A 47,244-nucleotide genomic window follows, 5' to 3' on the forward strand; every position below is an offset into this window, starting at 1 on the left:
CCATGTGAGAGTAGGTCATCGTCAAGCTCCTATACGAAACCCCAGATCGCCTAGCGGTCTGGGGTTTCTTCTTTGCGTGCGAAAAATGAATGCGGAAAGTAGGTTGGGCCAGGACTGCATAGCGGATGATTATTTCTACATTATCCCCTTCTCTTGTTAAGGATTTATCCTGGCGCAGAAGATATATTGGCGCCATAAATCCAATAGTCAGGGGTGTGATATGAAATGGAATATTCGCAATAAAGTCCTGCTGTTATCCCTTATCCCTGCCTTTCTTACTGCGCTCGTCGTGCAGTTATTGGCGTTCTCCGAACAGCAATCACTGAGCGAACGCACGCTCGAGGAGACGCGGCAGACCTTGCTGAAAACGCGCAAGGACGAGCTGCTGAGCTACCTGGATATCGCCTTTGCCGCGATCAAGCCGCTCTACGACAGCCCCGATGCGCAAACACCCGAAGTCATGAAGCAAGCGGCGGATCGCTTGCGTGAGTTGCGCTACGGTGCTGAAGGCTATTTCTTCGGGTACAACGACAAGGGCGACCGTATCTTTCTCGCCGGAAAAGACGAGGGCAAGAACTTCTGGGATCTGCAGGATACCCAGGGCACTTACCTGATTCGCGAGCTTATTGCTGCGGCCAAGCGTGGCGGTGACTTCGTCACGTACTACTTTCCGAGACCCGGTAGCGACACGACCTCCTATCCGAAGCTGTCCTACTCCCGTTATCTGGAGAAGTGGGGTTGGACGGTAGGTGCAGGCTTTTATATCGATGGCGTCGACACGCTGATCAATGATCAGTTGAAGCAGCAGCAAAAAGCGCTGGATGAGTTGCGCCTGAAACAGTGGTTGACCCTGGCTGTTCTCTTGTCCGTCCTGGCGGGTGTGGCTGTATGGGTGGCCGCGTCCATCGTGAGGCCGATACGTCAGCTTACGAGCAATTTGCAACTGCTGGCTTCGGAGGAGGGCGATCTGGCTCATCTTCTGCCTGTCGATGGCAACGAAGAAACGGCGTCGATGGCCGGTGCCTTCAACCTTTTCGTCGGCAAGATCCGTGACATGATTCTGGAGCTGACACGTTGTGTGCATGCTCTTCAGGAGCGTAACGAGCAACTGCGCCTGAGTACCCAGCAAGCCGCCGATGCTCTGGTGCGGCAAACCGCCGATGCCGAGCATGTCACCCATGCGATGGATCAGATGGCCCTGGCGACCCACAACGTCGCCGAATCGGCGCAAAGTGCCGCTCAGCTCACGCGTGATACCGATGATCAGGCCCGTGCCATGCAGCTCAACGTCGACGAGACCATCGAGGCGATCAGTGGCCTGGCCGGTGATATCGAGAAGGCAGCCGAGGATATCCAGACGCTTGGCAACGATGTGGAGTCCATCGGCTCCATTCTCGATGTGATCCGCGCCATCGCAGAGCAGACCAATCTGTTGGCATTGAACGCAGCGATCGAAGCCGCTCGTGCGGGTGAGCAGGGACGAGGCTTTGCTGTGGTCGCTGACGAAGTGCGTTCGCTGGCTTCGCGTACTCAGCAGAGCACGCAAGAAATCCAGGCCAAGATCAGTCAGTTGCAACAAGGTGCGCGTGCTGCTGTGGCGACCATGCAGGGTAGCCTCAAGGGTAGCGAGGCTGCGGTGGCCAAGGCCAACGGCACGGGGCAGATCCTGGCTGGCGTGAGTCAGGCGGTCTCGGATATTACCGGTATGAACAATCAGATCGCGACGGCAGCCGAAGAGCAGTCGAGCATCGGGGCTGAGGTGAACCAGAGCGTTGCGCAGATCTCGCGTCATATCAGCGAGACGCAGAGCATGACCGCGCAGAACAATGACATGAGCCGCGATCTGGATCGCCTGACGCGTGAACTGGATCAGTTGATTCGTCGCTTCAAGGTCTGAGCCGTCGCTGGCCCTGCTGTTCAGGGCAACGCTTCGATATATACGCCAGGCCTCTCTGAGAGTCCTGCGCTCGGTTAGAATGGGCCTCCCCGTGTGGAGGCTCCATGGCCGAATCGCCCCATGACATCTCATTGTCCTCGCTGCCGATAAGCGCGCTCGTCGCCTGCCACGAGTGCGATTTGCTGATGCGCAAGCCTCACCTGAAGGACGGAGAAAGCGCGCAATGCCCACGTTGTGGCTATGAGCTCTTCAGTCACCGTCACCATGTGGTCAGGCGTAGCCTGGCGTTGGTGCTGACGGCTTTACTGCTCTACGTTCCCGCCAACTTTTTGCCAATCATGCAACTGAACCTGCTGGGGCAACGCTCGCAGGACACCGTCTGGAGTGGTGTGCTCGGTCTGTATGAGAGCGGCATGCAAGGCATTGCCGTGGTGGTGTTCCTCTGCAGCATGGCCGTGCCGTTGCTCAAGCTGTTATGCCAGTTGCTGGTATTGCTGAGCATCCGCCTGGATTGGGGGCGTAGTTACGGCTTGTTGCTGTACCGGATCTATCATCACCTGCGCGAGTGGGGAATGCTCGAGGTCTATCTGATGGGCATTCTGGTAGCCATGGTCAAACTGATGGATCTCGCTGACCTGAGTCTGGGCGTTGGTCTGTTCTGCTTCGTCGCGCTGTTGCTGGTGCAGGTCTGGTTGGAGGTGACGATGTCACCACACCAGATCTGGGCAGCTCTTTCCGGGGAGAATGTGCATGCGTGCGATTGATGCCGGCTTGCTGATTTGCCACGAGTGCCATCAGCTCAATCCCGAGGAGCCTGAGGCCGAGCACCAGTATTGCAGCCGTTGTGGCGGGCAGGTTCATGCGCGCCGACCGAACAGCCTGGTGCGCACCTGGGCCTTGCTGCTGACTTCGGCGCTGCTCTATATCCCGGCCAACCTGTTGCCGATCATGACGGTGAACAGTCTGGGCAAGGGCGCGCCCGCCACCATCATGGGTGGTGTGGTCGAGCTGCTTCATCACGGTATGCTACCGATCGCCGCCGTGGTGTTCATCGCCAGTATTCTGGTGCCCACCTTCAAGCTGGTGGGTATCGCCCTGCTGCTGTATTCGGTGCAGCGTCATCAGCCGATGTCGGCGCGCCAGCGCATCATCATGTACCGCTTCATCGAATGGATCGGCCGCTGGTCGATGCTCGACATCTTCGTCATCGCCATTCTGGTGGCCGTGGTTAATTTTGGCAGCCTGGCCAGCATCGAAGCTGGAGCGGGTGCTGCCGCCTTTGCCAGTGTGGTGATATTGACCATGCTGGCTGCACTGACTTTCGACCCCCGCCTTATCTGGGATAACACGGAAACCGATCATGACTGACCTTCCTCTGGCCAAGACGCGTCCCGCTTCGAACTGGTCGGCCATTTGGGTGTTGCCCCTGATCGCCTTGATGATAGGTGGCTGGCTGGCCTGGCGTGCCTACAGCGAAGCCGGTATTCAGGTGGAGTTGGTGTTTGCCAGCGGGGAAGGCATTCAGGCTGGCAAGACCGAGCTGATGTACAAGGGCATGGCGGTCGGCAAGGTAACGGCCATCAGTCTGGATCCATCGGATGACAAGCGTGGTGTGTTGGCGCAGGTCGAGGTGAACAAGGAAATCGAGCAGTTCCTGCGCCAGGGGACTCGTTTCTGGTTGGTCAAACCCAATGTCAGTCTGGCCGGTATCAGCGGCCTGGAGACGCTGGTTTCCGGCAACTACATCACCTTCAGCCCCGGCGAAGGCGAGTCGGCGCGCAGTTTTATCGCCTTGGATCAGGAGCCGCCGATGGGCGACGACGTTCCGGGGCTGCACATCACGCTAAAGGCCGACCGACTGGGCTCGCTCGATCGTGACAGCCCGGTGTTCTATCGACAGATTCAGGTCGGGCGGGTCAAGAGTTACACCTTGGGCGATGACCAGAACACGGTTGAGGTGAAGGTGTTCATCGAGCCTGCTTACGCGCATCTGGTGCGCAAGCACACGCGCTTCTGGAACGCCAGCGGCATCAGCGTCGATGCAGACCTGTCCGGCTTCAAGCTGCGCAGCGAGTCGCTAGCCAGTATCGTCGCCGGGGGTATCGCGTTTGCCACGCCCGAGCACCGTAAGGACAGCCCGCCCACCGACCCTGCGTTACCGTTTCGTCTTTACGAGAACTACGACGAGGCCCAGGCGGGTATCAAGATTGTCGTTACGCTCAGCGACTTCGAAGGCTTGCAGGAAGGCCGCACGCCGGTGATGTACAAAGGCATCCAGGTGGGTTCGCTGAAAACCATGAAGGTCGACCGCGATCTGAAAAATGCCACGGCCGAGCTGACCATCAACCCGCAGGCCGAGGAATACCTGGTAGAGGGAACGGATTTCTGGGTGGTCAAGCCGTCCATTTCTCTGGCCGGCATCACCGGTCTCGAGGCGTTGGTCAAGGGTAACTACATTGCCGTACGTCCCGGTGAGAAGGGCAATCCGCCGGCGCGCAATTTCGTCGCTCGCAGCAAGGCTCCGCCTCTGGATCTGGGTGCGCCGGGCCTGCACCTGGTGCTGTTCACCGATCAACTGGGCTCCATCGAGGTCGGCAGTCCAGTGCTCTACAAGCAGATCAAGGTGGGCTCGGTGCAGAGCTATCAGCTGGGACGCGATAACCGCCAGGTGGTGCTGGGCGTGCACATCGAGCCGGACTACGTGCACCTGGTGAACACCTCTACGCGGTTCTGGAACGCCAGCGGCATCACGCTCAAGGGCGGGTTGTCGGGCGTCGAGGTCAAAAGTGAATCCCTGCAGACGCTTTTGGCGGGCGGCATTGCCTTCGAGACGCCGGATCTGCAAGCCGCCAGATCCGACCGTCAGGTGCAGCGCTTCGTGTTGCATGCGGATCGCGACAGCGCCTTGCAACTGGGCAAGCAGATCACCATCCGCGTGGTCGATGGCGATGGCCTGCAACCCGGCACACTGCTGCGCTACAAGGGTCTGGAGGTCGGCAAGGTCGAGAATCTGAGCCTGAGCGATGACCTGCAGACGGTGATCCTGAATGTGCGGATCACCCAGGCGGCCGATCAGATCGCCCGCGAGGGGACGCAGTTCTGGGTAGTGAAGCCGGAGCTGAGCCTGACGCGGGCCGCGAACCTCGGCACGCTGGTCAGCGGCCAATACCTGGAAGTGCAGTTGCCGGCGCAGAAAGGCGCCCGCCGTACCGAATTCACCGCGCTGGCCAGTCCGCCGAACCAGGCGGTGCGCGAGGAGGGTTTGCACCTGGTGCTGAGCACGCCACGTCGGGGTTCGATCAAGCCGGGGGTGATCGTCAGCTACCGAGAAGTGCCGGTGGGCAAGGTGGTGGATTTCGAACTGGGGCCGACCTCGGATCGTGTATTGATCCACGTACTGATCGAGCCGCGCTATGCGCCATTGGTGCGCTCGGGCAGCCGCTTCTGGAATGCCAGCGGTATCGGTGTCGACGCAGGGCTGTTCAAGGGCGTCAAGGTGCGTACCGAATCGCTGGAGGCGTTGCTCGAAGGCGGCATCGCCTTCGCCACGCCGAACAATCCGGAGATGGGCGGGCCGGCTCAGCCGGGGCAGACGTTTGCACTGTTCGACGAGCCGCAGGAAGCCTGGATGCAATGGGCGCCGAAGATCGTGCTGGAGCAGTAAGACAATCATAGAAATGAAAGGGGCCGCAGTGAGCGGCCACTTTCATTTTGGCGGCTATAAAAGCTCGCGGCTAAAGCCCCTCCCACGGTCATGGTATCCGTAGGAGCGGCTTCAGCCGCGATGGGCTCAGGCCAGCTCTGTGCTTTCTTCCTGCGCTGGCGCCTGAACCTTGGCACTTTCGCGTGGCTTGATGAACTTCCAATCCGCCTCGTCGATATAGATGCCGTTGGGGCCGCTGCCGCCTTCCAGGTCGATGGCCACGTGGGCCGAGACCTGCGGCTTGACCGAGGCCAGAATCGGCACGAAACCGAGCTGCAGGCTGGTTTCGATCAGCGCCTGCTGGTTGCGTTCATCGATATCCGCCGCCTCGTCGAGGTAGTAGGGCAGGCGCACGCGACCGGCCTGCTCGCGATCCATCAGGTGCAGCAGCAGGTACATGTTGGTCAGCGCCTTGATGGTCATGGTGGTGCCGTTGGAGGCGGCACCATCGATGTCGGTGTGGATGATCGGTTGGCCATGCACCTTGGTGATCTCGAAGGCCAGTTCGAACAGATCCTTCAGGCCCAACTGGTTGCCGTTGGCGGCGACCAGGCGCGACAGGTAGTCCTTGGCTTCTTCGTTCTTGGCATCCTGATCGGCCGATTGCGAGAGGTCGAACACCGACAGGGTTTCGCCTTCCTCATACTGACCGGCGCTGTGGATGATCTGGTCGATATGGCGCAGGGCTTCCTTGTTCGGTGCCAGGACGATGCGGAAGCTTTGCAGGTTGGAGACCTGGCGCTTGTTGATCTCGCGGTTGAACAGCGCCAACTGGTGCTCAAGGTTGTCGTAGTCGCTGCGGATATTGCGCAGGGTACGGGCGATATCGGTGACCGCTGCACGGCGCGCCTTGGCCAGGGTCAGGGCTTCGTCCTGGCGGTGGGCGTAGGCGTTTACCAGTAGTTGCAGGCGGCGCTCGACATCATCTTCGCTGTCGAACTTGGCCACGCCCTTGAGGCGTACCTGGGCGTACAGCGCTTCGATCTGACCGTCGATGCGCTGCAGCGCCTGCCAGGTGTCCTGGTAGTCGTTGAGCAGCGGCAGCAGGTTGTCCAGCGAGTCGTCCACCGGCTCCATGAACGGCGTGCCGAAGGGCAGATCGGCTGGCAGCAACTGGCGACGACGCAGGGCGTCTTCCAGGGTGCGTTCCTTGGCTTCCAGATCGGCCAGTTGACGGCCAACCAGTTGCAGCTTGGCGGACAGTTGCTGCACGCGCTCGGCGAAGGCATCGCTGGCGCGCTTGAGTTCGTCCTGCGCGCCTTCCAGTTCGGCCAGGCGCTCCAGCTTCTGCGGCTCCTCGGCGGCCAGGGTCTGGCTCTTGCGGAAGTCTTCCAGGGCCTTCTGCGCATCCAGCACGGCCTGGTACAGGGTTTCAGCCTGGGCCTTGCTGGCGGCGCGGTCGGCGGCGACCGACTGCTGGGTCTTGAGCTGCTTGAGCTCGCGCTCCAGGCGATCCTTCTGGTCGCGCAGGGCGGCGCGGTCGGCCAGTGCCTGCAGGGCGGGCGGTTCGATATGGCTGAGGTCGATGGACAGGCCGGGCACGGCGAAGGTGTCGCCCTTGAAGCGATCCAGCACCGCTTCGACCGCCTTGACCCAATCGTCACCCTCGGCCTGGATGCCTTTCTCACCGAGCGGCAGGCTGAACAGCTGGCCGTTGAACAAGCGCATTAGGCGGTCGACATCGGCCTGGCTGAATTCCTCGCGCAGGCGCGAGTAGCTGTTGTTGTCAGCGTGGTCGAGTTGCTGCTTGACCGACTTGAGGCGTTTTTCCAGATCGCGCAGACGCTCGTCCAGGTCTTCGCTGGAGAACTGCCGCGACTGCGCCAGGGCACCGGCCAGTTCGTCGTGGGCGTCCTTGGCGGCGAGCAGTTGTTCTTCCAGCACCTTGGCGTTTTCCACCAGGGCGAAGCGATTCTTCAGCACGGACAGTTCGCCTAGCCAGCGCTGGATCTCGCTGATCTCACGCTCCAGGCGCATCAGCTCACTGGTGCCGCCGCGCTGTTCGTTCTGCAGGCCGTCCTGCTCGTTGCGGTAATGCTCGGCCTGGATCACCAGTTCTTCCTTGCGCGCATCGGCGTAGTCGTGCCAGGTGCCGAGCAGGTTGTCGAGCAGCGGCGAGAGGCGGTGTAGCTTGCCGCGCAGCACTTCGCGCTGGGCCACGCCGGCCGCCAGTGCCTCGATCTGCGGGCCGGCGGTCACCAACGCCTGGTAGTCCTGCTCCATGCGGCGTACGTCGCGGAAGGCTTCTTCGGTGGCGGCGATGTAGTCGACGCTGCCTGAGCGCAGGCTGTGCTCGAAGGCATCGAGGAACAGCTGCTTGAGCTTGGCGGCGGTAATCTCGCGCATGTGCAGCAGGTTGATGAACAGCGCGCGGAAGGTCTTCAGGCTCTGCTCGCTGGTCGAGCGCAGCGGGATCAGGGTCAGATCCAGCGGGATGCTGGTGTGACCGCCGACCAGCAGGCGACGCAGTTCGTCGGGCTTCAGTTCGTAAGCGGTGATGCCGGCCTGGCCGAGGTTCTTGAACAGCTCGCGCTGACGCAGGCAGGTACCGTTCTGCTGATAGTGCTCCAGATCCAGCTCGCCGGCGTAGGCGAAGAACTGGTGACCGAAGCCGCCCCCCGGGCCGCGACCGGCCACGCCGATCACGTGCGGGCCGTGGGGCAGGGCAACTTCGACGAGGATGTAGCTGGTGTCGCTGGCGAAGTAGAACTTGCGCGAGGCTTCCAGGCTGTACTTGCCGAAGCTCATGTCCGACATGCGCGCCAGGATGGGGAACTGCAGGGCGTTGATCGAAGCGGATTTACCCAGGTTGTTGGCGCCGTAGACCGACAGCGGGTTTTCCAGCGGGAACAGGCCGAGGCTGTAGCCGGCAGTGTTCAGCAGGGCGAAGCGGCGGATGCCGTAGCGTTCCTGGCTCATGCGTCCATCTCCTGTGCGGCGCGTTCTTCGGCCATGGCGCGGGCCAGGGCGTCTTCCTCGGATTCTTCAGCGTCCACGGCTTCGAGCGGATCGGCGTCGCCGTCATCGTCCAGCAGCACCGGTGCCGGCAGCGGCAGGTCGCTGCTGTGCAGGCTGGCGGCCAGGTCGCGGTCGTGCTGCACCGACAGGCAGACGTCGAGGAAACGGTGCATCGGCGGCAGGAAACGGTACACGCCGTTGCTGTCCTCGGCGAAGCCGAGCTGGATGAGGCGACGGATGATCTTGTCTTCCAGCTCTTCGAAGGTGGTGACTTCGGCCTGCAGGAACAGATCGCGGTACTTCTCCAGCAGCGCCGGCAGCTCGTCACGGCCGATGCTGCCGCCGTCGAGCACGGAAAGCGGATCGCGGCCCTGGTCGGCCAGGTGCTCGACCAGAATGAAGGTGAACAGCGCCAGACGCTGGGCGGTTTTGTTCACCTGCGGCGCCACCTGCTCGGGGACGAAGTAGTAGAAGCCGCGCGGATCACAGACCAGCTCGAAACCGAGGGCGCGGAACAGCGCCCGATACTGATCCTGCATGCTCGACAGCTGGGCGTAGCACTCCGGCTCGCTGCGCGAGATGTGGTAGCCCTTGAACAGGTCGCGGAAGGCCGCCGCGAGCTGGGTCATTTCTTTCAAATCAATGTTCATACGTCGTGCTCACGGGCAAGCGTAGGGTGGACGGCGCTTTATCCGTCCACCGCATGGCAATCAACAAGGTGGACAAAAGCAGGCGCTGGCTGCGCCCCCCGATCCACCCTACGTAAAAATCAGGCACTGGGGCGACCCACCAACGCGTAAGAGCTGATGCTGATTTCATGCTCGCGGGTCAGGTAGGTCTGGCGCTCCAGACGGTCGCGCTGGAAGCGCGATTCACGCGACAGGCGCGAGAACCAGTAGAGCAGCTCGTCGGTGGCGCCTTCCGGTTCCTGCTCCAGCAGCCAGGTCATCAGATCCGGCAGCGGCAGGGCCTGTTCGCAGCGCTCGATCATTTCCCGCGCGGTCTTTGGTGCCTTGGGCGCGCCGCCCTTGCGGCTGCCACTGGCCTTGGGGAAATGCGCCGGCTTGGCTTCGAAGCGCGCCAGGGCGTAGACGTAGGCCTCGACCTGGCTGGCGCTGCCTAGGAAATTGCTCTGCGGCCGGGTGAACAGCGGCATGGCCGCCTGCGGTACGGCGTCGATGCCCTTCTTGCGGATCACCGACAGCGCCAGTGCGGCGCCACGGGTCACGGCGTTGTGCCGGCGGGCTTCCTCGCGCAGCGGTAGCAGCAGCTCGCGCGCTTTGCGCAGGGTCAACTGGGCGGTGGTCTGCATCTCCAGGATGCGCGCGTGGGTGCGCAGCAACAGATCATCGTCGACCAATTGGCCGAGGCGCTGCTGATCGCCGAGCAGGCGTAGCAACACCTGTTCGACGCGGCGCACACCCTGCTCGAAGGCACCGTCTGCGGCGACCAGTTGAATCATCGGCTCGACATATTCGTCCCAGGTGGCGAGCACTTCGGCGTAGCGCTGGCGCAGGGGAATCTGCCGGTCGCTGGTCTTGGCCCGGTCGGCCACGCTGACCAGCGCCTGTTCGTCATTGGCCAGTTTCTTCAGTACATCGCGCACGCGCATGTCGAGTAGGCGCAGCTGGCGCGCCAGGTCGTTGGCGTCGCGTACCTCGAAGGCGTCCTGGATATAGCCGGCCAGGCGCTCCAGATGGCGCAGGTAGGCTTCGATCTCCAGACACAGGCCGAGGCGGTGCTCGCGGCGCAGGTAGGCGAGAAAATCGTGGATCTGCGCGTTGAGCTCGAAACGATTGGGGCTCTTGGCCACCGGCACCAGGATGTCCAGACGAATCCAGGTGTCGAGCAGGGCTGTGGTGTCGCTGGGCGTGGCGTCGGGCAACTGCGTGGCGAGCTGGCCGCGCAGCTCGACCAGACTCAGGGTGCCGGCGTCGAAACGCTCGCAGAGCGGTTCGAGCAACGTCCAGTGTTCGGCGAGGGCGCGCAAAACGCGCTTGGGATCGATCATCGAGGCGCCGGGTTCCAGGCAAGTGAAAAGGGGAGATTGTACTGCAAGCAGTGGGCCGGGTTTGAGTCCGAATCGATCAGAGGCAGGTGCCGGGTGAGTTGTTACGTCAATGGGGCCAGCGGTAACACCTGGCGTATCGAGTGGCTGGCGCAGGATGCGTTGGCCGGTATTTTCTCGACTATGGGTCGGGCCGCTTGCGCGCTGATGTCCCTATAGTGGCCACAAGGGCTCGAGTCGCGGTGCTCGACGATCCGTACAAGAAGAAAAGGAGTTTTGCCATGCGCCAGTCCGTCCGTTTCGTCAGGCATGCCCTGGCGCTCGTCTGCGCGGCGGCCTGCGCCGCCCCGGTTCAGGCCGCCATGGTGCCGCTGGCTGACAACGAGCTGTCGGACATCACTGGCCAGGCCTTCATCAACCTGACCACTGACAGCAATGCCGGTATCAACTACACCCGGGTCAACCTGGGTCTGAGCCTCGATACCCAGCTCAACGTCAAGAAGCTGCAACTGGGCCAGTACGACCGCAGTGGTGAGACCGCCGGCAGCTCCGACATCCTGATCAACAATTTCGCCTTGGGCACGGTCGGTGCCAACGACAGCATCAACCCTTTCAAGATTACCAACCCCTTCATCGAACTGGCCTACGACGGCAACAAGGTGGTCGGGGTGCGCATCGGCTTTGGTGAGGCCAAGGGGACGCTGTCCGGTGATATCCAGAGCCTGACCGGGAACATTCCGGTGCATATCAAGGGTACGGGCGATGCCATCTACAACAAATCCAACTTCGCGCAGCAGACTGCGCTGTTCCTGGCCGGGGTGTATCGCAGCAGCATCGTCGAGGCCGACGCAACGCTGGTCAGTTCCGGCGGTGCCAGCGACCCGGTGAGGGGGACCCTGTCGGGCATCAAGAATGGCGACGGGCTGACCTGTACGTCCGGTTGTGCGGGGGGCTGGACCGATGCGCTGCTGGGCGCCTTCGCCTCGAACAACTGCGCGATCCTGGGTATCCAGACCTGTTTCAACCTGTCGCAATTCCAGTCGCTGCCGGTGGGCAATACCGCCGATATGTCGAGCATGCAGGGCGCGGCCAAGGGCTTCTTCATTTCCCTGCAGACGCAGGACGTGGCCTGGCGCGACATGGACAGCAACGCCTTCATCACGGCGCTGAAGGGCGCGTTCATGAACCTGCCGAAATACCGCGACGCCAATGGCAACCTGGTGGCGCCGATCAATATCGACTTCAACCAGGCGTTCAACGGCATACCGCGGCAGGACACCTGCCTCGGCACTCCGACGGCTGGGTGCTGATCATGAACCGGGCGCTGTTGGGGGGGCTCCTGCTGCCGGCCGCCGTGGCCTCGGCCATGGAGCCGTTGAGCGACCAGGAAATGTCCGCCGTGCAGGGCGAAGGCCTGGGCTTCGTGCTCGACCAGGTGTTGCTCGACGGTTCCGGCGCGCAGATCGTGATCAACGACATCACCGACGGCCAGGGGCGCAACGTGCCGATCTCGGTGAAGAACCTCTACCTCGGCGCCGCCGGCAGCAACAAGGGCAGCAACCTCAATCCGGTGACCATCGGCAGCCTGGATCATCCGTTCGAGCTGGAACTGGCCAAGGGCGAGGAATTGCGCACCCTGCGCGATGACGGGCAGTGGGTGCAGACCACGCCGAGCAACATCACCGTGCTGTCGTTCAAGTTCCCCGAGCGCCTGGTCGCCGGTGGCAACCCCTGTATCGATGGCTATGCGGCGGCCGGCTCGAACTGCTCGACCGCCGCTAGTGGTCGCGCCGACCTGGGCGTGCGCTTCGATTTTCAGGTCGCGGCGGGGCGCACCGAGATGCTGGCACTGGATTTCCACCAACTGGTGATGGATGGCTCCTACCTGCGCCTCTGGGGCGATCCTGGGCAGAACGGCAACGGCGAGCTGGTTGGCGAGGCGCGCATCAACATCTTCGCCAAGACGCTGGAAATCATGTCCTGCGCCCAGGCCAGTTGCGATATCACCGGCGAGACCGCCGCCCAGCGCGGCGCCCGCACCCTGTATGTCACCAACGGCTACGCCAACATCGCCCTGGGCTACGGCAAATCGCAACCCTTGCGCCTGCGCTCCAGCGCCGATGGCCAGTTCGTTCTGGAACTGCAGAACCCCACCGCCAGCGGTACTACCACCGCGCAACGGCAGGCACTGGCCAGCGACTTCTACGCCAATGCGCCACGCACCAATCTGGTTTTCGAGAACCTCAACGTCGGCGGTGTGCGCAGCAGTGCCACTGCCTTGCCGACCGGGGGCTACAACTTCGGGCGCAACGAGATTTCCGGGCTGAGCTTCAACTACCTCAAGGTGAGCAGCTATGACTTGCGCTAACGCGGCAGCCGTCCTGCTCGCGCTGTTGCCGGCGCTGGCGCTGGCCGAGCTGCAGCCGATGGATGATGGCGACCTCAGCCAGATGAGCGGGCAGGGGGGCGTGTACCTGTCCGGTGAGTTCAGCATCAACAAGAACGGTGGTGTGCTCTGGGATACACCGACCATGAACAATCCGGCGCAGTGGACGGCCAATCAGCGCAGTTGCGCCCTGGCCGGCGCCGCTACGCCCGAGAGCTGCGGCATGCGTGTGGCCGTGCGCACCGGGGCCACGTCCGGCTGGTACGTGCTGGACAATATCAAGGGCATCTTCAGCTTCGAGGGTCTGACCCTGGACACTCGCTCGCTGACCACTGCCAATGGCGAGCGTGAGGTGCTGGCCATCGGCCTGCCCAACCAGGTGCGCTTCAAGGACGGCAACCTCACCTTTGCCGTGGCCAGCCAGGGCGGTTGGAAGAACAAGGTGCTGAGTACGGCCGCGGGCGGTGATCCGAGCTATCAGCAGACCACGCTCTTCTCGGCCAAGATCGACGGCAGCGTGCGCATGCAGGGCAGCGTGCTGGTCTTCCCGACGCCCTGAGGAGCCCATCCATGACACGTCACTGGTTGCTTTGCGCCGTACTCTTCAGCCCGCTGCTGCAGGCCATGCAGGCGCTGGACGACGAGGGGCTGGCGGATGTCAGCGGGCGCGGCGGCATCAGCCTGGAAACCTCCGGCGGCGGCTGGTCGGCCGGCAGCCTGGATTACACCCAGGATGGCCAGACCCTGCGCCTGGAAGGTGTCAGCAACCGCCCGCAGCAGGCTGGTAGCAGCTCCAGCACGCAGATCGACGTGGTCGACGATCAGTTGCGTGTCGAACATCAGGGGCGTGCCGAGCAACTGAGCGTCGAGCGTGTCGGCTTCGTTGGCAGCGAGCGCAGCTTCGGTGCCTTCCGCGCCTTCTACACCCTCGGTGCCAGCCTGCGGATCAGCGGTGGCGGGGCCAGCGGGGTGAGTGGCTTTCGCCTCGATGAAAGCCACCTGTCCCTGGATGCGGTGACCTTCTATTACCGCGACAACGGTTTCGACCTGATCGTGCGCGACGCCTCGTTCGATGCCTACCTGCACAACGCCTATCTGGACATCGTCAGTGGCGGTGATGGCTCGGCCGTGCGCCTCGACCTGGGCGACAGCCGCTTCCTCGCCCATATCGGCGGCATCGGCCTGGATTTGGCGCAGGGCGACCCTGCTGGCGTAAGTGTCACCCCTGGCGTGGCGGATACCCGCTACGCCGATCAGGCCCGCAGCTTCGGCCAACTGGACATGGACTTGCGTCTGGGCGGCAGCATCCGCATCGCCGCCGGTGGCGCCAGCGGCGAAGGCTTGCGCCTGACGCCCAATATCACCATTGCCAACAGCCTGTTCCAGTACAAGGACGACGGCGTGCTGCGTGCGGAGAACTTCAGCGGGGTGCTCAGCAGCCAGAATGGCATTACCCTCGACCTCGGTGAGGACGGCAGCGGCCGTTACGTGCAGGTGGCGTTTCAGGATCTCAAGTTCAGCGCCAGCCTCGGCGGCCTGATCATCGGCAACCCGAGCAACCAGAAGATCGGCAGCCTGGCTATGGAACTCAACTTCCGCGACGAGGGCGCCTGGCGCAACCAGCTCAAGCTGCGCCCAGGCGCGGCAGCCAATGCCGGCCAGCAGGGGATTGGCGGGGATGTGTCGTGGAACATGGTCAGCAGCTCGGTGTCGCTCACCGATAACGGCAACAGCATGTGGTTCAGCGGCCTGCGTACTCATGGCAGTGGCCAGTTCGGCATCGACCTGACGCGCAGTTGCCTTGCTGGCGCTGCGTCCGGCTGCTACGCCGGTAGCCTCAATACCCAGGTTGACAGTGGTGGCTACGATGGCCACTTCGACGGGCTGCGCCTGAGCCTGCAGAACGTCAGCGGCAGCTACAGCTTCGACGGGCTGCGTGTCGGGCGTGCCGATGCACCGCTGCAGGGCGGCACCGAGCTGCTGGTGCTGCTGGAGGTGTTCCCCGCCTACGACTTCAACCTCAACGGCCAGCTCACCCTGCGCCCCGGTGGCGCCAGTGGCGATGGCCTGCGCTACAACGCCGATTTCGTCGTCACCAACGGCAATGCCGCCATCACCGTTGACCAGGCGGGCAAGGGGTTGTGGCTGGCTGGTACGCGCTACGACATGCACTTTCGTGAGGGCTCGCTGGACGTGACGCAGAACGGCATCCAGCTCAACCGTGGCACCTACTGGTCGACCCTCGATGTGCACGATGTCCGTTGGGGCGACCGCAGCAGCGGCGACAGCCTGGGGCGCATCGTGCTGCGCCGCTACGAGCAGGGCTCGACGCTCAGCCTCAGCTCCGGTGGTGCCGGAGCGCTGTGCGTCGGCGGCAGCGGTAGCAACGCCACGGCCTGCTCGGCCAGCGGCGGGCGCTGGGAGGATCGCGGCAACGAAGGGCTGACGGCGGGGCTGAAGAACGTCTTCGTCCATGATGCCTCGGGCAATCCGGCAAACAGCGTATCGACCAGCGAAAAGCGTAACCAGCTGATCGTCGAGACGGATCGGGTGGGCGGCATCAATGGCACTGGCGCGCAACTGGTGGTGGACAACTTCTATACCTCCGACGCCAACCCGAGCGATGCCAATGCCAACACCTACGGCGTGCGCGTCGGCCTCAACCTCGATGTGGCGCCGACCAAGGTCTGCGACAAGAGCGCCAGCGGCTGCCCGCAGGTGTCGCCCGACCCGCTGGGCTTTGCCGTCAACGGTCAGGTGCAGTTCAAGGAAATCAACGTCGACCGCATTCAGAACGTGCATCCCACGGGCGGGGCGGTTACCTCCATGTACGGCATCAAGCTGCAGAACGCCGATATCCGCGCCAACCTGACCGCCACGCCGATCAACTGACGGGTCTGTGGGCTGCGGCTGTCGCGGCTAAAGCCCCTCCCACAGGTGCTTCCGCATCCAGCCGTCATAGCGCTGTAACCGCTCTGTCTTAAGGTCTTCGTCCAGGCGGGCCAGGCTCCGGTCATTACCGGTTGTACAAAAAATCTCCAATGCCCTTTCGATATGCGCCGGTTATCGGCACAATTCGCGTCCACTTTTTTCCGGGGGGCTGAATGTCCTCCTTTGTCCGACCTTGCTGGGGCGACGAGATGATCCAGACGCCGTACTACCTCATCGACAAACAGAAGCTTCTGGTCAACCTGGAGAAGATCGCCTACGTGCGCGAGAACTCCGGTGCCAAAGCGCTGCTGGCGCTGAAATGCTTCGCCACCTGGTCGGTGTTCGACCTGATGCAGCAATACATGGACGGCACCACGTCGTCGTCGCTGTATGAGCTGAAGCTGGGCCGGCAGAAGTTCGCCGGCGAAACCCATGCCTACAGCGTGGCCTGGGCCGACGACGAGATCGAAGAGATGGTCGCCAACTGCGACAAGATCATCTTCAACTCCATCGGCCAGCTCGAACGCTTCGCCGAGCGGACGGAAGGCACCATCCGTGGCCTGCGCGTCAACCCACAGGTGAGCAGCTCGGATTACCTGCTGGCCGACCCGGCGCGCCCGTTCAGCCGCCTGGGCGAGTGGGATCCGGCGAAGATCGAAAAGGTCATGGGGCAGATTTCCGGCTTCATGTTCCACAACAACTGCGAGAACGGCAGCTTCGAGCTGTTCGACAAGATGCTGACCACCATCGAGGAGCGCTTCGGTCACCTGATCGCTCAGGTCGAGTGGGTCAGCCTCGGTGGCGGCATTCACTTCACCGGCGAGGGCTACCCGATCGATGCCTTCTGCGCGCGTCTGAAAGCCTTCTCCGAGAAGTACGGCGTGCAGGTGTATCTGGAGCCGGGCGAAGCGGCGATCACCCTCAGCGCCTCGCTGGAAGTCACCGTGCTCGACACCCTGTACAACGGCAAGCATCTGGCCGTGGTCGACAGCTCCATCGAAGCACACATGCTCGACCTGCTGATCTACCGCCTCAACGCCAAGATGGCGCCTAACGACGGCGAGCACACCTATATGGTGTGCGGCAAAAGCTGCCTGGCCGGGGATATCTTCGGCGAGTACCAGTTCGACAAACCGCTGCAGATCGGTGATCGCCTGTCGTTCATCGACGCCGCCGGTTACACCATGGTCAAGAAGAACTGGTTCAATGGCCTGAAGATGCCGTCCATCGTGGTGAAACAACTCGACGGTAGCGTCGAGGTGGTGCGCCAGTTCGAGTTCGACGATTACCTGTCGAGCCTGTCCTAACATCGTTGCGGTGGGCTGAAGCGGAACGCCGCCCGGCCCACCCTACGGCTTACGCCTTGCATGGCTGGTAGGGTGGGCTTCAGCCCACCTTCGTGACACACATCAAACGCTTTCAACAACGCAGTTCCCTGGAGGTGAAACAATTGAAGAAGAATGTCCTGATCATTGGTGCAGGAGGTGTTGCCAAGGTGGTGGCCCATAAGTGCGCGCAACACAACGACGAACTCGGTCGTATTGCGATTGCGTCGCGCAACATCTCCAAATGCCAGGCCATCATCGACAGCGTACAGGCCAAGGGCGGACTCAAGCAGCCCGGCGAGATCAAGGCCTATGCACTGAACGCCCTGGACGTGGAAGCGACCAAGGCGCTGATTCGTGAAACCGAGTCGCAGATCGTCATCAACGTGGGCTCCGCCTTCCTCAACATGTCCGTGCTGCGCGCCTGCATCGATACCGGCGTGGCGTATCTGGACACCGCGATCCACGAAGACCCGAGCAAGATCTGTGAAACCCCGCCGTGGTACGGCAACTACGAATGGAAGCACCTGGCCGAATGCCAGGAGAAAGGCGTGACCGCCATCCTCGGTGTCGGCTTCGACCCGGGCGTGGTCAACTCCTACGCCGCTTTGGCGCAACAACAGTACTTCGACACGATCGAGTCGATCGACATCCTCGACGTCAACGCCGGTTCGCACGGCAAGTACTTCGCCACCAATTTCGACCCGGAAATCAACTTCCGCGAATTCACCGGCACGGTCTACAGCTGGCAGAACAGCCAGTGGGTGAGCAACCGCATGTTCGAAGTCAAACGCACCGACGATCTGCCGGTGGTGGGTGAACAGAACCTGTACCTGACCGGCCATGACGAGGTGCACTCGCTGTCCAAGCACCTCGACGTGCCGAACGTCCGCTTCTGGATGAGCTTCGGCGATCACTACATCAACGTCTTCACCGTGCTGAAGAACCTCGGCCTGCTCTCCGAGCAACCGGTCAAGACCGCCGAAGGCCTCGAAGTGGTGCCGCTCAAAGTGGTCAAGGCCGTGCTGCCCGATCCCGCCTCGCTGGCGCCGGGCTACAGCGGTAAGACCTGCATTGGCGACCTGGTCAAGGGCACCAAGGACGGCCAGCCGCGCGAGCTGTTCATCTACAACGTGGCCGACCACGAAGACGCCTTCGCCGAGACCGACAGCCAGGGCATTTCCTACACCGCTGGCGTCCCTCCGGTTGCCGCCGCGCTGCTGGTGGCGCGTGGCGAGTGGGATGCCAAGCGCATGGTCAATGTCGAAGAGTTGCCGGCCGAGCCGTTCCTGGGCCTGCTGGATGTGATGGGCCTGCCCACGCGCATCAAGGATGAGCACGGCGACCGTCCGTGGAATCAGCCTGCCTGATTCGCTGCGCAGCATGAAAAAAGGATCGCCTCGGCGATCCTTTTTTCTTTTCAGTGGCCTGGTTTCAGACCGTGACCACGCCGAAGAGCACGGCGGCTGCCAGCATCACCAGGCTGATACCCCAGGCCCACAGCGCGGTATAGCGGATGTGCTTGTACAGCTCGACACCCGCCAGACCGATGGCCAGGTACACGCTGGGCACCACTGGGCTGACGCCGAAACCGGTGTTCTCGCCGATCAGCATGGCCTTGGCCACTGCGGCCGGGTCGACACCTGCCGCCACCGCGACATCGCGGATCACCGGCAGCAGGGCGAAGTAGTAGGCATCCGGCGAGAACAGCATGCCCAGCGGCACGCCGAAGGCGCCGATGATCACGTGCAGCCAAGTTGCCGAGCCTTCCGGCAGTACGTTGATCATCCAGTGCGCCATGCCCTCGGACATCCCCGTACCGGACAGCACGCCGAGGAGGATGCCGGCAGCGAGCATCACCAGGGCCATCTGCAGGGCGTCGCTGGCGTGGCGCATCACCGCTGCATTCTGTTCGTTCAGGCTGGGATAGTTGAGCACCAGGGCCAGGCCCAGGCCAACCATGAAACAGGCGAACAGCGGGAAGGCGCCGGTGAACAGGCAGGCGAGAATGGCCAGGGTGAGGGCCAGATTGCCCCAGTAACGCCAGGTGCGTGGGCTGAGCAGCGCCGCATCTTCGCTGGCCGAGGTCGTCGCTGCGTGTTCGCTGATGTCACCAATGCCAGCCAGGCTGCGCTGTGCGCGGCGGCCGAGGAACACCGCCAGGCCCATCACCAGCGCCAGGCCGATCAGCTGAATCGGGATCAGCGAGATCCACAGCTGCGAGGCATCGATACCGGTCACGGCGGAGGCGCGGGCGGTAGTGCCGCCCCAGGGCACCATGTTCATCACCCCAGCACTGAGCACCACCAGGCACAGCAGCATTTCCCGTTTCATCCCCAGGCGCAGGTACAGCGGCAGCAGGGCGGGAATCACCAGCAGGAAGGTGGCGGCGCCGATGCCGTCCAGGTGGGTGACCGCCGTTACCGCAACCGTCACCACCGCCACTGCCAGCGGCTTGCCGCCGGTGCTGCGCAGCAGGAAGTTGACCAGCGGGGCGAACAGGCCGCGCTCGCGCATGATGCCGAAGTAGAGGATGGCGAAAATGAACAGCGTTGCCGTCGGGGCCACGGACTTCAGCCCCTCGGTGATGAACTTGCCGATTTCGGCCGGGGTGAACCCGGCCAGCGCACAAGCAATGACCGGCAGCAGGGTGAAGGCGACTAGCGGGGTGATACGTCGCATCAGGATCAGGGCGACGATGACGAACATCAGGGTGAAGCCGAGGGCAGTGATCATGCCGGTGTCTCCGGTTTTATTGTTGTTGGAGTCGAGGTGAGCGGGGAAGGGCGAATCAGCCTGGCGGCGGCAGTCTCAGGTCGAGCAGCAGATAGCTCAGGCTCTTGCCGTGCCGGTCGATGCCGGGGCTGGCGTTGACGCCGCCTTCCAGAGCGTCGTCGACGACGAAGTTGAGGCCGCCCAGGTTGGGCAGCTCGTAACGCCGCACCTGGCCGATGCGCCGATGCGCCAGGCAGGCGGCGACGCGCTCGGCGGTCAGCTCGGCTACCAGCCAGGGGTAATGCGCAGCGTTATAGGCGAATACCGCGACGCTCAGGGTGTTGCCCTTGTCGCCCGCGCGGGCGTGGGCGTAATCGCACAGCAGCACTTCGGCGCTCATCAGTACCACTCCACGTATTGTTGAACCTGGGCGCGCTCGATGAGAAAGCTCGCGGTGGACAGCGACTCGCTCAGGTAGCGGCGTACCCCGCCGCCGCCGGCCGGGCCATTGGTGTAGAGCGATTCGGCGTCGAGCAGCAGGCGTTCGAGCAGCGCCTTGTCGCGGTCGATGAAGCTGATGCGCAGGCGCACATCCTGCGCCGCCTGCGTGTCTGCCAGGCGTGCGTCCAGCCACTGGCCGGCGCGGTCATTGAACAGGCTGGCGACGCCGATCAGGTCGATCCAGGGCGTCAGTTGTGGTGCCAGGCGCGCGCTGCGTTGCAGCAGGATGTCGCGGGCCAGGGCGGCGCGGGCCAGGGCGCCGGGGCCGGCGTAGGAGATTTCCGCCTCGGCGAACCATTTGCCGCGCAGGCCGACCAGCCCTTTGAGGCGCTCCGGGCGGGGATGACCGCGCACACCCTCGACCGCGACTCGATCAGCCGCCACCTGGCGCACGCGCACCTGGCTCAGGTCGAGGGTCACGTCCGGGGTCAGGTAGGCCGCCGGGTCGTGGACTTCATAGAGCAGTTGCTCCTTGACTGTCTGCTCGGTGACGCAGCCGCCGGTACCGGCGGCCTTGCCGATGATGATTTGCCCATCAGCCGTCACTGTGGCGATGGGGCAGCCAGGGTTGGCCGGATTCGGCACGTCCTTGAGGCCCGGATGGGCGAAGTAGCCGCCCGTGACCTGGGTGCAGCATTCGAGCAGATGACCAACGGTGGTGGCCAGCGCCAGGCGATCCCAGTCATCGGCCTGCCAGCCGAAGGCGTGGCACAGCGGGCCGACGGCCAGGCTGGGGTCGGCGACCCGGCCGCAGATCACGATGTCGGCGCCTGCGTTCAGCGCCTGGGTGATGCCCTCGGCGCCGCTGTAGACGTTGACCGACACCACCTCGCCATCCAGGGATTTGGGTAGCCACTGTTGCAGGTCGATGTCGCTGGCCAGCAGATCGTCACCCAGTACGCAGGCGATGCGCGCTGTCGTGTGGCATGTGCCCAACAGATGCTGGCGCAGGCGTCGGGCGGCCGCTGCCGGGTTGGCCGCACCGCCGTTGCTGATGATCGGAATGCCGGCGTTCAGGCAGGTTTCCAGCACCGGTTCGAGAAACTCGAATAGACGTGCGGCGTAGCCGCTGTCGGCATCGTTCAGGCGGCGCAGTTGCGCTTCGGCCAGGGTGCGCTCGGCGAGCAGTTCGAAGAACAGGAAGCGCCGTCCGTCGCGACCTGCCAGGTCGTTGGCGAGCGCCAGAGCGGCATCGGGGCGGTCGTTGGCAAAGCCAGCGCCACAGCCGATATGCACGGTTGTTGTCATTGTCGAGCCCGTTGGCAATTCGGTAGGGCACCATCCTGAGCGGGCTGTATTAAGTTGTGAATTCGAAATGTGGTATCAATTGATAAGACATTTTTATAAGAGGTGGCGCCATGGACGTCAGCTTTCGCCAGTTGCAGGCCTTCGTGCTGATCGCTGAGCACCGCAGTTTCAGTCGTGCCGCCGAGCGCATCCACCTGTCGCAGCCGGCGCTCAGCTACAGCCTGCGCAAGCTGGAGGACGCTCTCGGGCTCGCCTTGCTGGCGCGCAATACGCGCAGCGTGGAGTTGACCGAGGCCGGGCTGCGCTTTCTCGAACAGGCAAGGCGGCTGCTGCGCGACATGGACAACGCCGTGCACGATGCGCGCGAACAATTGCACCTGGAGAGCGGCTCGCTGCGCATCGCCGTGCTGCCCTCGGTGGCCATCGAGCCGCTGCCTCGGGTGCTGCAGGAGTACCGGCGGCGTTATCCCGGTATCGACATCAGCCTCAGCGATGGCCGCGCCGGGGAGATCCGCCAGTGGGTCAGCGCCGCCGAGGTGGATTTCGCCATCACCTCGGCGGTGGACGATCTCGGCGCACTGGATTTCCAGCCGCTGTACGACGACAGCCTGGTGTTGCTGGTGCGCGGCCATGAGCGTCTGCGCGGCAAGGCGTTGCTCGCTGCGCTGCGCGAGCAGGACTACATCGCCACGACGCGCGACACCAGCCTGCGCGGCATGGCTGATGAAACGCTGCAGCGCATGGGGTTGCTGCGTGAACCGGCGTGGGAGGTGGCGTACATGAGCAGCGCCGCCGCATTGGCCCGCGCGGGATTGGGTTTTGCGTTGTTGCCGGCCAGCGTTGCCGACACCTTCAACAGCGATGGCAGCCTCGCGGTGCATGTATTGAGCGAAGCGCCAGCGCGCAGCATCGGCCTGCTGCAACGCAAACCGTGCTATCTGAGCCCACCGGCACAAGCTTTCGTCGGCCTGCTGCGACAGCAGATGGGCGGCGCTCAGGGGCTATCCGCGACCGTCGATTCACGCGACAATCGCCCCCCACTCGAATGACCCCACGGGATACTGCTGCTTTGAACGCCGAGCTGCGCCGCCGCGCCTACCTCGATGCCATGCAGGTAGCCACCTGGTTGCCGCGCACCGAACTGCCCTTCGCGGCAGCGTCGCGTGCCGAGTCGCTGGCGCCGCCGCCTGTCGAAGTGCCGCAGGCAGCCATCCACGAGCCGCTGGCCGTCGTTGCCGAGTTGGTACGTGAGGCTCCGGTCGAGCGGCCGAGGATCGAGATCCCGCGCCCGGGCGTCCAGGCGCGCCAGCCGGCTGCCGAAACGCCAGCGCCAGAGCCTGAAGCGGTCGAGGAAAAATCGGCCCGCATCAGTGCGCCCCCGCCACGCTTCTCCCTGCAATTGCTGCGTGCCGGCGATTGCGCTCTGCTGGTCGAGCTGCCAACCGGCGAGCCGTTTCAGAGTCGCGACCCGGCCTACATCCTGCTCAAGGACTTGCTGCGCGCCGCCGGCTTGCCGGACAGCCCGCAACTGCTCGGCGAGCCAGTGCGCTGGCCGCTGCTGGTGCGAGGCCAGATGGATCAGGGCCCGGAGGCGGCGCTGGAATTCGTGCAGAGCTTCGTTGCTGCGCGCCTTGAAGAGCAGCCCAGCGCCTGCCTGTGGCTGGTCGGCTTGCCGGCCATTCGCTTCGCCGGCGAGGGTGACGAGCACAGCTACAACCGCGAGCTGCAGGTCGAAGGCCTCGGCGCCTGCTGGGCCGTGCCGGGCCTGGAGCTGCTGATGGAAGAGCCGACGCGCAAGCGTGAACTGTGGCAGGCGATGCGGCGCACGCGTCAGCGCTGGCTGGCTCCGTGAAACGATCAGCTGCGCGTCGGCCCTGCTGCGTTGAAAACAAGTTCGAAATGCTCATGTACAAAAGTACACTCCGCTTTCTCACTTGCTTTCGCCTTGCATGTCTCTAGCTCGCAAGATCGTAGATATTTTTTGAGTGTTCCAATGAGCGATGCGATTTCCTTCCGCCCGATGACTGAGGCGGATCTTGATGCCGTGCTGAAGATCGAATATGCCGCCTTCAGCCACCCCTGGACGCGCGGCATCTTCACGGACAGCCTCAAGTCCTATAACTGCTGGCTGATGTTCGAAGGCAATCAGCAGGTCGGCCATGGCGTGATCAACCTGATCCTCGACGAAGCGCACCTGCTCAATATCACCGTCAAGCCGGAAAGCCAGGGGCGTGGCCTCGGCCTGCGCCTGCTCGAACACCTGATGCAGGAGGCGCACGCGTTGGGCGGGCGCGAGTGCTTCCTCGAAGTGCGTGCCAGCAACCAGAGCGCCTACCGCCTGTACGAGCGCTTTGGCTTCAATGAAGTCGGTCGGCGTCGCGATTACTACCCGGCTGTTGGCGGCCGCGAAGACGCACTGGTGATGGCCTGCACGCTGGTCGATTGATGTCATTGCGTTTAAAAACGTAGCCCGGATGTTTGCTCACACCAGGCGTTTCACCCCGGATGCCCATCCACCCGCGCACGACACAGTATCGGTGCGTAATGCCAGGCGAACAGGGCGAAGGCGGCGCCCCAGCAGAGCGCTGCCAGCCATAGCCAGCCGCTACCTGCCGAGACCCGAATCAGCGCGCCGAGATTGAGCAGGCCGAAGGCCCAGGCCATGCTGTACGGTGGCTGCAGCGAGCGGCCGGTGTGACCGAGGCTGACCCGCGCCATCATCGCCAGGATCAGCCCGCCCATCGCCCCCACCGCCAGCGCATGGCTGGCCAGGCTGGGGTATGCCAACCAGCCCAGGTGCCAGGCGGCCATGCCGAGGCTGGCGACCAGTAGCCAGGCGTAGCCCAGGTGCAGCGACCACAGCAGCGGCACGCCCCAGATGCCGCGTATATGCCAGCGCCACAGGCGCAGTCCATGCAGCACGCTCAACAGGATGAAGGGCGCAGCCAGCCAGGGCGTTGCCTGCAGGTTATGCCCGCTGGCGAACAGTGCGGCGACCAGCACGCCGCAGCCCAGCAGCAGACGATCCAGCCAGGGATGAGCGGCAAAGGCCTCGACCCGGCCCAGGCCGCGCTGGGTGAAGAAGGGGATCACCCGGCCACTGATCAGGCTCAGCATGACCGCAATCAGCCAAAGTGCGGCCAGCGCTCCTTGGCGTTGCAAGCTGTCGTCGCCCATTGCCAGACCGGCGAGCGTGAGTGCCTGGCACAGCGCGAGCAGGCTCAGTACCAGCAGGATCGGGTAGTTGTTGCGTTGTCGGGCAGCGATCAGCTGGCGCGCCATCTGTGTGATGAACAGGCCGATGAAGGCCTGTTGCAGCACGATCAGCACCGCCAGCGGTACGGGGGCGAACCAGGCCAGGCGTGCCGCCAGCCACAGCCCGAACAGCGTGAGCAAAGGCCATCCGCTGAGGCCGGGGCGCCCCGTCCAGTTCTGTACGGCAGTCAGCAGAAAGCCGCTGATGATCGCCAGGCCAAAGCCGAACGGCATCTCGTGGCGATGCCAGGCGAGAGCGCCGCCGGGCACCGTCGGGTACGTCAAGCCATGCAGCACCGCCGCCCACAGGGCGACGGCGAGCAGGGCGAACAACGCGCCCGCGAGAAAGAACGGACGAAAGCCCAGGCGCCAGAGCGGTGGGGTGCTCAGTGCCTGCTGGCGATCGAGCAATTGCATAAGGGCATATCCTCTCGTTCAGCTATCCAGCGCCGAGGCCGGGCCGAAGAATTCGTAGCGGCTTTGCTCGTCCGGTACGCCGAGCGCCTGCAGGTGGCGCTTGACCTGCGCCATGAAGGGTTTCGGGCCGAGGAAGTAGGCGTCCAGATCGCGCTCGGCCGGCAGCCACTGCTCCAGCAGTTCGCGGCTGAGCAAACCCTCGGCGTCGGCTACATCGCCCGCGCGCGGCTCGCTGTAGCACACGTAATGGCGAATCTGCGCATGCTCGGCGGCCTGGGCATCGACCCAGTCGCGGAAGGCATGCACCTCGGCATTGCGTGCGCAGTGGATGAAATGGATCGGCCGGCAGCTGTGTCGCGCAGCATCGAGCATGGCCAGGGCCGGGGTGATGCCGACGCCGGCGCTGATCAGGGCCAGCGGTTTGTCCGACGCGTTCAGGGTGAACTCGCCCGCTGGCGGGAACAGCTCCAGCACATCGCCAACCTGAACCACGTCGTGCAGATGGTTGGACACGCGGCCGCCCGGTTCGCGTTTGACGCTGATGCGGTACTCGCGGCCATTGGCCAGGGCCGACAGCGAGTAGTTACGGCGCACCTCCTCGCCGTCCAGCAGCAAACGCATGCCGATGTACTGACCGGGCTGATGGTCGAGCAGCGGGCCGCCATCGACGGGCTGCAGGTAGAAGGAAACGATCTCGGCGCTCTCGGCCACCTTGCGCGCCACGCGGAAGGCCCGTGCGCCACGCCAGCCGCCGGGGGCTGCGGCATTTTGCGCGTACTGGCCCTCTTCTGCGCCGATCAGAATGTCGGCCAGTTGCTGATAGGCCGCGGCCCAGGCATCGATCACCGCATCGGTGGCGATTTCGGCACCCAGTACCTCGCGGATCGCGCGCAGCAGGCAGCCGCCAACGATGGGGTAGTGCTCGGGGAGAATCTGCAGCGACACGTGCTTGTTGACGATCTGCGCTACCAGCGGTCCGAGGGCTTCGAGGCGGTCGATATGCCGGGCGTACATCAGCACGCCGTTAGCCAGTGCGCGCGGCTGGTCACCGCTGGCTTGGTGCGCCTGGTTGAACAGCGGGCGTACCTCGGGGTATTCGCTGAGCATCATCCGGTAGAAGTGTGTGGTCAGCGCTTCGCCGCCGCTTTCCAGCAGGGGTACGGTGGCTTTGATCAGGTCACGTTGAGCTGGGGTGAGCATGAAGGTATCTCCGCAAGGCAAATAAAGACGCCGGTGTGGCTCGTCTGGCCAGGTGGGGCGTGCTAGCGTTAGCGCGAGATGCCTATCAGTAAGCGTGCCATATAAATAGTCATTAAATATCAATGGCTTGCTTTTATTGTTGTGTTTATGACTCGCCTTAAGTGTGAGTCATAAAGACTTTGAGTAGTCGAAATGACCGCTAATCCGCTGCTGGAAACCCTGATTCCCCTGGTCGCCGATCTGTCTCGCGAGCTGAGCGATGGCGAGCGTTATCGTCGCCTGCTCGCTGCACTACGCCAGCTCTTTCCTTGCGATGCGGTGGCGCTGCTACGGCTCGATGGCGAGGTGCTGGTGCCGCTGGCGGTCGAGGGGTTGAGCCCGGACACACTGGGGCGGCGTTTCCGGGTCAGTGAGCAGCCGCGCCTGGCCGCGCTGTTGGAGCATGCCGGGCCGATACGTTTCGCCGCCGACTGCGGTTTGCCCGACCCATACGACGGCCTGGTCGAGGGGCTGCCGGGCCATCTGGAGGTGCATGATTGCCTCGGTTGTCCGCTGTACCTGGACGAGCAGCTCTGGGGCCTGCTGACCCTGGATTCGCTCGACCCGGCCCGCTTTGGTCAGGTCGACCTGGACGGCCTGGCAGCCTTCGCCAGCCTGGCCGCGGCGACGGTCAAGGTCAGCGAGCGCATCAGCGGCCTGGCGCAGCGGGTCGAGGCCGAGCGTCAGCTCACCGAGCTGTACAAGCAGGCGCGCCAGCGACCGCGCGAGCTGGTGGGGCAGAGCGCGGCGCTACGCAAGCTGCAGGACGAGATTCGTCTGGTCGGCGACAGCCCGCTGACCGTGCTGATTACCGGCGAAACCGGCGTCGGCAAGGAACTGGTGGCCGAAGCCATCCACGCCGCCTCGCCGCGCGCGCAGCGGCCGCTGGTGAGCATCAACTGCGCGGCATTGCCCGATGCGTTAGTGGAGAGCGAGCTGTTCGGCCATGTGCGCGGCGCCTTTTCCGGGGCGATGAGCGAGCGCAGCGGCAAGTTCGAGCTGGCCGACGGCGGCAGCCTGTTCCTCGATGAAGTAGGTGAGCTGCCGTTGGCGATTCAGGCCAAGCTGTTGCGCGTGCTGCAGAGTGGGCAGTTGCAGCGGGTCGGTTCGGATCGCGAGCATCGCGTCGATGTGCGGGTGATCGCTGCCACCAACCGCGACCTGGCGGCCGAAGTGCGGGCCGGCCGTTTTCGCGCCGATCTCTATCACCGCTTGAGCGTCTACCCGCTGCCGGTGCCGCCGCTGCGCGAACGTGGTCGCGATGTGTTGCTGCTAGCCGGCTATTTCCTCGAAGAAAACCGTGCCCGGCTCGGGCTGCGCAGCCTGCGCCTGAGTGCCGAGGCGCAGAAGGCGCTGCTGGGCCACGACTGGCCGGGCAACGTGCGCGAGCTGGAGCACCTGATCGGCCGCGCGGCGATCAAGGCGCTGGCGCGCCATAGCGAGCGGCCGCGCATTCTCAGCCTGGATGTGCAGGATCTGGACTTGCCCGTCAGCGAGACGAGCGCCGCCGTCGAGGCCTTGTTGGCGCCCGGCGAGCCGGTGCCAGCGGGTGTGGAACTGCGCCCGGCGGTGGATGCCTTTCAGCGTCAGTTGATCGAACAGTGCCTGGCGCGGCATCAGGGCAAATGGGCCGACGCGGCGCGGGAACTGGGCGTGGATCGCGCCAACCTGAGCCGTTTGGCCAGGCGGCTGGGCGTTCGCTAGCCGGATTGTAGGAGGGGCTTTAGCCGCGATCTGTTCATGTCGCGGCTAAAGCCCCTCCCACAGGTTTATCCCTGTTGGAACACCAGCGCTTTCAGGCCGCTCTCGGGCGAGACATCGGGGAACTCCGGCGGATTGTCCAGACGCTCGACGAAGCGCAATTGCGGCGCTTCGGCGGCCATGCCGTCGATGAGAAAGTCCGGGCCGATATCCGGGTCGTTGACGCAGGCCAGCACGGTGCCGTGCTCGGTCAGCAGCTCAGGCAAGCGCCGGAGAATCTTGGCGTAGTCCTGAGTGAGGGCGAAGCTGCCTTTCTGGAAGCTTGGCGGGTCGATGATGATCAGGTCATACGGGCCGCTTTTGCGCACCTTGCCCCAGGACTTGAACAGCTCATGGCCGAGAAACTCCACTCGGGAGAGGTCGTGCCCGTTCAGTCGATGGTTGTCACGCCCGCGCGACAGTGCGGCGCGTGCCATGTCCAGGTTGACCACCTGCTCGGCACCGCCGGCGAGGGCCGCCACGGAAAAGCCGCAGGTGTAGGCGAACAGGTTGAGCACGCGTTTGCCGGCAGCCTGCTCACGCACCCACTGGCGGCCCAGGCGCATATCGAGGAAAAGGCCGCTGTTTTGCTTGCTGCCCAGGTCGAGCAGATAATGCAGGCCGTCCTCGATGATCGGCCATTGCGCCTGCGGCTCGCCGGCCAGCCATTCGCTCTCGCTGCCCTGTACATAACGGTGCTGCAATAGCAGGCCGCGCGCACCGCTGGCTTGCCATTGCGGCGTTGCCAGCAGTTCCACAAGCAGCGGTCTTAGCGCCGGCGATGGCTCGCGAAACAGCATCACCAGCACGATGCCAGACAGCCAGTCGACGGTGATCTGCTCCAGTCCCGGCCAGCAGCGGCCACGTCCATGGAACAGGCGGCGGGTCTCGCTGCCGGGGTGGTTGTCCAGCGCCAGCAGCAGGTGCTCGCGCAGGGTGGTGAGGGTGCTGTCAGTCATCGCGGGTCAGCACTTCCAGCAGCTCGATCTCGAAGGTCAGGTCGGAGTTGGGCGGAATCGAGCCGACGCTGCGCTCGCCATAACCCAGGTGCGCCGGCACCAGCAGCTTGCGCTTGCCGCCGACCTGCATGCCCATCAGGCCCTGATCCCAACCCTTGATCACCCGGCCGGTGCCGATCACGCACTGGAACGGCTTGCCACGCGACCAGGACGAGTCGAACTCGCTGCCGTCGGCCAGCCAGCCACGGTATTGGGTGGTGATCAGGGCACCCTTGACCACGGCCTTGCCGTCGCCTGGTTGCAGGTCTTCGATGATCAGTTGGTCAGTCATGTCAGGGTTCCTTGCGATGACGGTTTTGGCTGGCCTGCACGGAGCGTTCGGCGGGTACGCGCAGTTGTACCAGCAGGTAGTCGGCGAACGCCGGCTCATAGTTCTGTAGAGCGATGGCACCGGCCATGCAGCTCAGCCAGCTTTCGGCCAGCGTCTGGTCGATTGGCCACTGCGCATGGAAGGCCGGAATGCTGATGCTGCCGTATTTCTCGGCGAACAGACGCGGCCCGCCCAGCCAGCCGCTCAAGAAGCACGCCAGCTTGTCGCGCGAGGCGCTCAGGTCGGTTGGGTGCAGGGCGCGCAGGGCGGCGGCTTCGGGGTGTTCGTCCATTAGTCGGTAGAAGTCGTCGACCAGACGGCGCAGGCCTTCGATGCCACCGGCAGCCTGGTAGGACGCATCGCCGGTGCCGTAGGGAGGTGTGTCGCTCATCGCGTTGTTCCGCGGAAAAGGCGCCATTGTAACCGCTGGCGTAGAATGGCCGGCCAGTTTGAAGCATATGCTCCTGTGGGAGGCGCTTTAGCGGCGACGGTCGCGGCTACGACTGCATGGATGCAGGAGTTAGAGCGAAGCAGGATGCCAGAGCCGAAAGCCCCTCCCACAAGTAGCCCGTAAGCACCGAGTTTGAATCCGTAGCCCATTCCCGATGACGCAACCCCAGCAAGGCTTCGTGCTCAGCCGCCATTGGCGCGACACGCCGGAGGGCACCGAGGTGGCCTTCTGGCTGGCCACCGATGCCGGCCCGTGCCAGGTGCGCCTGCCGTGCCAGGAGATGGTCGCCTTCATTCCCGCCGAGCAGCGCGCCTGGGCCGAGCCATTGTTGCGTAATGAGAAAGGCATCGAGCTGCGTGAGCTGGCCTTGCGCGACTTCAAGCGCCGCCCGGTGCTGGGCCTGTACTGCCGTCAGTACCGCCAGTTGCTGCAACTGGAGAAGAAGCTGCGTCAGGTCGGCGTGGATGTGTACGAGGCTGATATCCGTCCGCCGGATCGCTACCTGATGGAGCGCTTTATCACCGCCAGCGTGCTCTTCGACGGTATCGAGCAGCCGGACGGCAGCCTGCTGTGCAAGTCGCTCAAACCCGCGCCTGACTACCGCCCAACGCTGCGCCTGGTGTCGCTGGATATCGAGACCAGCGCGCGCGGCGAGCTGTATTCCATCGCCCTGGAAGGCTGCGGCCAGCGCCAGGTGTATATGCTCGGCCCGGCCAATGGCGACGCCAGCATCGTCGACTTCGACCTGGAATACTGCGACAGCCGCCAGTTGCTGCTCGAACGGCTGAATGACTGGCTGCAGCGGCATGATCCGGACGCCATCATCGGCTGGAACCTGGTGCAGTTCGACCTGCGCGTGCTGCGCGATCACGCCGAGCAACTCAAGGTGCCGCTGCTGCTGGGGCGTGGCGGCGACGTGATGGGCTGGCGCCAGCACAACAGCAGCCAGCACTACTTTGCCGAGGCGGCCGGGCGGCTGATCATCGACGGCATCGAGGCGTTGCGCTCGGCCACCTGGAGCTTCCCTTCGTTCAGTCTCGAATCGGTGGCGCAGACCCTGCTCGGCGAGGGCAAGGCGATCGACACGCCCTATGCGCGCATGGACGAAATCCAGCGCATGTTCGACGAGGACAAGCCGGCGCTGGCTCGTTACAACCTCAAGGACTGCGAGCTGGTCACGCGCATCTTCGCCCACACCGATCTGCTCGCCTTCCTGCTGGAGCGCTCCAGCGTCACTGGCCTGGCCGCCGACCGCAGCGGCGGCTCGGTGGCGGCCTTCACTCACCTGTACCTGCCGCCGATGCACCGCCTGGGCTACGTCGCGCCGAACCTTGGCGACATTCGTGGCGAGAACAGTCCCGGCGGCTTCGTCATGGATTCGCGCCCCGGCCTCTACGACTCGGTGCTGGTGCTGGACTACAAGAGCCTGTATCCGTCGATCATCCGGAGCTTTCTGATCGATCCGCTGGGGCTGGTCGAAGGCCTGCATCAGCCGGATGACGAACACTCGGTGGAGGGCTTTCGTGGCGCACGTTTCTCGCGTACCCGGCATTGCCTGCCGGCCATCGTCGAGCGCGTCTGGCAGGGGCGTGAGGCGGCCAAGCGCGAGGGCAATGCGGCCTTGTCGCAGGCGCTGAAAATCATCATGAACGCCTTCTACGGCGTACTCGGCTCCAGCGGCTGCCGCTTCTTCGACCCGCGTCTGGCCTCGTCGATCACCCTGCGCGGGCACCAGATCATGAAGCGCACCCGTGAGCTGATCGAAGCCGAGGGCCATGCGGTGATCTACGGCGACACCGACTCTACCTTCGTCTGGCTCGGCCGCGCCCACGACGAGGACGAGGCGACGCGTATCGGTCGCGCGCTGGTAGCGCGCGTGAACGCCTGGTGGCGAGAGCATCTGCAGCAGGAATATGGCCTGACCAGCGCCCTGGAGCTGCAGTTCGAGACCCATTACCGGCGCTTTCTCATGCCCACCATTCGCGGCACCGAAGAGGGCAGCAAGAAGCGCTACGCCGGCCTGGTGTGCACCGCCGACGGCAGCGAGCGTATGGTGTTCAAGGGCCTGGAGACGGTGCGCACCGACTGGTCGCCGCTGGCCCAGCGCTTCCAGCAGGAGCTGTATCGCCTGGTGTTCGCCGGCCAGCCTTATGAGGACTACGTGCGCGATTACGTGAAACGCACCCTGGCCGGCGAGCTGGACGAGTTGCTGGTGTATCGCAAGCGTTTGCGCCGACGCCTCGACGACTACCAGCGCAACGTGCCGCCGCACGTGCGCGCCGCGCGCCTGGCCGACGAGCATAACCAGCACCTTGGGCGGCCCTTGCAGTACCAGCGCGGCGGCTGGATCAGCTACCTGATCACCACCGGCGGGCCGCAACCGCTGGAGCGTCTGCTGTCACCAGTGGACTACGAGCACTACATCAGCCGCCAACTGAAACCGGTGGCTGATGCCATCCTGCCGTTCGTCGGCGGCGACTTCGAGCGGCTGGTGGACGGGCAGCTCGGGTTGTTCTGAAAAGCCCTGGCGGCTGTTCTGGCTGGGCACAACGGTGCGGGCCAGGCGAAATACTTTGCAAACTTCGTCCCATTGAGCGGCGTTCGCGGCCTGAGTATCGTTGCGCCCGTGATGCCGGGCCCCTCTGGCGGTTAATACCGCGATGTCGGAATCACAGTCTGTTCAATCTGACTGTAGGAGGGGCTCATGACTGCCCTAGAACCGTTTCTCTTCGCCGACTTCCTCGGCACGGCCACCTGGTTGTGGCTGGTCTTCATCGCTGTCGTCATCTCCCTGCTGGCCTTCGACCTTGGCGTGCTGCATCGCGATAACCGCGAAATCGGCGTGCGCGAGAGCCTGTTGCTGTCCGCCGGCTACATCAGTGCGGGTCTGCTGTTCGGTGTCTGGGTGTTCTTCCAGAAAGGCGGCGACGCCAGCATGGATTACGTCACGGGCTTCCTGATCGAGAAATCGTTGTCGATGGACAACGTGTTTCTCATGGCCATGATCTTCAGCTTCCTCGCCATCCCAAGGCAGTACCAGCACAAGGTGCTGTTCTGGGGAATCATGGGCGTGCTGGTGCTGCGGGCGATCATGATCGGCCTGGGCGCGGCGCTGATTCATGAGTTCAGCTGGATTCTCTATCTGTTCGGCGCCTTCCTGTTCTTCACGGGCGTGAAGATGCTGTTCTCCAAGCTCGACGATGCGCCGGATCTGCAGAACAACGTGCTGGTGAAGTTCCTGCGCAAGCACCTGCGCGTGACTAATGGCCTGCATGGCGAGCGCTTCTTCGTCCGTCAGGACGACGGCAAGGGGCGCAGCGTGCTGTGGGTGACGCCGCTGTTCCTGGCGCTGATCCTGATCGAGTGCGCCGACCTGATGTTCGCCATCGACAGCGTGCCGGCGATCTTCGCCATCACCCAGGATCCGTTCATCGTCTACACCTCGAACATCTTCGCCATCCTCGGCCTGCGTGCCCTGTACTTCGCCCTGGCGGCGCTGATCCACCGCTTTGCCTACCTCAAGTACGCGCTGGCGCTGGTGCTGGTGTTCATCGGCGCGAAGATCTTCCTGGTCGGCATCATCGGCAAGATCCCGGCCGTGGTGTCGCTGAGCGTGACCCTGGGCCTGCTGATCGGTGGCGTGCTGTTGTCGCTGTACAAGACGCGTGGCCAGCCGCAGCCGGACAAGCCGTGATGCCCCGTTCCCGACCTCGGCGATCAAGGTCGAGGCGGGCAACCTGAAACTGGAGACATGCACATGAATCATTACTGGAAAAAGTCCCTGACCCCCGTTGCCCTGGGTGTGGCGCTGATCGCGCTGGCAGGCTGCGATGCAGCCGAGCAGTCCGCGCAGAAGCTTGCCGAGGAGGCGAAGAAAGAGGCGCAGGCCCTGATCAGTGGCTCGGTCGGCGAAGTGGTCGATGAGGTCAATCGCCAGGTGGACTCCCTGCAGGAGTCCACCAACCGTGCGCTGGGCAAGGACGACAAGGAGCAGGACGCCGAGGCGCCGCAGGTGGAGCCCGAGAAGCCGATGGAGCAGGGCGTCGAAACCTGAGCCTGGTCGGCGGCGCGGGGTACTGCCTGGCGGTTGCTGCGCGCCGTGACTTTCGCCTCGGCGCACTTGAGTTTATCCTGCGCGCCTCTTTGGGGAGTAGCCTGCCGTCGCGCTAGCGTCGGCGCGTTGGTCAACATTCTCGGCAACCTGCCGTGGCCAACGCATCCGCTGGGATTGGTGAGACCAACGACAGTCCTGTGCCAGGTCGGGCGCGCAGTGGCTTGTCGTTGACTCAGGCCCGGCTGGAGTTTCCCTTGAACCCTCTCTCGCTACTGCTTCTGTCCTTCGCCATGTCGACGGATGCCTTCGCCGCTGCCATCGGCAAGGGCTCGAGTCTGCACAAACCGCGCTTTGCCGAAGCCCTGCGTGCCGGGGTGATCTTCGGCAGCATCGAGGCCATCACGCCGATCATCGGCTGGCTGATCGGTCAGGCCGCCAGCCGTTTCGTCCTCGAGTGGGATCACTGGATCGCCTTCGTGCTGCTGGTCGGGCTCGGCGTGCATATGATCCATGCCGCTCTCAGCGCCGATGACGATGCGCCTGAAGACAAGCCCTCGCGTCATTCCTTCTGGGTGTTGGCCGTCACGGCCGTGGCCACCAGCATCGATGCGCTGGCGGTGGGTGTGGGCCTGGCCTTCGTCGAGGTGAATATCCTGGTGGCTGCACTGTGTATCGGTTTGGCCACCACATTGATGGTGACTTTGGGTATGTTGTTGGGCCGTGTGCTGGGGCAACTGGTTGGCAAGCGCGCCGAGCTGCTGAGCGGTGTCGTGCTGATTCTGGTGGGCAGCAGCATTCTCTATGAACACTTTGCGAGTCTTTGACCATGTCGCCTCATGTGCGTGCACTCAAGGTCAGTCTGGGCCTGACGACCGGGCTCTGTGTGGCCGCCTTACTGTTCTTCGCCTGGCAATATTTCTATCCGGTGCAGGCGGCCGCTGGCTGGTCGTATCGCGTGGCCTACTATGGCGTGATGAAGCCCGCCGCCATGGCGCGCGGCGCCGAGGGCAGCCTTCTGCTCAGTCAGGAACTGTCCGACGGTGAGGGCAATATCCTGCAGCTCTACCCCGACGGTCGGCGCCAGGTGCTGGTTGCCGGGCTGTCCAAGCCTGACGGCTTGTTGAGTCTGCCCAACGGCCTGGTGTTCAGCCAGGAGGCGGCCGGCAAGACCGTCAGCCTGCTGCGTGACGGCCGGGTCGAAGTGTTGTTCCAGGGCGAGAACGTTCAGGGGCTGTGGGAGGACGGTGATTCCCTGTATGCCATCGAAGATCGCAAGGGCGATGGCCGTCTGTGGCGTTATCGCTGGGCCGATCAACAACTGAGCGTGGTGCGCGAACACATGACCGAGAGCGAGTCGATTACCCGCTGCGGTGACGGGCGCGTGCTCTACACCGAGAAAGCCAACGGCGTCATCCGTGAGTTGACCGAGGACGGCCGTGACCCGGTTGTGCTGGAAGGCCTCCATCACCCCACCTTCCTGCTCTGCGATGCTCGTGGTTTGTGGATCAGTGAGGACTCCAACCACCGCGCCCGCGTGCTGCTGATCGACGCGCAGGGTCAGCGGCACACCATGCTGTCGTACCTCAAGTCGCCGCAGTCGATTCTGCCGCTTGGCGCTGGACGTTATCTGGTGGCGGAAGGCGGGCGTGGCCGGGTGCTGGAGTTGAGTCTGGACTAGCGCATCAGGCGCTGGCGGTCATCCCTGGCGGTTGCTGGTGTGGGCTTATCAGGCCGCCATGAAAAAGGCGAAGCCACTGGCTTCGCCTTTTTTATCCGCTGGCCTTAGTGCTTGCGTGGCACTGGCTTGAGCAGTTCGTCCGGCGGCATCTCGCACTGGATCTTGCGGCCGATCAGCGCTTCGATCGGTGGCAGGGCGAAGGCGTCGTCCTCACCGGCGAAGCTGATCGAGGTGCCGCTGGTGCCGGCGCGGCCGGTACGGCCGATGCGGTGCACGTAGTCGTCCGGATCTTCGGGCAGGGTGAAGTTGATCACGTGGCTGATGGCATCGACGTGGATGCCGCGACCGGCCACATCTGTGGCGACCATGACGCGGATCTTGCCTTCGCGGAAGCCTTCCAGGGCGCGGATGCGCTTGTGCTGGGGAATGTCGCCGGACATCTGCACGGCGCTGATGCCGTCGCGGGTCAGGCGCTCTTCGATGCGCCGCACTTCGTCCTTGCGGTTGGCGAAGACCATGACTCGCGTCCAGTCGTTCTGGCTGATCAGGTTGTACAGCAGCTTGTATTTGTCGGCCGAGGCCACGGCGTAGACGTGCTGCTCGACGGTGTCGCTGGCGACGTTCTCCGGCTCGATCTCGACGATGGCCGGGTTGACCGTCCACTGCTTGGCCAGGTTCATCACATCGTCGGTGAAGGTGGCTGAGAACAGCAGGGTCTGGCGGTCGCCCTTCATCGGCGTCTGGCGGATGATCTGGCGTACCTGCGGGATGAAGCCCATGTCGAGCATGCGGTCGGCTTCGTCGAGCACCATCACTTCGACCATGTCCAGGTGCACTTCGCCGCGCTGGTTGAAGTCCAGCAGGCGGCCAGGCGTGGCCACGAGGATGTCGCAGAAGCGCGATTCCAGCTGCTTGAGCTGCTTGTCGAAGTCCATGCCGCCGACGAAGCTCATGACGTTGAGCTTGGTGTATTTGGTCAGCTCGGCGGCATCCTTGGCGATCTGCACCACCAGTTCGCGGGTCGGCGCGATGATCAGCGCACGCGGTTCGCCCATGTAGCGCTCTTTCGGCGCCGGGGTCTGCAGCAACTGGGTGATGATCGAAATGAGGAAGGCCGCGGTCTTGCCGGTACCGGTCTGGGCGCGACCGATGGCGTCCTGGCCCTTGAGGGTGTAGCCCAGTACGCCCGCCTGGATCGGCGTGCAGTAGGGGAAGCCAAGATCGTGGATGGCATGCATCAGCTCGGGCGCGAGCTTGAAGTCGTGAAAGCGCGTCTTGCCTTCGGCTGGCTCGACCGCGAAGTCTTCCAGCTTCCAGGTATCGACGGGTTTGGCCGGGCGCTCACGGCGCGGTTTGTCGGCCTTCGGCGGACGCGGCTGCTGGGGGGCGGGAGCGTCGCCAGCGGTTGGGGCCGGTTTGTTCTGACGGGGAGGCTTTTCGCCTGCGCCACTGCTCTGGGCAGGCGCTGCTACGGGGGACGGCGCTGGTTGTGGCTGCTCGTCTTCGGCTTTGCCGAACATTTTCTTGAGTGCTTTGAGCACGGGCTTCTCATCGACTGGTTAAGGAGTGAACGCCCGCCAGTGTAATGCAAGACGCGGGCGTGGCGAAGTGCTTCGCAGGCGCCTGTCAAGCGTACTGTGCGGTCAGTGCCTCATTTTTCCGGCAGGCTGGCCAGCAGCAGGCGCTGCACGTTGCCGCCCATGATCGCGGCGATGGCGCTGTCGTCGAAGCCGGCTTGCTGCAGCCCCTCGGTGATCTGCGCCAGGCCGGTGACATCGAACGGCGTGTGCACGGTGCCGTTGAAGTCCGAGCCCAGGGCGACATGTTCGACGCCGATCTTGTCCACCGTGTAGCGGATGGCCTTGACGATGGCGGCGACCGAGGTGTCGCACACGGCGGTGCTCCAGTAGCCGATGCCGACCACCCCGCCGGTGGCGGCGATGGCCTGCAGGTGCCGATCACTGAGGTTACGTGTGCCGGCGCAGGTACCCTCTACCCCGGTGTGCGAGACCAGCACAGGGCGCGTGGCCATGGCCAGTACGTCATCAATCAGCGGGCGTGAGGCGTGGGCCAGGTCGACCAGCATGGATTTTTCTTCCAGGCGCGCGATCACCTTGCGCCCCAGCGGGGTCAGCCCGCCTTTCTCCAGGCCGTGGGCGGAGCCGCCGACCTCGTTGTCGAAGAAGTGGGTCAGGCCGGCGATGCGAAAGCCGGCGTCATACAGCGCATCGATGTTCTCCAGCTTGCCTTCGATGGGATGCAGGCCTTCGGTGGCGAGTAGGGCCGCGACACGATTGGGATCCTGCTGCCAGGCGGTGATGAAGGTGTTCAGGTCAGCGCGGGTGCGGATCAGTACCAGGCGGCCGTCGCTGCCAGCAGACGCGTCCTTGAGCTTCTGCGCCTGGTACAGCGCGCGTTGCAGCAGGCTGCTCCAGGTTTCCCGTGGCCAGCGCTGGGCCATCGCCAACAGGGTGATGTTGTCGCTGTCGGCAGCGTTGCTCTCCATGTTCAGGCCGCGTGGTGTCTTGGTCACGGTGGAGAACACCTGCAGGCCGAGGCGGCCTTCGAGCATGCGTGGCAGGTCGGAGTGGCCATAGTCGTAGCGTTTGAGCAGATCGCGCTCCCAGAGCAGGGCGTCGTCATGCAGGTCGGCGACGAACAGGCCCTGGTGCAGCTTCCGTGCACTGGCGCTGGCGGCATAGGGCGGCGGGCTGGCGACGCTGTTCATCCGCGCGTCGAGCACCTCTGGCAGGCCGAAGAACGCCAGGGCGGAGAGAGGAGCGAGCAGAAGTACGGCAATCAGCAGTTTGCGCATGTGAGCCATCCAGGCGTGTTGTCATGCCTGGCACTCTAGCAGTCTCTGGTGACGCTGGCGCTCAGCCGCAGAGGCAGTTGCGCCCCTGCTGCTTGGCCTGGTACAGCGCAGCATCGGCGCGGGCGATCAGGCCCTGCAGGCTGTCCGCCGTCTGCATCTCGGCCAGGCCGAGGGAAATGGTCACGCCCGGCAAGACACCGACCGGCGAATAGAAGGAGGTGATCTGTTCCAGGCTTTTGCGCAGGCGTTCGCCGATGGCGCGAGCATCGCTGGCTGCCAGTTCCGGCAGGAGGATAACGAACTCCTCGCCGCCGAAACGCACCAGGCTGTCCTTGGGCCGCAACTGGTTGCGCAGGGTATGGGCGACCAGGCACAGGGCATAGTCGCCGGGTAGATGGCCGTGCCGGTCGTTGTAGGCCTTGAAGTGATCGACATCCAGCATCAGCAGTGACAGTGGCTGCTCATTCAGTGCGCAGCGGGTGCTCTCGCGCTCGAACACATGCTCCAGCCAGCGCCGGTTGAAGCAGTTGGTAAGGGTGTCGACATTGGCGTTCTGTTCGCTGTCGAGAATCTGCCGGTTGCCCTTGCGCACGCGGTCGCAGAGCAGCTCCAGCAGGTTCTGCATCATTTGCGGGGATTGGCGGAACAGCTCGAGCAGCGATTCGCGGTGCAGGCGCAGCACCGTCGAGGGTTGCTCGGCGACGACGTAGGCTGAGGGATGTTCATTGTCGATGAAGCTGATTTCGCCGGCACAGTCGCCGACTTCCAGGGTGCTGACCGCCTGGTTGTCCAGCGAGCCCAGGTACACGCGCAGGCGCCCGCGGATCACTAGATAAAGGTGCTGGTTGCGGTTGAAGGGTGACAGCAATACCTCGCTGGCCTCCAGGTCGTAGGCGCGAAACTCCTTGAGCAACTGATCCAGGTTGTCCAGGGCAACCTGGTTGAACAACCGCAGTTGCTTGATCTGATGCAGGTCGGCCTGCCAGTGCGCCAGCTTCATCGACTCGTCTTGGGATCTGACGGGAGTGCCGCAGCCCGACGGCTGGGTAACGCTCCCTGTTCTCGTTTACATGTCGCCCCCGACAGTATTCCCGGCCTCGAGTCCTGACAATGCTCACCGGACGGCGGGCCGACCAGTGGTTGTACGTTGTTTTCAAGCTGTTAACTGGCGCGCGTCCCTGCGCCTTGCCGGCTCACTCAGGCAGGTGAATCCGGTGGCCGACGGCAAACCCCGAGAGGCGTTGGGCGATGGCTTCGCTCAGCGCGTCATCGCGGCGTGGCAGATGCACATGGGCCAGTTGCCCGGCCTTGTCGTCGCTCTGCACCTCGACCTGGATCGCGCTATCGAGCTCATGCAGTGCCGCCCGGTAGACGCGGCTGATCGCATCGAAACGCAGTGCCGGCTTGAAGGTCTTGCCCACGGCGGTCAGCGGAATGGCGTCGATGATCCAGGCATCCTTGGGCACCGCGGCGCGTTCGGGAATGTGTGCGGCGGCATGCTCCAGCAGCTCGGCCTCGCTGGCCTGCATCCCCGGCTTGAGTTGCACGTAGACCACCGGCAGCTCGCCGGCCTTCTCGTCGGGCTTGCCCACGGCAGCGGCCATGGCCACTGCCGGGTGCTTGTGCAGTGCTTCCTCGATCATCTGCGGGTCGATGTTGTGGCCGCCGCGGATGATCAGATCCTTGCTGCGCCCGGTCAGCCAGATATAGCCGTCGGCATCGACGCGGCCGAGGTCGCCGGTGTTGAACCAGTCGCCATCGACCCAGATGCCAGCATTCTTGCTGGCCTGCAGATAGCCCTTGAACACCGTGGCGCCACGGATGCACAGGTTGCCGATTTCGTTCGGCGCTGCATCGCGCAGGTACTGCCCCTGCTCGTCGATGACCTTGATGCTGACCTCGCAATAGGGCATCGGCAGGCCAATGGAGCCCGGACGACGCTCGCCGGCTGGTGGATTGGCGCAACTGCCGCAGGTGCCTTCGGTCAGGCCGTAGCCTTCGATCAGGGTCAGGCCGGTCTTGGCCTCGAATTGGCGGATCAGCTCCACCGGCATCGGTGCGGCGCCGCACAGCGCATATTTCAGCGAAGACAGGTCGTAGCCTTCGCTGGGTACCTGCAGCAGGCCGGCATAGATGGTAGGTACGCCGCTGAAGAAGCTGACCTTGTGGCGTGCGATCACCTTCCAGAAGTTGCCGATCAGGGTGGTGTTGCGATAGCCCTGCGGCGTTGCCAGCAGTACCTCGGCGCCGCCGATGAAGGCCGCCAGGCCGGTGACGATCACGCCGTTGACGTGGAATAGGGGCAGGCCGCAGAGCGTTACATCGCCGACGCCGAAGCGGGTGACCAGGTTCATGCTGTAGGCCATGGCCACTTCGTTGCCGTGGCTGTGCGGCGCCAGTTTCGGGGTGCCGGTGGTGCCGCCGGTGTGAAAGTAGCTGGCGATGTCATCGGCGCTGATGACGCGGCCACTTTCCAGATGATCCGCCGGGCAGGCGGCGATGGTCTCGTCGAAATCCAGCACGCCTTCGGGCAATGGGCCGCGCTGAGCCTTGATCGCGCTGCGCTGGGGCTCGGGCAGGAGGTTGGCCATGTCCACGCAGAGGATTGCCTTGAGCTCCGGCAGGTGATCGCGCAGTGAGTTGACCTTGTCCCACAGATCGGTGCCGGGGAAGGGCGCCAGGGTCACCAGCAACTCAGAGTCCGAGGCGTGGATCAGTTCGGCGATGTGCTCGGGCTCGAGCAACGGATTGATCGCGTTGACGACACCGGCCGCCTCGCCGCCCCAAATGGTGTAGTGGGTTTGCGGCAGGTTGGGCAGCAGGAAGGAGACCGCCTTGCCCGGGCGCAGGCCCAGGCGGTGAAAGGCGTTGGCGGTCTGGGTTATCTTGCCGAGCAGTTCGGCATAGTTCAGGCGCAGCGGGTTCTCTTCACCATTACCCTGAAGAAGGAAGGACAGCGCCGGGGCATCGGGGTGGGCGTGCGCCGTGCGCCGGATCAGCTCATAGGTGCTCGTTGGCAGGTTGCGTTCCGCGAGCGGCGTGCGCTCGATCGCTTGGATATCCTGCAGGGTGCGGATCAGGGGCGCTGTGCTCATCTCTCGTAGAAATCTCCATGCGTTCAGCGGGCCAGCCGCTCGCTCAGCCAGTCGGCGATGTCGCGAATCTCTTCCGGGATGACCTCGTGAGCCATCGGGTAGTCGCGCCACTTTACCGGTACGGATCGAGCGTGCAGATGGTCGAATGCCGCGCGCCCCATGTCGGGGATCACGACATCGTCGAATCTGCCATGCAAGCACAGCACCGGCAGTTGTCTTTTTGTATCCGACAGCAGCATGTCGTCACTGAAGGTCGGGGCGTAGGTGGACAACGCCAGCACGCCACCCAGTGCCTCGTCATGGCGCAGGAAGGCGGTGTGCAGCACCACGGCTCCACCCTGCGAAAAACCGGCCAGGATGATGCGGTCGGCGGCGATCCCGCTTGCACGTTCGGCCGCTATCAGTGCCAGCACCTGGTCGGCAGACTCGTCCAGCTGCGCCTGGTCGATGGCGCGTGCCGGGCTCATGGCGAGAATGTCGTACCAGCTCGGCATGCTCCAGCCACCATTGATTGTCACGGGGCGCGTGGGGGCTTGCGGCAGGATGAAGCGGGTGCTGGGCAGGCGTTCCTGCAGCATTTCGGCGACCGGCAGGAAGTCATAGCGGTCGGCGCCCAGGCCGTGTAGCCAGATCACGCTGGCATCGGCACTTTGTGAGGGTTGCACAATCATGGGTGTGGTCATTGGTAGCTCCAGTGTGGTGCGGCTGCTTTATTTTGGTGCGGCTGTTTTTTTGCGCTTGGCTAATCTGTGAATAAGTTGTCGCACAGGTGAAAGTTTCGCTCTTGAACCCTGCCAAACCGGCATTTTGCCAGTGGCTGGTACGGCGCTTGCTACAGCTAAACCGAACTGACGACGCGATGCGGTAACGGTAACACTGTGCCATTACCTATCGTGCAACAGGCAGGGGCCTGCTACCTGGGGGCCTTGAGCAACGTGAAGGGCTAACGCCCCACACGGAAGTTAAAAAGTACGTCTTGGGCCCATTAACCGATGGGCCGGATGGAGACAGTCGGTCAGCAGAGGGCATCACCGACTATGCTCCAACCGTGGTTCGGGCTTCTCGTCGATCACGCTGTCGCCAGCGTATCGCATGCCTCACAAGGGCGGAGAAACCGGACGGAGACGCCAACACAACAAGAGCACTGGAGGTTTTGATGAAGATGGTGAAATCCACCCTGGCCGCCGTGACCACCGCAGTCGTACTCGGTGTCAGCGGTTTTGCCCATGCAGGCGCCACCCTGGACGCCGTCCAGAAGAAAGGCTTCGTGCAGTGCGGTGTGAGTGACGGTCTGCCGGGTTTCTCGGTACCGGACGAAAAAGGTAACTATCAGGGCATCGACGTCGACGTCTGCCGCGCAGTGGCTGCTGCCGTGTTCGGCGATGCGAGCAAGGTCAAGTACAGCCCGCTGACGGCCAAGGAGCGCTTCACGGCGATCCAGTCCGGCGAAGTCGACATGCTGTCGCGTAACACCACCTGGACCAGCTCCCGCGATGGCGGCATGGGCCTGGTGTTCACCGGCGTGACCTACTACGACGGCATCGGCTTCCTGGTGAACAAGAAGCTGGGCGTTGCCAGTGCCAAGGAACTCGATGGCGCCACCATCTGCATCCAGGCGGGCACCACCACCGAGCTGAACGTCTCCGACTACTTCCGCGCCAACGGCCTGAAGTACACCCCCATCACCTTCGACACCTCCGACGAAAGCGCCAAGTCGCTGGAAGCCGGTCGTTGCGACGTGCTGACCTCCGACCAGTCGCAGCTGTATGCCCAGCGCATCAAGCTGGCCTCGCCGGACCAGTGGGTCGTTCTGCCGGAAGTGATCTCCAAGGAGCCTCTGGGCCCGGTGGTTCGCCGTGGTGATGAAGAGTGGTTCACCATCGTCAAGTGGACGCTGTTCGGCATGCTCAACGCCGAAGAACTGGGTGTGACCTCGAAGAACGTCGAGGCCATGGCCAAGGAAACCAAGAACCCGGACATCGCCCGTATGCTGGGTGCTGACGGCGAGTACGGCAAAGACCTCAAGCTGCCGAAAGACTGGCTGGTACAGGTGGTCAAGCAGGTCGGTAACTACGGTGAGGTCTTCGACCGCAACGTCGGTGCCGGTAGCGAGCTGAAGATCGAGCGCGGCCTCAATGCGCTGTGGAACAAAGGTGGTCTGCATTACGCACCGCCCGTGCGCTGATTGACCGACTTGTCGCCCGGCAGCCTCTGCCGGGCGATTTCGTTCCGATATACCTGGGGCATTATTCCCATGCAGAAAAAGATTGGCGCACCGCAGGGGTTTTCCCTTAGCGATCCACGTGTGCGTGCTTGGCTATTCCAGATCATCACCGTCGTGGCCGTCGTGTCTCTGGGCTGGTTCCTGTTCTACAACACGCAGACCAACCTGCAGCATCGCGGTATCACGTCCGGTTTCGACTTTCTCGAGCGCAGTGCCGGCTTCGGCATCGCTCAGCACCTGATCAGTTATACGGAGGCAGACAGCTACGCGCGCGTCTTCGTCATCGGGTTGCTCAACACGCTTCTGGTCTCCTTCATCGGCATCATTCTGGCGACCATTCTGGGGTTTTTCATCGGCATCGCGCGGCTGTCGCCGAACTGGATGCTGAGCAAGCTGGCCACCGTCTATATCGAGGTGTTCCGCAATATCCCGCCGCTGCTGCAAATTCTTTTCTGGTATTTCGCCGTGCTGCTGCCTTTGCCTGGGCCGCGCAGCAGTATCAGCGTCAATGACACCTTCTTTCTCAGCAACCGTGGCCTGAACATGCCGGCGGCCAATGTTGCCGAGGGGTTCTGGCCGTTCGTGATCGGCCTGGTTCTCACCCTTGTGGCCATCGTCCTGATGGTGCGCTGGGCCAATCGCCGCTTCGAGAGCACCGGCGTGCCCTTCCACAAGTTCTGGGTCGGCCTGGCCATGATCCTGGTCATTCCTAGCCTGATCGCGCTGGCGTTCGGCAGCCCGGTGCACTGGACGCTGCCTGAGCTCAGGGGCTTCAACTATGTGGGTGGCTGGGTACTGATCCCCGAATTGCTGGCGCTGACCATCGCCCTGACGGTTTACACCGCAGCCTTCATCGCCGAGAACGTGCGTTCCGGGATCAAGGCCGTCAGCCATGGTCAGACCGAGGCGGCGCGCTCTCTGGGACTCAGCACCAGCGTCACGTTGCGCAAGGTGATCATCCCGCAGTCGATGCGCGTGATCATTCCACCGCTGACCAGCCAGTACCTGAACCTGGCGAAGAACTCGTCGCTGGCGGCCGGTATCGGCTATCCGGACATGGTGTCGCTGTTCGCCGGTACGGTGCTGAACCAGACCGGACAGGCCATCGAGGTCATCGCCATTACCATGAGCGTCTATCTGGCCATCAGCATCAGCATTTCCCTGCTGATGAACTGGTACAACAAGCGCATTGCGCTGATCGAGCGGTGAGGGCCTGCGCATGAGCACTACACATACTTTCAAACCGGATCTGCCACCACCGAGCACCAGCGTCGGCCCCGTCGCCTGGATGCGCGACAACCTGTTCTCCAACTGGTGGAACGCCCTGCTGACGCTCTTCGCGCTCTACCTGATCTGGCTGACCATTCCGCCGGTTCTGCAGTGGGCGTTCATCGATGCCAACTGGGTCGGTACGACTCGCGCCGACTGCACGAAAGAAGGCGCCTGCTGGGTGTTCATCCAGACCCGTTTCAGCCAGTTCATGTACGGGTTCTACCCGAGCGAGCTGCGCTGGCGGGTCGATCTGGCCGGATTCCTGGCCATCATCGGCGCCGCGCCGCTGTTCATCAGCCGCTTCCCGCGCAAGGCGCACTACGGTATCGCCTTCTTGCTGATCTACCCGGTCGTGGCCTTCTGGCTGCTGCATGGCGGCTTCCTCGGCCTGCAGAACGTGGCGACCAGCCGTTGGGGCGGTCTGATGCTGACCCTGGTGATCGCCGCTGTCGGCATCGCCGGTGCGCTGCCGCTGGGTATCCTGCTGGCACTGGGCCGGCGCTCCAACATGCCGGCGGTGAAGGTGGTCTGCGTGACCTTCATCGAATTCTGGCGTGGTGTGCCGCTGATCACCGTGCTGTTCATGTCCTCGGTGATGCTGCCGTTGTTCCTGCCTGAGGGCATGAGTTTCGACAAGCTGATGCGCGCGCTGATCGGGGTGATTCTGTTTCAGTCGGCCTACATCGCCGAGGTGGTACGCGGTGGTTTGCAGGCGATTCCCAAGGGCCAATACGAAGCGGCCGGCGCGATGGGCCTGGGTTACTGGCGCATGATGGGCCTGGTGATCCTGCCGCAGGCGCTCAAGCTGGTGATCCCGGGCATCGTCAACACCTTCATCGCCCTGTTCAAGGACACCAGCCTGGTGATCATCATCGGCCTGTTCGACCTGCTCAATAGCGTCAAGCAGGCGGCTGCAGATCCGGCGTGGCTGGGCATGGCAACCGAGGGCTATGTGTTCGCTGCCCTGATTTTCTGGATTTTCTGTTTCGGCATGTCCCGCTACTCCATGAGCCTGGAGCGCAAGCTGGATACCGGTCACAAGCGTTGAGGACCCCTACATGAAAGAAGCAATCAAAGCCTCCGGCGCGGGTGAAGGCATCATCCAGCTTACCGGTGTGAACAAGTGGTACGGTCAGTTCCACGTACTCAAGGACATCAACCTGAACGTCACCCAGGGCGAGCGTATCGTGCTCTGCGGGCCGTCGGGCTCGGGCAAGTCGACCACCATCCGCTGCATCAACCGCCTGGAAGAGCACCAGGAAGGGCGTATCGTGGTCGATGGCACCGAGCTGACCCGCGACCTGAAGAACATCGAAACCGTGCGCCGCGAAGTAGGCATGGTGTTCCAGCACTTCAACCTGTTCCCGCACCTGACCGTGCTGCAGAACTGCATCCTCGCCCCGATGTGGGTGCGCAAGATGCCCAAGCGTCAGGCCGAAGAAATAGCCATGCACTACCTGGAGCGCGTGCGCATCCCCGAGCAGGCGCACAAGTACCCAGGCCAGCTCTCCGGTGGTCAGCAGCAGCGTGTGGCGATTGCCCGCGCGCTGTGCATGAAGCCGAAGATCATGCTGTTCGACGAACCGACCTCGGCGCTCGACCCGGAGATGGTGAAAGAGGTGCTCGATACCATGATCGGTCTGGCCGAAGACGGCATGACCATGCTCTGCGTGACCCACGAGATGGGCTTCGCCCGCACCGTGGCTAACCGGGTGATCTTCATGGACAAGGGGGAGATCGTTGAGCAGGCCGAGCCTGACACCTTCTTCACCAACCCGCAGAACGAGCGCACCAAGCTGTTCCTCAGTCAGATCATTCATTGATTCTGTCTGCTGTGAAAAAGGGAGCCTTCGGGCTCCCTTTTTTCTTGCTGGGAACTGGTTGATTGAGACTGGACTGGCAAGTGGGTGTTGGTTTTTTGTGTTTGTTCCGAATTGCCGCGTTTTTGCTGATGTTTCTGGTTTCGCCCTCCCGGGCGAGCAACCGTGTCCAGCGTCAAGTCA

General features: G+C 63.6%; 40 protein-coding genes, 1 pseudogene and 1 riboswitch. Of the genes and pseudogenes, 24 read left to right on the forward strand and 17 right to left on the reverse strand.

Features of this window, described 5'->3' with window-relative positions; genetic code table 11:
• Positions 1-220: 220 nt before the first annotated feature.
• The 5 genes and pseudogenes from VC352_RS25625 to VC352_RS23970 all read left to right on the forward strand — a co-directional run.
• Positions 221-1,042: pseudogene (locus tag VC352_RS25625) on the forward strand (cache domain-containing protein); the annotation flags it as partial.
• 12 nt (positions 1,043-1,054) lie between these two features.
• Entirely contained in the window at positions 1,055-1,897 is an 843-nt protein-coding gene (locus VC352_RS25630; protein WP_416340232.1) for a methyl-accepting chemotaxis protein, read from the forward strand.
• Between the two features lie 104 nt (positions 1,898-2,001).
• Positions 2,002-2,661 carry a paraquat-inducible protein A gene (locus tag VC352_RS23960; RefSeq protein WP_322982006.1) on the forward strand — a complete coding sequence of 220 codons (660 nt, stop codon included), beginning with the start codon at positions 2,002-2,004 and terminating at the stop codon, positions 2,659-2,661.
• Complete coding sequence (locus tag VC352_RS23965) at positions 2,648-3,265, forward strand: paraquat-inducible protein A (protein ID WP_322982007.1); 618 nt, start codon at positions 2,648-2,650, stop codon at positions 3,263-3,265. Before VC352_RS23960 ends, VC352_RS23965 begins: the two co-directional genes overlap by 14 nt.
• Positions 3,258-5,561, forward strand: a complete 2,304-nt coding sequence (locus tag VC352_RS23970; protein ID WP_322982008.1) for a PqiB family protein — start codon at positions 3,258-3,260, stop codon at positions 5,559-5,561. Before VC352_RS23965 ends, VC352_RS23970 begins: the two co-directional genes overlap by 8 nt.
• A 126-nt stretch (positions 5,562-5,687) precedes the next feature.
• On the opposite strand, the gene mksF is transcribed toward VC352_RS23970, so the two are convergent.
• The 3 genes from mksF to mksB form a co-directional block, all read right to left on the reverse strand.
• Positions 5,688-8,519, reverse strand: a complete 2,832-nt coding sequence (mksF, locus tag VC352_RS23975; RefSeq protein WP_322982009.1) for an Mks condensin complex protein MksF — start codon at positions 8,517-8,519, stop codon at positions 5,688-5,690.
• Entirely contained in the window at positions 8,516-9,208 is a 693-nt protein-coding gene (gene mksE, locus VC352_RS23980; protein ID WP_128578176.1) for an Mks condensin complex protein MksE, read from the reverse strand. Before mksE ends, mksF begins: the two co-directional genes overlap by 4 nt.
• A 119-nt stretch (positions 9,209-9,327) precedes the next feature.
• Entirely contained in the window at positions 9,328-10,569 is a 1,242-nt protein-coding gene (gene mksB, locus VC352_RS23985) for an Mks condensin complex protein MksB (protein WP_322982010.1), read from the reverse strand.
• A 278-nt stretch (positions 10,570-10,847) separates the two neighbouring features.
• Here mksB and VC352_RS23990 point away from each other — a divergent pair, with 278 nt between their 5' ends.
• From VC352_RS23990 to VC352_RS24015, 6 genes are all read left to right on the forward strand, one after another.
• Positions 10,848-11,876, forward strand: coding sequence for a DUF6160 family protein (locus tag VC352_RS23990; protein WP_322982011.1), 1,029 nt, complete (start codon positions 10,848-10,850; stop codon positions 11,874-11,876).
• A 2-nt stretch (positions 11,877-11,878) separates the two neighbouring features.
• Complete coding sequence (locus VC352_RS23995; RefSeq protein WP_322982012.1) at positions 11,879-12,934, forward strand: hypothetical protein; 1,056 nt, start codon at positions 11,879-11,881, stop codon at positions 12,932-12,934.
• Positions 12,921-13,511: a DUF6160 family protein gene (locus VC352_RS24000; RefSeq protein ID WP_322982013.1), complete on the forward strand. Its 591-nt coding sequence runs from the start codon at positions 12,921-12,923 to the stop codon at positions 13,509-13,511. Before VC352_RS23995 ends, VC352_RS24000 begins: the two co-directional genes overlap by 14 nt.
• 11 nt (positions 13,512-13,522) lie before the next feature.
• Entirely contained in the window at positions 13,523-15,844 is a 2,322-nt protein-coding gene (locus tag VC352_RS24005; RefSeq protein WP_322982014.1) for a DUF6160 family protein, read from the forward strand.
• A 248-nt stretch (positions 15,845-16,092) separates the two neighbouring features.
• On the forward strand, positions 16,093-17,190 hold the full coding sequence (locus tag VC352_RS24010; protein ID WP_322982042.1) for a carboxynorspermidine decarboxylase: 1,098 nt from the start codon (positions 16,093-16,095) through the stop codon (positions 17,188-17,190).
• 143 nt (positions 17,191-17,333) lie between these two features.
• Positions 17,334-18,578: a saccharopine dehydrogenase family protein gene (locus tag VC352_RS24015; RefSeq protein WP_322982015.1), complete on the forward strand. Its 1,245-nt coding sequence runs from the start codon at positions 17,334-17,336 to the stop codon at positions 18,576-18,578.
• Between the two features lie 64 nt (positions 18,579-18,642).
• On the opposite strand, the gene VC352_RS24020 is transcribed toward VC352_RS24015, so the two are convergent.
• Genes VC352_RS24020 through VC352_RS24030 form a run of 3 tightly spaced genes read right to left on the reverse strand, consistent with a single transcriptional unit; the run spans position 18,643 to position 21,672 of the window.
• Positions 18,643-19,944 (reverse strand): citrate:proton symporter, encoded by a 1,302-nt coding sequence (locus VC352_RS24020; protein ID WP_322982016.1) that lies wholly within the window; start codon positions 19,942-19,944, stop codon positions 18,643-18,645.
• Between the two features lie 55 nt (positions 19,945-19,999).
• The gene (locus tag VC352_RS24025; RefSeq protein ID WP_322982017.1) at positions 20,000-20,323 is read right to left on the reverse strand and encodes a hypothetical protein; all 324 of its coding nucleotides are present in this window, start codon (positions 20,321-20,323) and stop codon (positions 20,000-20,002) included.
• Entirely contained in the window at positions 20,323-21,672 is a 1,350-nt protein-coding gene (locus tag VC352_RS24030) for an acyclic terpene utilization AtuA family protein (protein ID WP_322982018.1), read from the reverse strand. Before VC352_RS24030 ends, VC352_RS24025 begins: the two co-directional genes overlap by 1 nt.
• Before the next feature lie 110 nt (positions 21,673-21,782).
• Here VC352_RS24030 and VC352_RS24035 point away from each other — a divergent pair, with 110 nt between their 5' ends.
• The 3 genes from VC352_RS24035 to rimI all read left to right on the forward strand — a co-directional run bounded on the left by VC352_RS24035 (position 21,783) and on the right by rimI (position 24,118).
• A complete protein-coding gene (locus VC352_RS24035; protein ID WP_322982019.1) occupies positions 21,783-22,721 on the forward strand; it encodes a LysR family transcriptional regulator in 939 nt (312 codons plus the stop codon).
• Positions 22,722-22,780: 59 nt separating this feature from the next.
• Positions 22,781-23,524, forward strand: a complete 744-nt coding sequence (locus tag VC352_RS24040) for an energy transducer TonB (RefSeq protein ID WP_416340233.1) — start codon at positions 22,781-22,783, stop codon at positions 23,522-23,524.
• Positions 23,525-23,665: 141 nt separating this feature from the next.
• Entirely contained in the window at positions 23,666-24,118 is a 453-nt protein-coding gene (gene rimI, locus VC352_RS24045) for a ribosomal protein S18-alanine N-acetyltransferase (protein ID WP_159973464.1), read from the forward strand.
• Positions 24,119-24,168: 50 nt separating this feature from the next.
• On the opposite strand, the gene VC352_RS24050 is transcribed toward rimI, so the two are convergent.
• Entirely contained in the window at positions 24,169-25,344 is a 1,176-nt protein-coding gene (locus tag VC352_RS24050; RefSeq protein WP_322982021.1) for an NnrS family protein, read from the reverse strand.
• A gap of 18 nt (positions 25,345-25,362) precedes the next feature.
• Positions 25,363-26,544 (reverse strand): NO-inducible flavohemoprotein, encoded by a 1,182-nt coding sequence (gene hmpA, locus VC352_RS24055; RefSeq protein WP_322982022.1) that lies wholly within the window; start codon positions 26,542-26,544, stop codon positions 25,363-25,365.
• Between the two features lie 192 nt (positions 26,545-26,736).
• On the opposite strand from hmpA, the gene norR reads away from it, so the two are divergent.
• A complete protein-coding gene (norR, locus tag VC352_RS24060) occupies positions 26,737-28,287 on the forward strand; it encodes a nitric oxide reductase transcriptional regulator NorR (RefSeq protein ID WP_322982023.1) in 1,551 nt (516 codons plus the stop codon).
• A gap of 65 nt (positions 28,288-28,352) precedes the next feature.
• Here the strand turns inward: norR and VC352_RS24065 are convergent, their stop codons facing one another.
• From VC352_RS24065 to VC352_RS24075, 3 genes are read right to left on the reverse strand one after another with little or no spacing between them, the layout of a single operon-like run.
• On the reverse strand, positions 28,353-29,282 hold the full coding sequence (locus tag VC352_RS24065) for a class I SAM-dependent methyltransferase (RefSeq protein WP_322982024.1): 930 nt from the start codon (positions 29,280-29,282) through the stop codon (positions 28,353-28,355).
• A complete protein-coding gene (locus tag VC352_RS24070; RefSeq protein ID WP_322982025.1) occupies positions 29,275-29,613 on the reverse strand; it encodes an FKBP-type peptidyl-prolyl cis-trans isomerase in 339 nt (112 codons plus the stop codon). Before VC352_RS24070 ends, VC352_RS24065 begins: the two co-directional genes overlap by 8 nt.
• Before the next feature lies 1 nt (position 29,614).
• Positions 29,615-30,043 carry a group II truncated hemoglobin gene (locus VC352_RS24075; RefSeq protein ID WP_322982026.1) on the reverse strand — a complete coding sequence of 143 codons (429 nt, stop codon included), beginning with the start codon at positions 30,041-30,043 and terminating at the stop codon, positions 29,615-29,617.
• 214 nt (positions 30,044-30,257) lie between these two features.
• Here VC352_RS24075 and VC352_RS24080 point away from each other — a divergent pair, with 214 nt between their 5' ends.
• From VC352_RS24080 to VC352_RS24100, 5 genes are all read left to right on the forward strand, one after another.
• Positions 30,258-32,621 (forward strand): DNA polymerase II, encoded by a 2,364-nt coding sequence (locus VC352_RS24080; protein WP_322982027.1) that lies wholly within the window; start codon positions 30,258-30,260, stop codon positions 32,619-32,621.
• A 186-nt stretch (positions 32,622-32,807) separates the two neighbouring features.
• Positions 32,808-33,797 carry a TerC family protein gene (locus tag VC352_RS24085; protein WP_322982028.1) on the forward strand — a complete coding sequence of 330 codons (990 nt, stop codon included), beginning with the start codon at positions 32,808-32,810 and terminating at the stop codon, positions 33,795-33,797.
• Positions 33,798-33,860: 63 nt separating this feature from the next.
• A complete protein-coding gene (locus VC352_RS24090; protein ID WP_322982029.1) occupies positions 33,861-34,157 on the forward strand; it encodes a hypothetical protein in 297 nt (98 codons plus the stop codon).
• A gap of 76 nt (positions 34,158-34,233) precedes the next feature.
• A riboswitch (yybP-ykoY riboswitch) is annotated at positions 34,234-34,405 on the forward strand.
• Positions 34,406-34,411: 6 nt separating this feature from the next.
• Complete coding sequence (mntP, locus tag VC352_RS24095) at positions 34,412-34,981, forward strand: manganese efflux pump MntP (RefSeq protein WP_322982030.1); 570 nt, start codon at positions 34,412-34,414, stop codon at positions 34,979-34,981.
• A 2-nt stretch (positions 34,982-34,983) separates the two neighbouring features.
• On the forward strand, positions 34,984-35,835 hold the full coding sequence (locus VC352_RS24100; RefSeq protein ID WP_322982031.1) for a hypothetical protein: 852 nt from the start codon (positions 34,984-34,986) through the stop codon (positions 35,833-35,835).
• A 104-nt stretch (positions 35,836-35,939) separates the two neighbouring features.
• Here VC352_RS24100 and rhlB read toward each other — a convergent pair whose 3' ends face one another.
• The 5 genes from rhlB to VC352_RS24125 all read right to left on the reverse strand — a co-directional run bounded on the left by rhlB (position 35,940) and on the right by VC352_RS24125 (position 42,428).
• Complete coding sequence (gene rhlB / locus VC352_RS24105) at positions 35,940-37,376, reverse strand: ATP-dependent RNA helicase RhlB (protein ID WP_322982032.1); 1,437 nt, start codon at positions 37,374-37,376, stop codon at positions 35,940-35,942.
• Between the two features lie 110 nt (positions 37,377-37,486).
• Complete coding sequence (locus VC352_RS24110) at positions 37,487-38,650, reverse strand: dipeptidase (RefSeq protein WP_322982033.1); 1,164 nt, start codon at positions 38,648-38,650, stop codon at positions 37,487-37,489.
• Positions 38,651-38,711: 61 nt separating this feature from the next.
• Positions 38,712-39,650, reverse strand: a complete 939-nt coding sequence (locus VC352_RS24115; protein WP_322982034.1) for a GGDEF domain-containing protein — start codon at positions 39,648-39,650, stop codon at positions 38,712-38,714.
• Between the two features lie 193 nt (positions 39,651-39,843).
• Positions 39,844-41,745: an acyl-CoA synthetase gene (locus VC352_RS24120; protein ID WP_322982035.1), complete on the reverse strand. Its 1,902-nt coding sequence runs from the start codon at positions 41,743-41,745 to the stop codon at positions 39,844-39,846.
• Between the two features lie 23 nt (positions 41,746-41,768).
• On the reverse strand, positions 41,769-42,428 hold the full coding sequence (locus tag VC352_RS24125) for an alpha/beta hydrolase (RefSeq protein WP_322982036.1): 660 nt from the start codon (positions 42,426-42,428) through the stop codon (positions 41,769-41,771).
• A 473-nt stretch (positions 42,429-42,901) separates the two neighbouring features.
• Here VC352_RS24125 and VC352_RS24130 point away from each other — a divergent pair, with 473 nt between their 5' ends.
• The 4 genes from VC352_RS24130 to VC352_RS24145 all read left to right on the forward strand — a co-directional run bounded on the left by VC352_RS24130 (position 42,902) and on the right by VC352_RS24145 (position 47,064).
• Entirely contained in the window at positions 42,902-43,930 is a 1,029-nt protein-coding gene (locus tag VC352_RS24130) for an amino acid ABC transporter substrate-binding protein (RefSeq protein ID WP_322982037.1), read from the forward strand.
• Between the two features lie 69 nt (positions 43,931-43,999).
• Complete coding sequence (locus VC352_RS24135) at positions 44,000-45,178, forward strand: amino acid ABC transporter permease (protein WP_322982038.1); 1,179 nt, start codon at positions 44,000-44,002, stop codon at positions 45,176-45,178.
• A gap of 10 nt (positions 45,179-45,188) precedes the next feature.
• Entirely contained in the window at positions 45,189-46,289 is a 1,101-nt protein-coding gene (locus VC352_RS24140; RefSeq protein WP_322982039.1) for an amino acid ABC transporter permease, read from the forward strand.
• 10 nt (positions 46,290-46,299) lie between these two features.
• Positions 46,300-47,064: an amino acid ABC transporter ATP-binding protein gene (locus VC352_RS24145; protein ID WP_322982040.1), complete on the forward strand. Its 765-nt coding sequence runs from the start codon at positions 46,300-46,302 to the stop codon at positions 47,062-47,064.
• Here the strand turns inward: VC352_RS24145 and VC352_RS24150 are convergent.
• A partial coding sequence (locus tag VC352_RS24150; RefSeq protein WP_322982041.1) for a hypothetical protein occupies positions 47,058-47,244 on the reverse strand: 187 nt, incomplete at its 5' end. The two genes, VC352_RS24145 and VC352_RS24150, sit on opposite strands and share 7 nt — an antisense overlap.

Origin of the sequence: Pseudomonas sp. C11 (genome assembly GCF_034683865.1) — a bacterium.
Taxonomy (GTDB): Bacteria; Pseudomonadota; Gammaproteobacteria; order Pseudomonadales; family Pseudomonadaceae; genus Aquipseudomonas.

Coding starts and splice junctions, on each gene's coding strand:
- VC352_RS25630 (WP_416340232.1), top strand. CDS start 1,055: ATGATTCTGGAGCTGACACGTTGTGTGCATGCTCTTCAGGAGCGTAAC.
- VC352_RS23960 (WP_322982006.1), top strand. CDS start 2,002: ATGGCCGAATCGCCCCATGACATCTCATTGTCCTCGCTGCCGATAAGC.
- VC352_RS23965 (WP_322982007.1), top strand. CDS start 2,648: ATGCGTGCGATTGATGCCGGCTTGCTGATTTGCCACGAGTGCCATCAG.
- VC352_RS23970 (WP_322982008.1), top strand. CDS start 3,258: ATGACTGACCTTCCTCTGGCCAAGACGCGTCCCGCTTCGAACTGGTCG.
- mksF (WP_322982009.1), bottom strand. CDS start 8,519: ATGAGCCAGGAACGCTACGGCATCCGCCGCTTCGCCCTGCTGAACACT.
- mksE (WP_128578176.1), bottom strand. CDS start 9,208: ATGAACATTGATTTGAAAGAAATGACCCAGCTCGCGGCGGCCTTCCGC.
- mksB (WP_322982010.1), bottom strand. CDS start 10,569: ATGATCGATCCCAAGCGCGTTTTGCGCGCCCTCGCCGAACACTGGACG.
- VC352_RS23990 (WP_322982011.1), top strand. CDS start 10,848: ATGCGCCAGTCCGTCCGTTTCGTCAGGCATGCCCTGGCGCTCGTCTGC.
- VC352_RS23995 (WP_322982012.1), top strand. CDS start 11,879: ATGAACCGGGCGCTGTTGGGGGGGCTCCTGCTGCCGGCCGCCGTGGCC.
- VC352_RS24000 (WP_322982013.1), top strand. CDS start 12,921: ATGACTTGCGCTAACGCGGCAGCCGTCCTGCTCGCGCTGTTGCCGGCG.
- VC352_RS24005 (WP_322982014.1), top strand. CDS start 13,523: ATGACACGTCACTGGTTGCTTTGCGCCGTACTCTTCAGCCCGCTGCTG.
- VC352_RS24010 (WP_322982042.1), top strand. CDS start 16,093: ATGATCCAGACGCCGTACTACCTCATCGACAAACAGAAGCTTCTGGTC.
- VC352_RS24020 (WP_322982016.1), bottom strand. CDS start 19,944: ATGATCACTGCCCTCGGCTTCACCCTGATGTTCGTCATCGTCGCCCTG.
- VC352_RS24025 (WP_322982017.1), bottom strand. CDS start 20,323: ATGAGCGCCGAAGTGCTGCTGTGCGATTACGCCCACGCCCGCGCGGGC.
- VC352_RS24030 (WP_322982018.1), bottom strand. CDS start 21,672: ATGACAACAACCGTGCATATCGGCTGTGGCGCTGGCTTTGCCAACGAC.
- VC352_RS24035 (WP_322982019.1), top strand. CDS start 21,783: ATGGACGTCAGCTTTCGCCAGTTGCAGGCCTTCGTGCTGATCGCTGAG.
- VC352_RS24040 (WP_416340233.1), top strand. CDS start 22,781: ATGCAGGTAGCCACCTGGTTGCCGCGCACCGAACTGCCCTTCGCGGCA.
- rimI (WP_159973464.1), top strand. CDS start 23,666: ATGAGCGATGCGATTTCCTTCCGCCCGATGACTGAGGCGGATCTTGAT.
- VC352_RS24050 (WP_322982021.1), bottom strand. CDS start 25,344: ATGCAATTGCTCGATCGCCAGCAGGCACTGAGCACCCCACCGCTCTGG.
- hmpA (WP_322982022.1), bottom strand. CDS start 26,544: ATGCTCACCCCAGCTCAACGTGACCTGATCAAAGCCACCGTACCCCTG.
- norR (WP_322982023.1), top strand. CDS start 26,737: ATGACCGCTAATCCGCTGCTGGAAACCCTGATTCCCCTGGTCGCCGAT.
- VC352_RS24065 (WP_322982024.1), bottom strand. CDS start 29,282: ATGACTGACAGCACCCTCACCACCCTGCGCGAGCACCTGCTGCTGGCG.
- VC352_RS24070 (WP_322982025.1), bottom strand. CDS start 29,613: ATGACTGACCAACTGATCATCGAAGACCTGCAACCAGGCGACGGCAAG.
- VC352_RS24075 (WP_322982026.1), bottom strand. CDS start 30,043: ATGAGCGACACACCTCCCTACGGCACCGGCGATGCGTCCTACCAGGCT.
- VC352_RS24080 (WP_322982027.1), top strand. CDS start 30,258: ATGACGCAACCCCAGCAAGGCTTCGTGCTCAGCCGCCATTGGCGCGAC.
- VC352_RS24085 (WP_322982028.1), top strand. CDS start 32,808: ATGACTGCCCTAGAACCGTTTCTCTTCGCCGACTTCCTCGGCACGGCC.
- VC352_RS24090 (WP_322982029.1), top strand. CDS start 33,861: ATGAATCATTACTGGAAAAAGTCCCTGACCCCCGTTGCCCTGGGTGTG.
- VC352_RS24100 (WP_322982031.1), top strand. CDS start 34,984: ATGTCGCCTCATGTGCGTGCACTCAAGGTCAGTCTGGGCCTGACGACC.
- VC352_RS24110 (WP_322982033.1), bottom strand. CDS start 38,650: ATGCGCAAACTGCTGATTGCCGTACTTCTGCTCGCTCCTCTCTCCGCC.
- VC352_RS24115 (WP_322982034.1), bottom strand. CDS start 39,650: ATGAAGCTGGCGCACTGGCAGGCCGACCTGCATCAGATCAAGCAACTG.
- VC352_RS24120 (WP_322982035.1), bottom strand. CDS start 41,745: ATGAGCACAGCGCCCCTGATCCGCACCCTGCAGGATATCCAAGCGATC.
- VC352_RS24125 (WP_322982036.1), bottom strand. CDS start 42,428: ATGACCACACCCATGATTGTGCAACCCTCACAAAGTGCCGATGCCAGC.
- VC352_RS24130 (WP_322982037.1), top strand. CDS start 42,902: ATGAAGATGGTGAAATCCACCCTGGCCGCCGTGACCACCGCAGTCGTA.
- VC352_RS24135 (WP_322982038.1), top strand. CDS start 44,000: ATGCAGAAAAAGATTGGCGCACCGCAGGGGTTTTCCCTTAGCGATCCA.
- VC352_RS24140 (WP_322982039.1), top strand. CDS start 45,189: ATGAGCACTACACATACTTTCAAACCGGATCTGCCACCACCGAGCACC.
- VC352_RS24145 (WP_322982040.1), top strand. CDS start 46,300: ATGAAAGAAGCAATCAAAGCCTCCGGCGCGGGTGAAGGCATCATCCAG.